The organism is Nitrospinaceae bacterium (genome assembly GCA_018669005.1).
In the GTDB taxonomy this organism is placed as follows: domain Bacteria; phylum UBA8248; class UBA8248; order UBA8248; family UBA8248; genus UBA8248.
Genome location: JABJAL010000055.1, coordinates 1 through 55,429, shown reverse-complemented (window position 1 = coordinate 55,429; position 55,429 = coordinate 1). Strand labels below are relative to the sequence as shown.

Genomic DNA, 55,429 nt, shown 5'->3' with positions numbered 1-55,429 from the left:
TGTCTATCTCTGGGAGCCCGAGGCAGGCCTCGCCCTCTCCCAAGCAGTGAACGATGCTTTTGCCGATATCATCTCGCGCTATCCGTCCCGTTTTACGGCGGCGGCCTCGGTCCCGCTACAGGACCCGAAACTCGCCATTGCCGAGCTTGAGCGCGCGGTGGAAAAACTTGGGCTCCCGGCCGTCTATCTAATCACCAGTATCGACGGACGAGGGATACACGAAAAAGAACTCTGGCCCTTTTATGAGCGGGCGGCGGAGCTTGGTGTTCCGGTGTTCATCCACCCGTTCCTGCCCCCCGGGGCGGGGGAGATGCGCGACTACTGGCTCCAAACTGTTCTTGGCGTGTTGTTCGAGAGCGCCCTGACGGCGGCGCGCTTTGCCTTCAGTGGTCTTTTTGAGCACGTGCCGAATCTGAAACTCGTTGTTCCTCATATCGGGGGGCTTATCCCCTATTCGATGGGTCGCATCGACAAGGGCTACAGGACCCACCCACCCTGCAGCGAGTTTATCGATAAGCCGCCGAGCGAGTACCTCAAAAATATTTACATCGATTCGGTTGCCTTCGAGGTCGAGGCGCTTGCCTATGCCGTTGGGCGCTGGGGGGCGGAGCGTACGATGCTCGGGAGCGATTACCCACAGGCGATGGGCGATCTTGAGGGTTGTGTGGCCGATGTCGAGGCGCTTGATATCCCGGCGGGAGACAAGGAAATGATCTTCGGCGGCACGGCGCAAAAACTGCTGGGCCTCGATTCGGCCTAGGTCTTATATCTTTGACATCGCCATAAATGTTCTTCGCACGTTGTACTGGTGCCGCCCGGTCATGACGGCGGCGCGCGGGTCGCTCTCTGGCAGCGAGAAGCGCTCGCTCTGGACGACACGCTCGAAAGTCTGCTCAAGAGAGAGGCCATCGGTAATGGCACCCCGCACCCCGCGGGCTACCTCGCTGAAATAGGAAAGGTAATCGTCGAGAAGGCTGGCCTCGGCCATCGGCATGTGCGCCGGGATAAGTGTTTCAATATCGAGCGTCTGGACAAATCGGGTGAGGGTGCCCAGGAAGGTGTGGGCGTCGGATTCAAGCGCGAGGCCAAATATGCCGCCGGTGACGTTGCCCGTCCAAACGGCTTTGGCCTCGGGCACGTAGGTCATGGTGTCGCCGGGCGTGTTGGCCGGACCGAACCAGTGGCACTCGACGATACGCCCCCCTAGGTCGAAGCGGATGTAGTCGTCGAACACGATATCGGGCAGGCGAAGCGTCACCCCCTCGAAAATTTTCGGGTCATTATCGACGCAGGGAATCATGAACTCGCGCTCGTGTTCAAAGTGGGGGACGATCTCAGCGGTGCGCCGGTGCTGTACGACGAGGGTTTCCGCCGGGAAGGCGCAGTTCCCAAATGTGTGGTCAGCGTGATAGTTCGAATTAACGAGATAAAGAATGGGTTTGTCGGTGACTTCCCGCACGCGCTCAAGAATTTGGTTGGCCATCGGAACGCTGATGTGGGCATCGATGACTAGCACCCCCTTTTCGCCGACGACGAAGCCAGCATTGTCCACGCCGGGAATGGACGAAATCAACGCATAGACGCCGGGGGATAGTTCAGTTGTCTCAAGGTGCGCCCCGGTCGGATTGAGTTTCCATTTACTGAAACTCGCCGGAAACTCAGACCAGTCGAGTAGTTTAAAGTTGCCGCTCATCTTGCTTCCTTTCCATTAATGGGTTTTTGACTGAGATTGTCCGCCCCAATTCGAGGTTCTTTGCAGTGGACCGCTAGTCCATGATGATGGCTGCCCGCCCGGTGATTAGCCCCGCCTCAAGCCGCTCGTGGACCTTCTCGGCCTCCTCTAGCTTGTAGGTCTCCGTCACGAAAGGCCAAAGCTCTCCCCGCGCCACGAGTTCGAGCGAGTCCCTGATCTCTTGTTTGGTAAATGAGCGACTGCCGAGGAGTTCGAGCTCGTGTGTGAGCATCCGACCGGCGGAGACGCTAAAGGGCTTGGGCGTGTTGCCGCCCAGCGTGACGAGGCGACCTCTGCGACCAAGGGCCTCCACTGCGGTCTCAAGGGTGGACGGGACGGAGACGAAATCAACGGCGACATCGAGGCCGCGCCCTTCCGTAAAATCCTCTAGCGCCTCGGCCACATTATCCTTGGAGGCGTCAACGACCGCCTCGGCCCCCAGTTCGCGGCACTTGCCCAGTTTGTCACCAACGGTGTCGATAGCGATGACGCGGGCGTGGGCCCATTTGGCGAGCATCACCATGTGAATTCCCACGCCGCCGCCTGCGCCGAAGACGGCGACCGTCTCTAAGGGGGCGATTCGCGCCCTTCGAGTCACTTTGTAGGGCGTGACAATGGCATCGCAAATGACAGCAGCCTCGGCCGGATATTTTTTGTAGTCGAGACCCTCCGGGATGGGAACGTAATTGCGGGCGGGCATCTTGATGTATTCGGCATAGCCGCCGTCTGAGTGCCGCCCAACGAAACCCGCCAGATTCTCGCAGAGCGCCTCGTGGTCGGTCCGGCACCAGCGGCAGTGCCCGCAGGTGAGGTAGCAGTGCATGGTAACCGGATCGCCGATGCTAAGACCGGTGACGCCCTGGCCAATTTCCACGATCTCGCCCAGCACTTCGTGGCCGATGATGACCGGATAGTCCACCTGGGCGCGCCCGGCGCGGGCGTGGTGAATGGTGAGGCCCGAGCCGCAAGAAAGCACGCGTGCGACTGCCTCGCCGGGGCCTGCCTTTGGGTCGGGCCGCTCCTCCATCACGAACGGCGTATTTTTCTCTTTCAGCACCATTGCTTTCATGGTTTCTCCCTTTTGAGTGCGAATCTATGTTTGGTCATATGATAACGATTTATCGTGCTTCGGCGCGAGGGTGCCCGAACCAGCGAGCCGGGCGGGTCGAGACGAACTCGCCTGCCTTTTTTGAGCTTAAGTTCAACGATGTTACCGCTTGCCGAAAAAGCCCTCCAGCGCTGAAGGCCGTCGAATGGCTCATCGCCGACGGCAGCGTCGCCTGCAGGGAATTCGAGAAACACGCGCCAGCGCCCCTCAAGCGTCCCAAGGACGAGGCCGTCCGTGCAGCAGGGGAACCAGCGGTGCCAGGTGAGAAATTCCTTTCCTCCTGGTTTGGCGTCGAAGGTGTCCCATTCGCTATTTGGGTCATCGAAAATAAGAATTCGCGCCCCGTTGGGGTCGCCCTTTACCCGTATTCGCATGGTTGCCCCGCCGCCGTCTGGATTGTTGGGTTTATCATGGACGATGAAGAGCGAGAGGCCCTCTCGCGTCGTGACTAAAAAAAGATGCGAAGTGTCGTCCCTCAGGCGCGGGTGGGGGCCGTTGAAGGAGTAGTGGGACAGCGCCTCGTAGGAGTAGAACTCTGCCGCCGCTTTTTCCCGCTCGGGGTAGGGGTCGATGTAGCCAAGGATATTGGCGTCGAAATCGCCTCGGCCGGGGGCGGACTCCTGGGCGACGCGAATCCGGGCCGCCCAGGCTGGACCCGCAAATCCGAGCACGATAGTGGTCAGGAATATGATTATCAGAGAATCGGATTTTTTCATCGCCCGGCCTTCATTGATCTCGGGGAATGGGTTAGCATGCCGATTCTAGCACAGGGGGTGCGGCGCGCCCCGGATTGTGGCCCGCCGCCGCATTTATAATTTTTCGAACAAGGAGAATGAGGAAAATGGCTGATCTTGGTGATCATGGCTTGATGGGTGTCGATTGGGAGGAGCGGATTAATTTTGACCGCATGAGGAAGGAGCGCCTGCAGCGGGCCAAAGACGCGCTTGACGCCAGCGATGTGGACGCGCTTTTCGTCTTTCGGACGGAGGATTGCCGCTATCTGACGGGTTTTCGCTCCCACCTGCATCCGACGGCCTCGCTCGGCATGGCGGCCTGCGTGCTGGCCAAGGGACAGGAGCCCTATATCTTCAGCATGGATGACGATCACGTTCACGCGCGCATGACTTGGCTTGCCTCCGAGCAGATTCAAAAGCGCGCGAACCTGCGCGATATCTCGGCGGTGAAGGACTGGGCCAAGCGCGTCGAGGGCCTCATCGGCAACCTCGATGGCAAGAAGGTGGGCGTCGACCTCTGGAGCCCCTCGATCGAAAAACATCTCAAAGAAGCCTTCCCAAAGACCGAGTTCGTAGACGGCTACGTGGTCTTGATGAAGGCGAAGATTATCAAGACCCAGGATGAGATTCATTGCTTGAAGGCGGCGACGGTCATCACCGAGGCGGGGATGCATGCCGCGCTTGATTTCCTGAAGCCGGGCGTCAAGGAGTGTGAAGTGCTCGCCGTGGCGTGGGAGACCATGACGGCGCTTGGCAGCGAATGGACCCAGTGCGCCAACATCGTGTGCTCGGGCCCCTACACCGCGCCCTACCGGCGGCTGACGTCCGACCGCATTATCCGCATGGGCGATCCCGTGATCATCGACATCGGCGGCTGCTTCAACGGCTACTGGGGCGATTTCACGCGGACCTGGATTTGCGGCGACATCATGCCGACTCCGGAGCAGATCGAATGGCATATGAACAGCTATAACGCCGTTTGGGACTCGTGCGAGGCCTCGAAGGTGGGCAACACTACGCTCGACGTTTACAAGGCGGCCGAGCCCTATGTGCTCGACAGCCTGGGCCACGGCTCGGGAACCAACCCCTGGGAGCTTCCCTACTTCAGCCCGGCGGCCTATGACGATCCCCTCGATCTCGAGGAGGGGATGACCTTCAACCTTGAGCCCTACGCGGGCAAGGTCGGAATCGGCGGCTTCAGACTTGAGAACAACGTCGTCGTCAGGAAAGAGGGCCCGGACGTCTACACGCCCTATCCCTATGACGAGAGGCTCGTCACCGACGTGCACAAGCTCGACACGTCGACGGGGCGTACGCGCTAGTTTAAGTACGAAGAAAAGAAAAAAGGGGAGGGAGGCCAGATGCCTCTCTCCCCTTTTTATTTGTGCGCTGTTTTTTGATCAGGCCCCTCTGTCGGCGGCGTCATCGTCATCGCCCGTGAGGTCCTCGTCGGTCTGGAGAGGAAATTCGGCCTCCCCGAGATTGGTGGCGGCATCAAAGCCGGCTGGCGGGGCGAAAGTGTCCGGGGGGCCCAATGTCTGCACCTCGAATTCTATGAATTTGGGTTTACTGAGGTTGCCGGCCCTGTCCTCAACGCGAATCTCGGCCTTTCCGTAAATCGTATTGGAGGTGCTGCCGGTGCCTCCGCTGAGAGCGGCCCAGACCAGCAGGGCGCCGTTCATTTTGTCAGTTTTTTTGTCCTGCATGATGATGTCGGGCACATAGGAGCCGCCTAGCTGCTCGAAAGATATCTGAATCCTGTCGAGGTCGCCGTCCGGGTCGGTGGCCTGGATGTAGATTTTCCAAAACTCTCCATCACGAATTTTTTTTTGCGCTGCGACGGCCGTGATGACGGGGGTGTGTTCCTCTCCGGTTGGGCCCTCGCGCATAGGCAGAATGAACGAGAAGAAAGCGCTTACCCCGCCAGCTGCCATGAGACTAAATGCCAGCGCCAGTGCCGAGGCTCTGAATAGAGTTTTCTTTTTCATCGTGTGTCCTTTTTTGGCATGTGCAAAGTTCGCTGGCGGCCCATCTATTATATTAGACAACAAAAGGGGCGAGAATGTTCCAAAAATCTTGCAAAATTATGTGGCCTGGAGCATATATCTCGCTATTTTTTCCCAGATATTGCCCGCCGAGGAGTTAAATACCCACTGGTCCGGGATGATTTTCAGTGGGTTTTCCCGGACCGAGCCTGACAATAGGTTGAGCCTACGCCGCATCTAGGGTGCCATGAGACCGGTCCCGGGACCGCCCTCGGGACCGCCCCTCGGTCCGTTGCCCATGGATGGCCCATCGGCTAGGTTTGGGGGCCTAATGAATAGACAGTGGCCCGCGTCGCCTGCGGCCTTAACCGAATAAAGGAGAGCGCGCCCCATGAGCCAGGGACCAAGCCGCGATGAAATTGCCCAAGCGGCGGAGAAAAAAACTTACGAGGAGCACCGTGCCGAGGGCCCCGACGCCGTCACCTGCAGCGTTATCACGGTGAGTGACACGAGAACCTCAGAGACGGACACGAGCGGCAAGCTCATCGCCAACATGCTCACCGATTGCGGTCACAAAATCGCCTTCACGCGCATCGTCAAGGATGACGCCGGGCAAATCAGAGGCGCGCTCGAGGAGGCCTGCTCGGACCCCGCCGTCCAGGTCGTCATCACGAACGGCGGCACCGGCATCACCCAGCGAGACACGACCTACGACGTTGCTCTCTCGATGATCGAAAAAGAGATGCCCGGCTTCGGTGAGTTGTTTCGCTATGTGAGCTACCTCGACATCGGCACCGCCTCGATCCTCACCCGCGCGACGGCGGGCACCTGCCAGGACACCATCATCATGACCCTTCCTGGTTCCGGGAATGCTTGCCGCACTGGCATGGAAAAAATCATACTGCCTGAGATCAGCCACATGGTCCGCGAAGTGCTCAAGAAGGGGTGAGGGGATAAACCATTAAATAATATAAGGTTGTGTGCTGGCGTCTGTCTTTGTCCCCTGATTTCTCTCAGTCCCACTCGATGGAGTGTCTCATACTATATGACTAAAATAGATAAAATGCTCTTTTTGTCTTGACAATATAGGAGCCCGTTTATAATAATAACTATCAAATTGAAGATTTGACCCCATCGCCTAGGTAAGGGATTTTTCGCAGCGAAATAATACCGGATTAATTCTGGCCTATGGATTTATCTGAGTAAATCGCTCGGAGAGATCATGAAACTGAATTTTGAAATTTTACCCTTTAGAGGAGTCTGGAGATGCTGAAACGAATCTGCATGACCCTACTCGCCGCCGCCGTGATTGTCGTGCTATCGGCCCCGAGGCCTGTGATCGCCGCTCCCGGCGAAGTCGTCTATTCGGAAAATTTTACCTACCGCACTGGGTACGCTGCTGGCGACCCCCAGTGGGATAACTGGAAAACGTTCCGGGCGGATGTAAAGGCGAACATCGCCACCACCAGTTCGGTGACCATCTCGGGAAGCCGCGATCCGGTGGGGGCAACCTGCAGCGATCCCGTGAAGGCGCAGCAAATCGCCAGCGCTCTGGGGAACGGCCCATATCTGTTCACTTTATCATGCGACGGTCGCACCTGGAATGTAGGTCAGTGCGGTTATGGCATTGAAATAAACTCAAATACATTGCCGGTCGGGGATTGGCAAAGAACCAGAGTGTGCCGTTGCCTCACTTCAAATGCCTATATCGTCCGTCCGACTCTTTGGAACCGCAGCAACTCGAACTGGGGCGGAATCAACGGCCCGACCTGCCGTGGCCCGTCCCAGAGCTTGAAAGTTACCTTCGTGGTCGGCCCCCAGCTTATCGAAGTCGATCTCGACATCAAGCCGGGAGGCGAGCCCAACAGCATCAACACGGGCTCTAAGGGCAACATTCCGGTCGCCATTCTCTCGGACGCTGATTTCGACGCTGTAGCGCGGGTGGATGTCGCAACCTTGGCCTTTGGTCCCGGTGACGCCGCTCCCCGTAAATGCTCGCCCGAGGACGTGAACGCTGACGGCCTCGCCGATCTCGTCTGCCACTTCGGCACCCAGGACACATCATTTTCCGACAGTGATACCGAGGGTGTACTGACCGGACAAGATGTCGACGGCACCGATCTGGAAGGTACCGATACGGTCCGGCTCGTTCCGCCGAAGGGAAAAGGAAAAAGCGGCAAATAGTTTTTGATTCAGAGTAATTTCTAATCTGGGGCGGGCTGTGGATATCGCGGCCCGCCCCGTTTTTTATGTGTCCTGAGCTATTCTACCAGCGCGAAGATAACAAGCCCGGCCGCGACGAGCCCGGCGCCGATCATCTTCTGGCGTTTTCCGCCCTCTTTGAGAATGAACACCCCCAGCGCCGCGCCGATAAGGACGCTTACCTCCCTGGCCGCAACAACGTAGCTCACCTGGCTCATTCGCATCGCAAATAATACGAGCCCGTAGGCCCCCATCATGCAAAAACCACCAGTGGCGGCGCGCAGAAGCGTTTTCGGATCGCCAAGGTGCAGGGTTTTGAGGTTCACTCGCTCTTTTGTAAGTTGAAGCGAGAGATTCAAAAGCGCCGTTAGTGTGAACATGAGGTAGATATAAATCTCTGGCGGGGCAAGCGTGACACCCGCCTTGTCCACGACCGAGTAGATCGAGGTCACGAGCCCTGTGGCGAGCGCCCATCGGCTTCCCGGCTCCTTGAACAATCCGAGGATGCCGCGCATCCCGGCGGTCCCGGGGCCAATATGAGAAGTGAACACCCCCGCCACGATGAGCAGAATCGCCGCGCCGCCGGTGAGCGAGATTCGCTCGCCTAAAAAGAGGACCGCCAACATCGCCGCCAGGACCGGGGCCGAGCCCCGCGCCAGCGGATAGATTCTCGAAAGCTCGCCCTCTTGATAGGCGCGGCCAAGAGCGTAGAAATAAAAAGAATGGAGAGTGCCAGTGGTGAGGATAAATTTCCATGCGCCGGGGGGAATCGCTGCCAGCTCAAAGCGCCAGATAAAAACCGGGGCGAATATGATGAGCGAGGCCCAGAGCGATATTTGGAGCATCGCCCTTGGCTCGTCCGCGCCCTTGGCGGCAAAATTCCAAAAAGCGTGTAAAAAGGCGGCGATGAATATCAGGCCGAGGGGAAATAGGTCCAAGGCAGCGGTTGTCCTCTCTCGTCTGGCGGCGATCCCCACCGCCACTAAAAATGCCGTATAATAAGGTGCCTCGCAGCTTTAAGTTGACACACCGCTTGGGAAAAGACTAGTTTAAGCATCCGGATTTAAGATAAGCGGGCCGTTATTTTTTTTCTTCATGCACCCGAAAGGCATTGATTTCATGGATCGTCTGGCGATATATCCTGGAACCTTTGATCCCCCGACGATGGGACATCTCGACGTAATCCGCCGAAGTCTACATATTTTCGACAAGGTGTATGTTGCCGTCACACTGAACCCTGAGAAGACCACGTTGTTCTCCTTCGAGGAGAGAAAACAGTTCTTCATGGACGCGCTTGAGGGGGTTGAAAATCTGGAGATCGTCAGCTTCGAGAAGCGTCTTTTGGTTGAATTCGCTGCAGACCTCGGGGTGAACGTCATCGTGCGGGGTATCCGGGCGGTGAGCGATTTTGAGTATGAATTCCAGATGACCCTTATGAATCGCCAACTCGACAAGAATATCGAGACGGTATTTTTGACGCCGAGCGAGCAGTACAGTTTCTTGAGTTCAAGCCTCGTTAAGGAAGTTGCCTCATTCGGCGGCGACATAAGCCAGTTCGTCCCCGCGAAGGTGGCCGAGGCGCTTGGTCGCCGCTTTAATAAATCATCATAGTACCGGGAGTCCAGTCATGAAGCTCGCATCACGTATGGGTAAGTTGCCTCCAATCCCCACCCTCGCCATGAACACCAAAGCAGCCGAATTAAAGGCGCAGGGTGTTGATGTCATCTCGTTCGCAGCAGGGGAGCCTGATTTCGACACCCCCGATCATATAAAAGAGGGCGCCATCAAGGCCCTTCGCGATGGGCAGACGAAATATACGGCGGTGAGCGGCATCCCCGCGCTCCGCCAGGCAATCTGCGATTGGGTGGCCGAGCACAAGGGGGTCACGTACACGCCGGATGAAATCATCTGCACGGTGGGCGGCAAGCAGTCGGTTTTCAACGCGCTCCATGTGTTGCTTGAAGAAGGTGATGAAATCGTGATACCGGCGCCGATTTGGGTGGCATACGAACCCGTGGCGACGCTTGCCGGGGCGAGGGTTGTTCGCGTTGAGACGAGCGAGGAGAACAACTTCAAGATGACCCGCGAGGAGCTTGCCGCCGCCATGAGCCCTCGAACGAAGCTTGTCGTCATTAACAGCCCGTGCAACCCCTCAGGCTGTGTTTACACTCGTGCCGAAATCGAGGGCATCGCCGCCGAGGTGCTGGCGCACCCGAGCGCGATGGTTCTCACCGATGAAATTTATGGAAAGCTTCTCTATGACGGTGAGGAGCATGTCTCAATTGCCAGCCTCTCGCCCGAGATGAAGGCGCGCACGCTGCTCCTCGATGGCTTCTCGAAAACCTACGCCATGACCGGCTGGCGGATGGGCTACACCTGCGCCCCCAGAGAGATTGTCAAGGCGATGGACACCCTCCAGGGCCAAAGCACGAGCAACGTCACCACGTTTGCCCAATACGGCGGCATCGCCGCCCTCCAGGGGCCGCATGATTTTCTCGACGGGTGGCGGGCCGAGTACGACAAGCGCCGCCAGGCGATCGTCGAGGGGATGAATTCCATCGACGGCTTGTCTTGCGTCATGCCCAAGGGGGCGTTCTACGTCTTCCCGCGCATCAGCAATCTTTTCGGGCGGCAGGGGCCGAATGGGGAGATCACAGATTCGATGGACGTAGGGGTCTATTTTCTTGAACATGCCCAGTGTGCTGCTGTTCCCGGTGTCGGATTTGGTGATGATAGGTATATCCGCTTCTCCTATGCGACTTCGCTAGAGAACGTCAAAGAGGGCATCGAGCGCCTTCGGGCGGCGGTGAGCCTGCTGGGCTGATGGCACTCTATCGGCTCGGACGCATTCTTCAGGGACTCGCTCTGCTCGATGTCGCCTTCGCGCTTTTTTTCGCCGGCTCGATCCCTGTGTTGGGCGGCATGGCAGCCCAGTTTCAGATCGTCCTGCTGGCTGGCGCGCTCTTCGGGGCGGGCCGATTTTTTCAGACGAAGGGCGAGGCAAGGCTCCGCGCAGCGGGGCTCATTCCCGCCAGTGACGATTCGCCCCAAGGGCAAAGCGATCCGGGCAATCCGGGCGAAGAATCTGGGCGCTCGTGAGCGGCCAAGGTCTCCAGGCCGCCTTTGCCGAGTGGTGGGACGCGCGCTGCCAGGTCTATCTGGATCGTAATTTCGGTCGAGCTGGCGAGGAAGCACTCACCCAATTCACAGAACTTTTCTTTCCCCTATCAGCAGAGCCCACCCTGCCCGAGCAGGTGCTTGCGCTCTCGTTCATCCATCTTCGCCTACTGGGCGGGGAGCCGCTTAGCACCGTTCAGCAGCGAGCCGAGCGGCTGGGCCCCCTGTTCGGAGCGCAGGGAACGAAACCCGCCCCTGGTCTTCTCTACCTTGTTTTAACATCGTCCACCTCGACACCTGGCAAGCTCTCATCGCTTGCCCAGGCGCAGTCGGCATTTTTCAGCCTCTTGCTCCGCCGCCTCGCCGCCGCCCTTGATCGGGGGGAGAGTGAAGACTCTTTGCGAGATGAGCTCGACAGCGTTTGGGACATTCATGGCGAGGAGGCAACGGCGGCTGCGTTTGCGGGTGCACGGGGGCTCTGGCGGCGTCTTTCGGATCCACAGCTTGGGTTCGGAGCGCTCGAATTCGAGCCCGAAGGTTGGCTGGCCGACAATGGGCTGGGCGAGGAGATGGGGGAGGCGCTTAATCTATTTTCCGGCGCGCAGGGGCATCCCCATCTTGAGGTGCTGGCCGCGCGGCTGGCCGCAGTGGAAGCGCTACAAGCCACCTCGGGGCAGGGGAGCGAAGATGCGAGCCGAGCCAGGGAGAATGCCCTTGCCGCAATACAGACAAGTCTCGTCAATGGCATGGCAGGCATTACCCCTTGGGAGGCCGAGGTTTTCCATCCAGTGCATCCACTTATTGCCTCTCTATCGGAGTGGTGCGAGAAACTTCGGCTGCTCGATGAGGGCGAGACACCGACAGCCTACGCCGGGCGCGAGCGATTGCCCGATTGGCTAAAAAAAGCGCTTGATGATGGGAGACGGGGCAACGCGTCATCGGGTCGTCTTACGGTGGGCGGCGATACCTATCTTCTCTTCGGAGTGGATGCCGGGGCCTCAACCGAGGCGGTCTCAATCGAGCTGGCGGCGCCTCTTCAGGAGGCGGGCGAGGCCATATCGCTCGTGGTTCGCTTCGGGGGCGAGGATGTGAAATTTCGCTACGATCTGTCTGATGGCCGGGAGGCTCTTGCGGCGATTCGCCTTGCATGCCAGCCCGACATTCGGGCCGACCTATTTGTACGGGATGAGGAGGGGGCGTGGCGCTTTGGCGCCTCAAGTTATCTGCAGCCCGATGTGATGGCCCGCACCGAGTGGCTCAGGCTCGTTCTTACCTATTTGATTGGAAAGTGGGGCGGCGAGGAGGCTCTTATTCGCCTCGAAATTTTGAAGAGCTTGAAAGACTAGGCCCGCACCCGCCAGATGGCGGCGACGCTGATGAGCCTTGTTGCCGCCATGATCGAGAACACCCAGAGCCATCCGTTTGGCACAGACACCGCAAGCCAGCCGAAGAACCAGGCCTGCAGGGCCCCGTATATATAGCCGTGTGCGTCGAGCACCCCTGAGGCCGTTCCCGCAAGCCGCCTCCCGGCGAGATCGACGGCAAGCGCCTGGATGGGCGACATGTTCACGAAAAATCCACCCACGATGAGAAAAAGGACGGCGAGCGGAATCGAGTTCGCCGGTATCAGGGCGATGCCAAGTACAGCCGCCCCGCTTAGAAAGCCGGCGAGGATGATGACTCGCGAGCGGTTGCTAGCGAAGAATTTATCTGAAATATAGCCGCCGCAAATCGGGCCCCACATGTAGCCCAGCGGGTAGGCGAAGGTGACCCAGCCCATCTCTCTTAGATCCATTCCGCCGACCTGGGCGTAGTAGACCGGCGCCCAGGAAACGATTCCGTAGCGCACGACGTTGTCGAGGCCCTTGACCTGGCAGGCGATGAAGAAACGCCAGTTTGAGAGAAGGTGAATGTAGGCGTGAAGTCCGTGTTCGCGTCCCGCCGAGGCGGCCTCGGCCTGGAGCGACACCTCATCGGATTCGGCATACTCGGGCAGCCCCACATCGCGCGGTTTGTCCCGCGCCACGAAATAAAAGGCCACGCCAAGCAGCGAGATGATCATCGGCGGATAGCGCAGCGCCGCACGCCAGCCAAAATTTCCCGCCACCCAGGGCGTCACCACCCAGACGACGAGCATCGCAAAGCCCGCCGCCGTTCCCACCAGGCCCATGGCGCGTCCCCGCTCTCGCCGTCCCCACCACTGGGCGATGATGCCGATGCCTGGCGCCCAGGTCGCGGCGTTCACGAAACCGACGATGGCCCAGGGGACGAGCAGGCCGTTGATCGTGGTCCCAAAGCTCGCGATGTAGTTGAACAGGCCGGTGCCAAGGGCCCCCAGCAGGAGTATGCGCCGATAGCCAAAGCGCTCGGCTAAGTGCCCGTGAACAAAATCGCCGAAGGCAAAGCCCCAGAACATCCATGAGTTGATCCAGCCCGTGTCGGCGCTGGTGATGCCCATATCCTCGATAATTGCCGGTTGAATGAGGCTGAAGTTGAAGCGCCCCATGTAGTTCATCGAATAGAAGACGCAGTAGGCGATCAGCACCCGCCACTTCCAGGTGTGGTAGAGCTCGGGGAGCTCTTCGTAGCGAACTTGTTGGCTGGGAGCGTCGCTCATGCCGGGGCCCTATCCGTGTGGTGGCGCAAAAGGGGCATGTCCCCAGGAAGTGTGACGCGGTTGCGGGACGCTTATTTTAATAGATCGGCGACGCCGGCCGAGGATGTAAATGCCTCGCTGCTATCGTCCTCGATCTGCACGAAATAGCTCTCGCAGGCCCGCATGAGAAGGTCCTCGGTCATTTCGGGTGTCTTCTCCTCGAACTTAGCCAAGTCGATGAGATGGTCGAGCAAATCGCGCGGGTGGCAGCCGTTAAAGGGCAGCCCCTGGGGCTCGTAAACCTCCTTGATGAGCTTGTCGAAGACATCGCCGTTCCAGGGCACTTTCTTGCTCTTGCAGGCCATCTCGAAGGCCGCGCGGAAACCGGCAGGCTCAAGCGGCCCGATGTAAATCTTGTGGCGAAGGCGGCGCATGAACGCCTCATCAAGCAAATCCTTGGGGTTGATGTTTGTGCTGAAGATAACGAGTTGATCGAAGGGAATCTCCACCTTGCTTCCGGTGTGGAGGGAGAGAAAGTCCACGCGGCTCTCAAGCGGCACGATCCAGCGGTTGAGCAGGTCGCGCGGGCGCACAAGCTGGCGCCCGAAGTCGTCGAGAATAAATATTCCGCTGTTCGATTTAACGTGTGGCGGCGCCTCGTAGGTATTTGAGCTCGGGTCCATGCGAAGCTCCATCATCTCAATGGTTAGCTCGCCGCCCACGACAACAATGGGCCGCTTGCAGTGGAGCCAGCGCCGGTCCTCGGGCTGCTCCCCCTCGGCGATATGAATGGAGGGGTCGTAGAGCCGCATCACGAATCCATCGAGTTCCACCGCCCTGGGAATGGCCACGAGGCCGCCCAACAAGGATGAGAGCGCCACGGCAACCGCCGTCTTGCCGTTGCCCGGAGGGCCGTAGAGAAAAATAGTTCTCCCTGAGTTCACCGCCGGGCCAAGCGGCTTGAAAAGTTTATCGCTCACAATGAGATGGGAGAGCGCTTTTTTCAGCCCCTCGCTGTTCACCTTGACGTTGAGGACGGTCTGGCGTTTGACCATCTCGGTGTAGGTCACTAGCGGCACCGGCACCGCGCCGATGTAGCCGCTCAGGTTCATGTACTCGCGGGCTCTGCGGCGGCCCTCGCTCGTCATCGCAAAGCGGCGCGAGGCGGCCTGGTATCCGCTCGCCGAGGTCACCTCGACACATTTGAGCGCAACCCACTCTTCAAGCAAATCGTTCGTTATGTTTACGGGAAGGCATAAATTTTCAGCCGCCTCGCTCACCGTGAAGGTGTCGAGCACGAAAACCGTTTTAAGAACATGGGGCAAAAGAAAGTCTCGGCGCACACCAAGCTCATCGATTGTCCTGGGTGCCTGGAGGGAGAGCGGGTCGTACTCGCCAAGGTCTTCTTCGGGCACCTCTTCCTCGGGTGCCTGCTCTTGTGGTGCGGCCCGTCTCTGCGCAGGCGCTTGCCCTGGAGGCGCACCGCCTTGGGGCGCACCGGCCTTTGTGCCCACCCGTATACCCGGCTTGGCGGGCGGGGCGGCGGGGGCTTGTCCCTGTGGGGCCTGCCCCGGAGGGGCTTTTTTTTCGGGTTCGGGGTCCTGGCCGTCTTTTAATCTATCGAGAATGCTCATGGGCGTCTGTCTCCTTGGAAAAATTTCTGAACCGAGGTCAGGATACCGTATTACGCATTGATCTCAAGCAAATGATAGTTCTTTTTCCCCTTTCGGAGCAAAACGTAGCGGCCAAAAAGAAGGTCGCCAGGGGAGATTTCTGCGCTCTCCTCGCCTCGCCGATTGTTGTTCACGTATATACCGCCGCCCTTGAGATCCTTGCGGGCCATGGATTTTGATTTGCATAGTCCAGATTCTGCAAGAACATCGATCACCGAGATCGGCAGGGAAGATGATTGTGTGGTGCGGGGCATCTCACCGGCTACGGCGAGCAAATCACGCTCCTCGATCCCCTCGAGCGAGCCGCCGAAAAGAATCTCCGAGGCGCGAATATTGCTCTCGGTGGCCTCTGCACCATGGACCATCGTGGTGATTTCCCTGGCGAGACGAATCTGGCCCTCTCTTTTTTCGGGGCGCTCCATGTGTTCTTTTTCAATCGCCTCGATCTCATCGAGCGGCAAAAAGGTGAAGTAGCGCAGAAAGCGGCCCACGTCGGCGTCCGCCGTCTGTATCCAGTACTGATAAAACTGGTAGGGGCTGGTACGCTCTGTGTCGAGCCAAATGTTGCCCGCCTCAGTCTTGCCGAATTTCCGGCCATCCGAGGTAGTGATGAGCGGGAAGGTGATGCCGTAGGCTGGCTTGCTCAACGTGCGGCGGATAAGTTCGATGCCGCCGGTGATATTGCCCCACTGATCGGAGCCGCCAATCTGAAGGGTGCAATCCTCTTCCCGAAACAGGTGCAGAAAATCATAAGCCTGAAGGATCATGTAGCTGAATTCTGTGTAGGAAATTCCGGCATCGGCAATTCTTGATTTAACCGAATCCTTTGCCATCATGTAGCCGATGGAAAAATGCTTGCCAGCGTCACGGAGAAATTCAATAAAATTCATGCCCCCAAGCCAATCGGCGTTGTTGGCAAGGAGCGCCGCATTGCTCCCACTGAATTCTAAAAAGCCCTCAATCTGGGCGCGGATGCCCGCGATGTTTTGGGCAAGATCGCTTGCTCCGAGGAGGTTTCGCTCCTCTGATTTTCCCGAAGGGTCGCCTATCATTCCGGTGGCCCCGCCGACGAGAGCGATGGGGCGGTGCCCGGCGCGCTGGAAGCGCATGAGCCCGGTGATTGGTATTAGGCTTCCGATATGGAGGCTGTCGGAGGTGGGGTCAAAGCCGCAGTAAACGGACATGCCGCCGCGCTCAAGGGCGTCAAGCATTTCGGGCTGATCGGTAAAATCGTGCACCAGCCCGCGCGCTTTGAGATCTTCAAACAGGTTCATTGTTTCTCCAAGGGCGATTAAAGCCAGGGGCTAATATATCCCAGGGCGGGGCGCTTCCCAAATGGGTGCCTCTTATTAGATTCCCCTTTCGCCGGGGCGCAATATCCGCCGAAGTCTGGGATAATGAGGGTGTCTCATTTAGGGACACGCATATTTTATTCGTATTTTTAATAGGGAGAGGTGATGCGTCAGGTTTTCGGCTCGGGTAACGACGAGCAGGTTTTTTTGGAGGGCCCGAGTTCACGGAAAGGCGAGCTTGGCTTCGTGTTCCGGATGGCGAAGGACTTCATCAAGGGTTTTCGGGTGTTTCACTTCGTGGGCCCTTGTATCACCGTATTTGGCTCGGCCCGCATTGATGAGGGGCATCCCTATTACGAGCTTGGCCGCAAGGTGGGGGCCGCTGTCTCTGATCTTGGGTTCACGGTGATGACCGGCGGCGGGCCCGGCTTGATGGAGGCGGCCAACCGCGGGGCGAAGGAGGCAGGGGGAAGGTCGGTGGGCTGCAATATTTCGCTTCCCATGGAGCAGGCGCCCAACCCTTATCTCGACACCTGGGTGGACATTCATTATTTTTTCATCCGCAAGGTGTTTCTGTTCAAGTATTCCTACGGGTTTGTTGGCCTGCCCGGCGGGGTGGGGACGATGGACGAGGTGTTCGAGGCTGTCACCCTGATACAGACGGGCAAGATCGCGCACTTTCCAATTGTTTTGATGGGCGCGGAGTACTGGCAGCCTCTGATAGACTTTCTCAAGCAGATGGCCGAGGAGGGGATGATTTCGGAGCGCGATCTCAAACTTTTCCTGGTGACGGATTTGATCGAGGAGGCTGTGGCGCATATCGAGTATTATGCGCGGGAAAAGTTTCGTTTAAAAAAGGGCAGGGCACCCCAGCCGAGCCGGTGGCTGGGCGAGGGCTGAGATGAGGGCCTTTTCAATCAAGGGAGTTTGATGTGCACGAGGAACCGAAGGTAGCCGGAGGCAGCGCCGAGATTGATGGCGTCTCGCTCCATTTGAGTCGTCCGACCGAGTCCGCCCAGGAGTGGATTGGCCAAAGAGAGGCGCTTGATCAGTTGCAGGCTTGCTGGCTGATCGTGGCGGATGAGGATCTTCCTCTGTCCCCCCGGATTACGGGCCCGCCAGGCATCGGCAAGACGACGCTCGCCATGTCGGCGGCGAGGGAGCGCGAGCAGGCGCTCCACATTTTTCAGGCGACGGCCGACACGCGGCCCGAGGATTTGCTGGTGACGCCGGTGCTCGCCGAGTCGGGCCGCATTGCGTATCACGCCTCGCCGCTCGTGACGGCAATGATTCAGGGCGGCATATGCGTTATCGACGAGGGCAACCGCATGAGCGAGAAAAGCTGGGCCTCGCTCGCGCCCCTTCTCGATCACAGGCGCTATGTTGAGTCCATCGTTGCGGGCATCACCGTTGCGGCGCACCCGGATTTTCGTTGTTGTGTGACGATGAACGATGATGCTTCGACCTACGAGGTGCCCGACTATATTCTCTCGCGTCTTCAGCCCACATTGCCGCTTGCGTTTCCGGATAGGGACGATGAGATGGCCATCATGCGCTACCACCTGCCCTTTGCGGGCGAGGAGATGTTGGCGATGACGGTTGAGTTCCTTCAAGAGGCCCATGAACTTGATCTCGATTACTCACCACGGGACGGGATTCACATTCTCCAGTACGCCATCAAGCGGCTGGCGCAGGAGCGGGAGCATCCGCTTGCCCAAGATGAGGCCTGGCGCGAATCGCTGCTCAAGGTGCTCGGCGAGGAGGCCCTCGATTTAGAGGGGCTCGCGCAACGCCGCAGGCAGGCGCTGGGCGATGAGCCGCCTCCGATGGATTTTGGGGACATTTTCTTTGGGGATGACAGCCCCCTTCATCCGGATCGCTAGGGCGAAAAAAGCATGAGCGAGCCTGCATTTCTCTCGATATCCCCAAAAATCCATGTTCTCCCGGTGGTGCACGGCTCCGGGGATTTCGCCGTCGAGGTGCGCGAGCGCCTGCTGCGCCTCGAGCCCGATTGTCTGGCGGTGCCGCTGCCCCCCTCGTTTCAACAAGAGGTTGAGGACGGGGTTCTTGATCTCCCCTCGATTTCGGTGGTGACGGCCGAGGAGGAAGTGCGAACTTGGGACTCGGCGCCCGAGTATGGTGATGAGGAGGGCGGCGAGGATTCTGAGGATGTGTCCTCGCCCTGGGAGCGTGCCGGGGAGGCCGAAGAGGAGGGGGAGGAGGGCTTTAATTTTGTTCCCGTCGATCCCTGCCAGCCCGTTATCGCAGCGCTGCGGGCGGCGATGGAGGAGCGGGTTCCCCGCGTGTTCATTGATATAGAGGTGGAGGTTTTTAAAGCCGAATCGCGCGTTTTCCCGGACCCCTATGCGCTCAAGAAGGTTTCGCTGGAGGCCGTCTCGGCGGCACTCCTCACGGCCTCGCCGCCGCCCAAAGCGGGCAGCCAGCGCGAGGCGCGTGTGCGCTGGATGGCGGCGCGTCTCCGAGCCCTTGAGGCCGAAGGATTCGAGAAGATAGCCTTTGTGTGCCAGGCGATGGATTGGCACTGGGTGCGGCAGGCCTATCAGCAAAAATTTGAGGTGCCCGAGGAGGCGCCAAACCCAGGCCTGCCGCGTCGCTGGCCGGTTGAGGCGGCGACACTGGCATTTGTCCTGGGCGAGCTTCCCTTCATCACGGCGCTCTATGAAAAGCGGCGCGAGGAGCTTCGCGGCGATAAAAATCTATCGATAGACGGGGTGAAGGAACTTATCCTCGATGCCCGCGCCGAGTGGTTGCGGGAATACAAGCCGGCCCTTAACTGGGTCACTCCCCAGCGGATACAGATTTTCCTCCAGTACGTGCGCAATCTCACCCTTCAGGCAGGCCGCTTGACCCCCGATCTTTTCACCCTCGTTCTCGCCGCCCAGCAGATTGCCGGCGATGCCTTTGCGCTCACCCTGGCCGAATGCGCACGAAAGTACCCGTATCAAGAAGAGCCCCAGGAAGGGGAGGGCCTCCGCGCCGGGATAGGTGAGGCGGAGTTCCCGGATGGCGGCGTGGGTCCCATGAAGAGCCGCTTGGAGGGCTCTGAGATCTCCTGGCGCGCCATTGAGCTCAAGCCCCGGCCCCCCGAGATAAAAAAGAATAGCTGGCGCCAGCGCTGGAACCCGTTCACCCAATGCTCCTGGCCGCCCGAGGACACGAAAATCGAGAGCTTCCACACCCATGTGCGCGAGCAGGCCCGTGCCATCCTCGGCCAGGATCTCGCCCGGAGCGAAAAATTCACGACCTCGATCATGGACGGCATCGACATGCGCGAAACCCTGCGCAACTGGCACACGGGCGATCTCTGGGTCAAGGAGCTTCCCCCTGCGCGCGGAAGCCTCGATGTCGTCGTCTTCATATTCGACACCCCGGCGGATCCGCTCAAGTACGCCTGGCGCACGATGTGGTTCGCCGAGCACGACGAAGAATCTACCTTGTGCCTCTACGCCACCCCGTTCGAGGAGAACGTGATTGGCCCCGGCGTCGCACAATCGACGTACGGGGGCGCATTTTTTGTCTACCCGCCGCGCTTTATCGAGGATGTGTGGCGCGACCCGCGTTTTAACTACACGCGAACACTTGAGGAGCGACTCATTGCCGGGGCATGCCTTCATTCTCAAGAAAAGGTCGTTGCCCTCGTCAGCCCGGGCCCGCCTGCCGCGCGCTGGCGTCAAATAGCTCGGCGCCACCGCAAGCAACTTGTTCATATCCCCCTCGGGCGTTTTTCGCGCGAGACTGTCGAGCGCATTCGCCGCTTCCATGTCTTGAATGGCCGCGAGGTGCGCTCCTATGCCTCGCGCTTTATTCGCGATGTGTAGGGGATAATCTTCACCAGAAAGGAATTAAGTGTGGACTACTCTCAAGAGATAAAAGAGACAATTGAGGCCATGCGGCGCGAATTCTTGCGCCTCGCCGAATGGTTTCGCAAATTTTCCGAGGCCGATTGGGCGGCCCCTACCTTTTGTCCTGACTGGACGGCGTCCCAGGTGATGGGACACATCACCTTCGGCGGCGAGTTCTTTGCCTCCTCGGTCCGAAACGGTCTTAAAGGGGATTTGGGTTTTCCCTTCGGCGCAAAAACGCGCGAGGAATTCATGACGATGCGCAAAGACATGGCCATTGAGATCGGAAGGCTCGATGGCCCCGCGCTCACAGATCGTTTCGAGGCGAGCACCACCGATGTCATCGATCTATTCGCCTCGCTCGATCCCGCCGACTACGAAAAAATGACCTGGCATCGCCGCCGAAATTTCCCCATTCGCAGGCTCATCCTCTCGCGGCTCAATGAATACCTGCTCCATGAGTGGGATATTCAAAACAAACCCTCGGCACCCTTAACAGGCCCCTCGGTCGCCATCGCCGCCCGAAACCTTCGGCAACACTGCCAGCTATTCTACGAACTCTCCCCGGCAGAGGGGCTCTCGGGTGCCTTCGCGTTCGACCTCACTGATATCGGCTACCGCTGGGCGACGCGGGTCGAGGATGGAAAGGGCATAGATATGGGGATTGGCGAGCACTCGGCAGATGGCCATCTGGTGGACGCTACTTTTTCCGCCACGGCTGGCGACATGCTCCTCCTCATTACAGGACGCCTCCCCGTCCCTCAGAGCCGCGCCGATGGACGCCTCGCAATCGAGGGCGATGAGGAAAAGGCCGAGACCCTCCTCCCCACGCTTTTCTTTCCGCTCTGAGCGCGCGCCAGGCATGAAAGCCATTAACCTTAAATCCATATCGATGCTTAAGGCGCGCTTCAACGCCGATGCGGGCCGCCCCCGGCTCGTCGTTATTTTCTCGCCTACTTGAACCATCTGCCTAAACGGCGCCCGGTGGGTGGACGAGAATATTTTGCGCAAAACGCGTGCGCCTGAGCTTCGCGTCTACGCCGTTTGGATTCACCGCATGAGGCGCGACACGCGCCCGGACATCGACCCCGCTGTTTTTGACGATGAGCGCGCCACCGTTTACTGGGATGGCGATCAAATTTCAGGAAAATTCTACGCCGCCGCCGAGGGATTTCATTCCAAGGTCGCCTGGGATTCCTATTACCTCTATCCGCCTGAGGCCCATTGGCGCGCGATGGCCGCACCGATCACGGCCGCAGGCTTTCCGGTGATGAATTTTCGGGACGATTTGAAAAAATTTATGAGACAGACGGCAGGAAGATAGCCCCTGCTCCGGTTTTTCGCTTTTCACACTTTTGCCGTATCATGCCCGCATCGCTTCCTTACCTAAAAAAGGAGACACACCATGGCCATGAGCCCGAGGGGTAAAAAGTTGTACGACGAAATGTTCGAGGCGAGGGGATTCGTTTGGCCCGCCTTTGAGCTTCTCTGCGAGATGGACCCCGAGATTGTCGAGCACTACGAGGGCTTGAAGAACTATGTTCTATCGAAAGAGCAGGAGATGCCCGGCCACATGCGCGAGCTTTTTATTTCGGTCGCCATCGCGGTGCGCAACCAATCGGGCCACGGCGGCATCAAGGAGCATCTGAAACTCGCCATGAAGCTTGGCGCCACCCCGCGCCAGTGTTTAGAGGCCTTTGAGTCTGTTTTCCCCCCCTGCGGGATGATGGTCCTCATCGCCGGATGTAATGCGCTCAAAGAGGCGATTGATGAACTTGAGAAGGAAAAGGAGAAGTAGGGGTGAGTTGTGTTAGTATTTGCGTGAAGAGTTTTCGCACACACTATTGAGGAGATTTTCCCCATGAACATAGCTGAACTGACCGCGCGGTTTCCCGAGATTCCGGCGGATTTGCATGATGAGCCGATTTTAGCCGCGTTTGCCGAGGCGTTTGGGCCTCAGTTGTCGATCACGGAAAAGCCAACGGCTTGTGTTGTCGAGCAGGCGGCGGGAAATGTTTTTTACATGAAGCTGATTAACCCGATTGCGATCTACGGGATAGGGCTCGCAAAACGCGAGGTGTTGCTTGAGCAACTGGGGACGATGGTTGAGAGCTGCAAGGCCGACCCCGAGGGCTATCCGGCATCGCTTTTGCCCGCCGATGTCGCGGCGGTTCAGGTGAGGGGCCCTGGTTGCGAATAGAAAACTGCGAATAGAAAAGCTGCGCGTAGCCTTAAATAATCTTCATAAAAAAATGGGACGGCCCCCGCCGCCCCATTTTTTGTGTGTGAATTACAAATCTTTTGTACGCAGTTACTCGAAAAAATTAACCACCGTAGAATACGGCATCGCCCAGGTCTTTCATCCATAGCGTTGCGTCATCGGCCCGGCCTTCGGGCTCGGTGCGAACGCCTGCGCTCAGAACTTGTCCGATGAAGGCGGTATGGTCGGCGCCCTCGATGGCGGCCTCGACATGGCACTCAATCCAAGCGGGGCACGAGAGAATAAGCGGCATGCCTGCCTCGGGGCCTGCCTCAAAGGCTTCGCCCCCGATGGTGTCGCCTTCGCGCTCCAAGGGTTTAAAAAAGGTGAATGCCGCGCCCTGCTGGTCTTTGCCGAGGACATTGAGCGCGAAATTCTCGGTTTCCTTGAGCATGGCATGGGCGCCCGAGTCGGCTTTGACGCCGATGACGATGAGGGGGGGCTCAAAAGACATCTGGCTGACCCAGTTGACGGTGGCGGCGGCCACCTGTCCGCCCTCGTTCACGCAGGTGAGCACATAAAGACCGTAGGGGATCATTCGGAGCGCTGTTTTTTTTGCGGCATCGTCCAAGGGAAAACTCCTTTTAGGGGGGTTGCGAATAGTGCCGGGCTGAATGAAGGGGGCAGTTTACCCGGAACGGGGGTGGTGCGCCATGCTGGGTGCATTGCTCTTGGGCGGCGGCGGTGTGAAAATCGGGGCGATATCATTTATCGCGCCTAATTGAAGGAAAGGTCCTATCGTGCCGACTTCTGAAAAAATGCCAGCCCGCCTGCTTGTGGCGGTGGGGGGGAACGCGACGCACCCGCCCGAGATTAAGGGGACGGCGGCCGAGCAGGCCGCTCTTGCCGCCGAGACGGGAAGGGCGCTGCTGCCGCTCATGGCGCTGGGCACCGAGCTTGTCATCACCCACGGGAACGGCCCGGTGGTGGGAAAAATTTTGGTGCGCCAGGCGATGTCGGCAGAGCGGGTGACGCCGATGACGCTGGATATTTGTGTGGCGCACAGCCAGGGGGGAATCGCCTATCTGCTGATGCAGGCGTTTGAAAACGCGCTGCGCGAGGCGGGAAACGCGCGGCATGTGGTTTGTCTGCTGACCCAGGTCGAGGTGGACCCGGAGGACCCTGCATTTAAAAATCCGGAAAAATTCGTCGGCTACGCCTACGGCGAGGAGGAGGCGCAGGCGTATGAGCGTGAGATGGGCTGGCAGATGCGCGAGGACGCAGGAAGGGGCTGGCGGCACGTGGTTCCCTCGCCCGAGCCCCGGCACATTGTCGATATCTCGCTTATTCGGGCGCTGGCCGAGCGCGGGGCGGTTGTCATCGCGGGGGGCGGCGGAGGGATTCCGGTTGTCCGCGAGGCAAACGGAACGCGCCGGGGGGTTGAGGCGGTTATTGATAAGGATTTAACCTCGGCGCTGATGGCGAATGTGCTTGGCATTGAGGATTTGTTGATACTGACGGCGGTGCCAAGGGTGGCGGTGAATTTTGGGAAGCCGGACGAGCGCGAGCTTGGCGAGGTGTCGCTGCCCGAGTTGAAAAAATACCGGGACGAGGGGCATTTTCCGCCGGGGAGCATGGGCCCCAAGGTCGAGGCGGCGATACGCTTTCTTGAAAACGGGGGCCGGCGCGCCATCATTTGTGAGCTTAGGGAGGCTGTGCCCGCGCTTCGAGGGGAGGCGGGGACGCACATTTATGCGGACGCTGACTGATACGCGAAAAAAAATAGCGCCGGGCGCCACCCAGCCGGGTGCCATGCCGCCGGGGTTCACCCCCGGCGGGGCGGGTTTCACAGTTCGGCTGGCGGGCCAGGGGGCGCTGCGCGCGCTTGGCTTGCCGGGGACCGCACCTGCGGGGACCGACCCGGTGGGGACCGATCCGGCGGGAGGTGTCCGCGAGGGGCGGGTGCTCGCGGTGTTTAAGCGGAGCTTTTATCTCGCGTTTGGGGATGAAAATGGCGAATGGCTTGCCTGCTTTGGCCCTGAATCTATCGGGGCGGGGCCGCTGAATGTGATTTGTGATTTGCCCGAAGGGATTGACTGGGCGGCCTCGGGGCTCAGGCCAGGGGACCCGGCGCGGGCGAACCCGACTCGGGCAAACCCGGCACGGAACTATTCGGAGCAGACCTGTCCGGGTCGGACCCAGCCGGGTCCAATGAGCGGTTTGTGTGTGATAGCCGGGCGCTTTTCGTTTTATTTTGAAGGGGTGGATATTTGGCGGCCATGTGATTTGCCAGGGGGAATTAAACAGGCCGATGTGCGCAAGGGGCTCGACCTGCTGGCTGCGATGGCCGGGGAGAGGGCGCCGGCCGAGGGGCTTGGGCGGCTGATCCCCGAGATGGCTGGCGCGGCGAGGGGTGTTGAAGGCGTGGTCGATGTGGGTGTTGAGAGGGGTGCGGCGAAATCAGAAAATGTGGGCGATATGAGCGGCCCCGAGGCGCCAGAGGGGGCGTGTCAAACGGCAAATGCCGCCAAACGACAGGTAATTCGCGCTGGCAGGGCTGGGGCGGGGGCCCTTGCGAGGTGGATGTGCGACATGTTGCACCCAAAGCCTCAAGGCCCGACCCAACCTGGCCTGCGGATCGAGATATCCTCCCCCGGCCAGAGAGCGGCGGGGCTCATCGGTCTCGGGCCCGGTCTGACGCCGAGCGGGGATGACTTCATCGGCGGGGCCATGGTGGCCTTGCGGATGCTCGGGCGCGGCGTGATTGCCGATAGGCTGGCCGAGTGGGCGCTGCCCCTGGCGGCGGGCACCTCGCGAATTAGCCGAGCGCATCTGGCCGAGGCGGCACGGGGCGCGGGCGCGGGCGCGCTTCACGAAATGATTGAGGCTGTATCTCGGTCTGTAGAAGGCGATATTTCGAGCTCTCTTGGAGCGATTAATGCGATTGGGCATACCTCGGGCTGGGACGCCCTGGCAGGTGCGGTTATGGCCCTGGAAGCTGTTTTTCGCAATGAATTGGGCCGTGATGGTTTCGCCACCAATTTTCATATTGGAGATAATTTATGAGCCGAATAGCTGTAAGTGGGTGCTGGCGCGATCGGCTGTGTTTTCGGGGGGTATCTAGCCGCTACCGGGCGTCACGAGGTGATTTTTTGCTCCCGACAGGCTTTTTAGCCAAGTTTCAGTCGAAAGCGAATTTGGCAAAGTAAAAGCCCCAGTTCACACCGTTCTGGAGCCTAACCGGCTTAAGCCTGTCGATTGGGTTTTTCTCGCTACTAAGGCGCACCAGGTCGAAGGTGCTGCCGGTTGGCTCAAACCGCTTTGTGGGCCAAATACCCGAGTGGCGGTGCTCTAAAATGGTGTTGATCATGTCGAGCGTGTTAGTCCCTTCACGGGCCAGGCGAGGGTAATCCTAGTTGTTGTGAGTTGTCCTGCTTTGAGACACGGTCCTGGGCGTGCATCCCATTCGGCGGGCGGGGCTCACTATATTTGACGATGAATAAGGTCAGGATTTTGCCGGTCTGTTTTTAGGGGCTAATGTCAGAATCGAATTGTCTCCGGATGTCACTACTTCTGCCTGGAGAAAGCTTTGTAATAATATGTCCAGCAGCGCCATTACTGTCCTCACGAACGAGCCTTATGGCGTATTTCGGAATATTGGTTTGCTGGAGTTTTCGGCTGCGTTGCTGGAGGAATGTGTCGCTGTGGGACGCGCTGAAGGAGCGCTGTTGGGGAGATGACGTAATTGATCAGGTTATTGCCAAGAATAGTGGCTCCCCATCCGATTTGATGCCTTCTGTTCTAGGGGATTACCGTGCTGGGTGTCAGGTTGAAGTGGATGCACAATACGGCATTATCGTTCGACCAGGTGAGCAGCACGATATTAAAACCCTGCTCTGCAGTGCTATTGTAGGACTCCTTGGGGCAATAAATTCCAGTATGTAGGCATTTGACCCACCCTGGTCCCTGCCTGGATAATTAGGTTAATGTCATTTAAAGTTTAAAAGTCTTGCTTTGTGAGAATATTTAAATGATTGCTGGTGCCTGCCCGTACTTAGCCACTCGTATAATTTTTATAGGTTGGGGAGTTTTCATTTGAGGGAAAAGGAAATTTTGCATAATTCTCCAGCGTGTGGGCAGGGGTTATTGTCCATTTTTTGTGATCTTGAGGAGAAATGGCATCAAGAGTTTTGCGCATGGCTATCGGAGGATATGTTCCCAGCCCGTATAAATGTTGGCTTTAATGCTTGCGCCACGTATCGATCTGTTTCGGAAGTTGAATTTGAAACACAAGCAAATATTCCTGGTTTTCTCACCCTTTATGAGTGCCCTTCTCTTGCCAATTTATACGGAGAGGAATATCAGAGTCTCCGCCGTAATCGAGATCTTCGTGACACTGTGATGCATGAGCAGATGATGGGGATGGAGCGCTACACACTTTCAATGACAGGACCGGAGACCCTGGCTGACAAAGAGGGGTTTTCTTCTTTCGTATTTATTGACCGCTTTGATTTAAGGCCTGATGATGTTCAATTATTTAATGCTTGGTATGTGACGGAATACCTCTCCTGGTGTTTAAAGTTACCTGGGTTGATTCGTGTTCGTCGCTACCTGGCAATGGAGGGGGCTCCACGACATTTTATCTTACATGAGTTTGCTGACATGAATTTTCATGAAGATGCTGTTTGGCGGGCACTGAGAAAGGCAAAAGAATGGAGGCTCGCGGGGATGACCTACGGGTCGCCGGGTCTTTATGAATGTACCATTAAAGTTCCGTGACGAATAATAGATGGAGTTTTCTTCATAGTGCCATGTTTGATTTCCTCTCCAGAATGTCGCGTCAATTTTTTTCTTTTCAATCAACGATGTACCAAGACTCACGGCCGAGGTCGCCGAGACCCTCACAACCTTCGTTAGTAACAGCGACTGTATCTTCAATTTTGACGTAGCCGACCTCGGAATGTCGGATGTCAGTCTCAATAGATACGACCATCCCTTCTTCAAGTTTACTGTCCCCATCCTCCCTGAATCGGGGAAGCTCGTGAGAGACGAGACCGACACCGTGAATAATAAATTCGCCATAGTCACCATGTCCGGTGTCGGCTAGGTGTTTGATTCCGGAATTGTATAAATCGCTGCAAGTGGCTTTAGCTCGTACCTCTTCGCGTACCTTGTTTTGAGTTGTTAAGCAGGCTTGGAAAAGTTCGTTTGCTAGTGATGAGGGTTGACCCCTCACTCCCATCCGACAAACATCGGTGAGGTAGCCCTCAAATGCCCCACCTGCATCGAGATGGCAGATCTCGCCCGGCTCCCAAACCTTAGCTGATGGAGCTCGCAACATGTCTTTTCCTGCACATGTGAATACCCAGAGAAAGTGAATGCCTCGGTCGGTCATTCCGCCCTCTATGGCTCGGGCGAGTTCCCGAGTTGTTGAGCCCGGTGGCGAGGTGGTGAAAACCTCACCGATAATCTCGGCGTCGTCCAGGGTGATTTGTCTGAAAATATCTAGCTCGGCGGGAGTTTTAATAGCTCGAAGCTCCTCCATGATTCCTCTTGCCTCGGCGAAGCGGGCACCTGGTAAGGGCATAGAGAGGGCAGCCATCGAACTTGCTGGCAGAAAATCCATCTCGACGGCAATGGTGCAATTCTCCAACCCTCTGGTCTTTATCGCTTTTGCTGCGGCCTCTGCGGCGACGGCGGGTAGGCGCTCTGCCACTATCAACTCAGGTATCCACAGATTTTGATCCTCGAATTGTCCCGCCTCCCGCCGCTCTCCAATCAAGAATGCGTGCTCCGGCGCCCCTTTTGGAATCCCGCATAGTGCCATGTAGCGGCCAAGGCCCATGGCGTCGAAGCGCTCGTGGAAGTGGTAGAAATATCCTCCGGTCAGATAGCGCGCGTTATGCTGCGTGTTAGTAAGAATCAGATCGACACCGGCCTCATCCATCAGCCGGTCGAGTTTTGCTGCGTCGTAGGGTGGTTTCATGCCGGGGCTCTCCTGGTTGTTTATGTGGGATGTCTGAATGCTCGCTCAGCTCGGTGGGCGGGGTCAACAGCATCTGGCAGGGGGAGGATATCTCGATCCCCCCGGCCGCATGGGAGGGCCTATGACAGCCACATGTCGCACCTGCGAGCTTCCCTATAATTATTTTGGCGCAACCACGAACCACCCCGCATTTGCTGTAGTAGCCACGAGCCACCGCGCATTTGCTGTGGTTGGCCCGCCCCGGAGTGGCGCCCTGACAATTTTTCCTGGCCCGAATTTGCATTCAAGACTATACTGAATGATATCGTGACTATGCGATGAGATCAGATTGTTCTGCTCCGCCCTCTTTTAAAACCCAGTCTCTCGAAAAGGAGTCTTGCGATGGCCGATCGAATCCGAAAAGTGGACTACTACGCCCTCAAGTGCCCCAATAAACCCGGCGCCGGGGCCGAGATGCTCGCCATCTTCAAAAAAGAGCGCGTCAGCTTCGCCGCTACTAGCAAGCGCGCCAATAGCGCTCGCGTGCATGTTGAAGCTCCTGTATTCCTCAAAAACCTTAAACACGGCGCCCACGGCCTCGGGGCTCCCGATTTTGACAAGACTGCTCGCGGCGGCATCGCGCACGATTCGCTCCTTGCGCCGGAATACCTCAGTGAGCGGCCCCACAGCCCGCTCGCTCCCGAGGAGGCCGAGCACCTCGGCGGCATTGACACGGAGGCTGGTGTCTAATTCACTGTCCTTCAAAACGCCCGCCAGCGAATCGACAACAGGGGCAATCGCGGCGGGGTCGGGTTTTTGCTCGGGTGCAAGCTCTTTAAGTTTTTCGAGGTCTTTTTTGAGATTCTCTAAATCCTCGGGCGTGTTCGATGGATGCCAGTTACCCAGCTTGTCCTCGATTGCGGCGAGAAGCGCCCCGGCATCGGTGTTGCTCTCAGGCCTGCTCTCGGGAACAGAGGCGCTCGCCGTTGCGGGCTCGCTACTTAAAGAGGAGACCGTGATTTTGGCAGCGCCATCACTAAGAGGAGAGCCAGCGTTTTGTCGGTCAGGCGATGTCCCGGCGATTCGCGAGAGAATGAAAATTTTTGAAAGCCGGGGACGGCTGGTTAGTTTGCCCGTCGTTTTTTTGGCCGAGTAGGAGTAGGTGGCATTGTATCTGTCCTTGAAAAGTTTTTTGAGGGCCGCTTCAAGGGGTTTGTTTTCAATCTGGAACCTGATTTCTTCATCGAGCAGTTTTTTGCTCAATACCTTGATTGAAATAGAAGTCTTCTTGGAAATTCGCCGAACCAAATCGCCAAGAGGGATGAAGTTCGCCCGGATGGAGAGAAGGTCGCGCGAGGCGTCGTAGGCGACGCTGGCTGTTTCGAGGGGCGATATTTTTGCTTTGTCGGTATTGCCTGATTTCAGGAGGGCAGAATTTTTGCCGGGCGGAGATGAAACGCTCTTGAGCGTTGAGCCCGGCACTTCAGCAGCGAATACCGCCGAAGTGGAAAAAATTGTGACAAATATAAAAATACATAAATATGCGCAAAATTCTTTACGCAAGCTTGAACTATTTGAGTTTGTATTGCTAATTCTTGGCGGCATTTCATATTCCATCGGTAGCGAGAAGTAAAATTCACATACCGATAAAGACAGGGCGAATACATGTAAATTACTTTAATTTCATTAATTATACCTCTAAGTGTGATTTGAGACAAGAAAATAATAGCTAATTCAATCACTTTCCCCAAAAAAGATAAGAATTGGTATTTGAAATATTATTATGGGAAATTAAGGATTCGGATGATAGATGAATGCGGCGAGCTGAATAAAAATCAGGGCATCATGAAAATATTTGAAATGTAATGACTTATGTTGTTTTTGTGTGCTTTGCCCGCTCCTTGCTCGCCCGAGGGACCTTGATTAAAGCCTCAAATATGGTTTTTTTGAAAAGTTGGGTTTTTAAGCAATAAAAGCTGGTAGATGGGTTTGGTGTATCTTCTTCCACTTATTTTCAATGAGTTTTGAACATTTATGACGGGAATTGCTCGTTTTGCGTGACTCCTGTCCAGGCGGGGGGGGGCTCTTAGCTAGCTAGGCGGGTGGCCAAGGGGGCGCTGTTCGGATTTGGAAAGATATCCAGCGAAGATGAGGTTTCAATAACTTCATGCAGGGCAGGGCCGCCTATTTTGTCTTCGAGCATCTTGAGGAGCCCTCTGGCGTCCTTGAAGTTCTCGTCAATTAGCAACGCCTTTTGGAGTGTGGTGGCCGAGGAAGTGTAATTTCCAAGCTCCGCCAGCGCGAGCGCAATGTTGTAGAGGATGACAGTGTCCTCGGGCGCGATATCAAGGGCTTTTGTGTAGCTGTTCAAGGATTTCTGGAATTGTTTCTGTCGTCTGAAGGTCATCCCCAGCCGGTTGTAGTAATGGATGTTTTCGGGATCGCCCTTGAGGGCGTCGGTGAACGCCTCCTCGGCCAAATCGGTGTAGCCAGCCGAGAGGTAGAACTCGGCGGCGGCGGCGCTGTCAACGGCTTGATGCTCTGGCGAGCCGTACTCCCTCCGGGTTCCCTGGACGGCGCGTTTGACGGCGAGCCTCGCACCCTCGATGTCCCCGGTATCGAGCAGCGCCTTGGCAAGGGCGAACTGGCGCTCTGTGCTACGGGGGCTGATGCTCACCGCTTTTCGGAAATACTGGCAGGCAAGTTCAGTCTTGTTTTGCTTTAGCAGTAGTTGCCCGATGCTGCTGTGTGGCTTGGCATAGTTCCTGTCCAGTTTGATTGATGCCTCGTAGCACATCCGCGCCTCGGGGTCGTTGCCCATGTCCTCGAAAAGGGTGCCCGAGTCATTCCAAATGCGCGAGGAGCGACTTCCTTTATGAAGGGCGGTTTTTAGTTCTATCCTCGCATCGTCATAATCTTTGACGTCCAAAAATGCGGCGGCGCGGTAGAGGTGGACGAAGGATTTAATAGATGCCCTGTGAATTTTCATGGTTGACGCAATTTCATCTTCCATCGCTTTGGGCGAGATGGGCTTGAATACATAGCCGCTCACATCGAGATCTTTGCCCACGGCATAGTCTGCTTTTTCCATCTGACCGTAGCCGCACATGAGCATGAAGGGCAGGTAGGTCGTGAGACTCATGTTGCGAACGTCGCGGAGAAAATCAAATCCTTCGAAGTTTTCCGTCATGAGGTCGCACAGGATGAAATCGACGGGCAGATTCAGGAGGGCTTCCATCGCCGTCTCTCTGCTGTCGGCGCTGTGGACGAATTCAAGTCCTGTGGCGTGTAGCATGTTGGTAAGCCGTGTCCTCGATAAGGGACGATCGGTAACTATGAGTGTTCTTGCTGATGGATCTATCATGGTATTTCAATTCCCCTGTTCGGCTTCTGTGACATGACGAGGCCCCCTGCCGCGTCATGTCAATTTTCCCGGTCCTCGTTGCGTTGTCTGAAAGGCTTTTTAGTAAATAAATCTCTGATGAAAGCTGCTTAATAAATATAGCAAGGGTGTCAATCGCTTTAATGAAAATACGTGCGTGTTGTCCAAATAGGTCAACGTGGAAAATGTGAAGTTCGCCACACTTTTGCTTCAAAAGGGGGCGGGCTGGGTCACATTTTGGGAGAATTCGAGGGTGAGTAGGGGGAAAGGGCGGGTTTCAGGTCCTTGAGCGCCTCAATTTTTTTTAATTGTCGCGAATTATCTGGGCGGCTGGCTCTTGGAGCGTAATTTACGCCATGATGGACATCTTAAAAGGCACCTTGAAACAACACGATGGAGGATAAATGGTAGTGAGTTTGATTATGAAAAGGGCGGGGCTTGGTCTGCTGGCGGCGCCCCTGATTTTTTGGCGCCTTGATCCGGCCGGGGTGTTGGATCGGGCTGGGTGGCTCTGGATGCTCCATGCGCTCCATCTTTTGATGGCGGGGGGAGTGGCGCTTTTATTGGTGGTGATTGGCCGCTGGGCACTTGGGCGAGCGGAATTAATTCCCGAGGATAGGCTTGAGAGGTTATTGCTTTCTGCATGCACGGGATTTCTGCTCTTTTCTGCCGTTGTATATGTGGTGGCCGAGGCGGGCTGGCTCCACCCGCTTCAGGTTTTGGCGCTTGCTGTGGCTGCGGCGCTATGGGCTTTTATGAAAGACGATGAGCCGACCGCTTTAGGGGCGACCCCGGCGCGTATCCGAGAGGAGGGGCAGGCGGGCGAGCCGGCGAAGGTGGCGGCGAGAGTGTTGGGAGGCGTCCTCTCTCTTATTTTTCTTGGCGCTTTGATCGAGGCGCTCTATCCCTCACCCCAGTCCCCGGATGCGCTGGCCTACAATGTTGCCTTCGCGCGCATGTTCGCTTCGGCGGGCGATGTCGTCTCTATACCTGAGAGCCCGTTTTTTTTCGCCACCACGGGTTACTGGGAGTTTCTTCTGACGGCTGTGGCGCTTTTCACCCCGTCGGATGTGTCGCTTTTCACCTTGGCGCAGCTTCTTCATGTAATTTTAGGGTTGGGCGGCACGGCGCTCGGAATCGTCTGCCTCACACGCAGGCTCTTGCCCCTTGGCGAAAGAGAGGCCTTGGCGCTCGGTCTTTTCGCCGCCCTGTTATTTGCCGGGATGCGGATTGATGTTTATCACGTCAGGCGTTTTCCGCTTCTCATCGTCGCACCTAAATCCGATCTTTTCATCGCCACGCTTCAGATGGGCGGGGCGCTCGCGTTTTTAGAGGCGATGCGTCTTTGGGGTGATGTGGGTCGGCGCTGGGCGCTTTTGGGCGGCTTGATCATCGGCGCAGCCTCGGGCGTCAAGCTAACCTCGGGCCTGGCCGCCATCGGCCTTGGGGCAGGTTTCATGTTTATCCCTCTCGTGCCGCTCGGGATGAAAGATCGCCTCCGGCTGGCGGGCTGGGTCGCCGCCGGTATCGCCGTGGGGCTTGCCCCCATGTTGGCGAAAAATCTTATTGAGTTGGGCAATCCACTCTACCCATTGCTGGCCTCATTTTTCGGAAAACTTGAGAATCCGCGCTACTTTGATTTTGCGGTTCAGGGCTATCGGGATGCTCAGGCGAGCCGCCTCGATACTGGTGCTCGCATGCTTTTGTTGGCGCTTCCCTCGGCCCCGTTTTTTTTCATTTTCGGGGCTCTCTGGCCGCGGCTTGCACCGAGAGGGGTGTATCCCCTCCTCATTGCCATCGCCACTTCGGTGGCTGTTGCGACAGTGGTTTTTTCAGGCAAATTCCCATCGCGTTATGCGCTTTTCATCTCGGCGCTCTCGGCCGTATGTGCCGCCGCAATAGCGGGGGGGCTCATCGCCCGCATTTTAAATAAAGAGGGGGTTGGCCGCCTTCTCACGCATCGGGCGGCGGTGCCTGTGGCATGGAGCCTCCTTGTGGCGCTGGCGGTGATTCCCACGCACCTGGACAATCGTCTCAAACGCGCATTCAGGACGGTGTCCCGATCGCCTGGCCTTGAGGCGCGGATGCTCGCCATGAACCCGACAGCGCGATTTCAGGCTGGCTGGCCGGGTCGCCTGCCTCCTGATGCTAGGCCGATAACGTTCTATCGCTCAGAGCGTCTCACTGCCTCGACGCTGGGCTGGCGACCACACGTCTTGATCGAGGCGCCGCCCTTGATGAAGTTCTTTCTTGGGGGGCCAAGTGGCGCCGAGGCAGAAAAAGAGCTTTTAAAAAGGAGGTTTACTCACTTTTACTTTGAATCGTCTCCCCCCTCGCTGCCGGGATTTCCTATAGATACAGGCCCGTTGACAAAACACCTGGAGGAGCGAGAGCCACTCTGGCGCTCTGAGGGGCTAGTGATTTACACCCTCGGCCCGTCGGTGCAATGACATCGTGGGGAATAGGGTGGCGCAACCGGTGTTTGATGTACTGGGTAGCCGATAGGCTGGTCGGCTGAGGGACCGGCCGGTATGAATTGGGAAGCGGAGATTGCGCTTTGGGCATGAATATCTTGTTCCGCAAAATGACGCTCGCCTTATTATTCCTGTTGGCGCTTCATTTAGGCGCCGCCCCTGTGCGGGCTGCCGCGCCCAAGGCTGATCTTTGGTCCCGCTGGCAGATGAATGACCCGAGCTCTCAAATCCGTATCGATCATTCCCCCTGGGCTGATTTTCTTAAAAAATTCCTTATAGCGGGCAAAGATGGGATAACCCGCGTGGCCTACGCGAAGGTCAAGGGCGAGAGTCGCCGCCGTCTTGATGCCTACATTGGTGAGCTTTCCGCCGCGCCTGTCAGCCGCCTCCGCCGGGCCGAGCAGTTCGCCTACTGGGTGAATCTCTATAATGCCCTCACCATAAAAGTGATTCTCGATCACTATCCGGTCGCATCAATTCTGCGGATAAACATTTCGCCTGGCTGGTTCGCTTTCGGGCCCTGGGATAAAAAACTCATCGTCATCGAAGGCGAGAAGGTCAGCCTGAACGATATTGAGCACCGTATTCTCAGGCCCATTTGGCGCGACCCGCGAATTCACTACGCAGTGAACTGCGCCTCGGTGGGTTGCCCCAATGTTGCACCGATTCCTTGGGAGGCAGAGCGTCTAGAGGCCATGTTAGATAAGGCGGCAAGGGACTACATCAACCACCCGCGCGGGGCGCATTTTGGCCGTTGGGGGTTGATAGTTTCGAGCATATTCGAATGGTACGCAGTCGATTTTGGCGGTAGCGATGCGGCTGTTATTCAACATTTGAGGAAATTCGCCTCGCAGGCGTTGGCCGAGCACCTTGAGCGGGCAGAGGAGATTTTCAACCATGAGTACAACTGGGCGTTAAACGATGCCCCCTCTGAGGCTATTTCGGGCAAGGCAAATTGATATATAATATATGCCCGCCGGTAGCGATAAGCCCTATCGATGCCCCGAAACGCCTGATACGGTTGACCTTTGAGCGCAATTGCCCTTACATTTGCGCGAGTTATATCTTCTGATTTTTTCATCATAGGGCCGAATGGCCCGGGAGTCGTAAATGAATCAAAACTCTCACTGGTACCTGACCTCCATCGGCGCCAAGCTGGTGATGGCAGCGACTGGGGTGCTCCTGTTCGGGTTCCTCGTGGGTCATCTGACGGGCAATTTGCTTATGTTCGCCGGCCCCGACGCCATGAACACCTACGCGCACTGGTTAAAAGAACGGGGAGGGCTCCTTTGGGGCGCCCGGCTGGGTCTTCTCGTTGTCTTCGCCGTTCATATCGCCTCGGCGATAAGGGTCAACCGGCAGAATCGTGCCGCCCGGCCTGTGGCATATGCCGTATCGAGCTTTATGGCGACGAGCTACGCCGCGCGGACGATACTCGTCAGCGGCATTATCATCCTGGCGTTCGTCGTCTACCACCTGCTCCATTACACGCTGGGCGTGACGAACCCCGAGTATCTTCGTATGTTCGACGTCAAAGGCAGGCCCGATGTTTACGGGATGGTGGTTAGTGGATTTTCAAACCCCACCGTCACGGGTGCCTACATCGTCGCCATGCTCTTGCTGGCCTCTCATTTGAGTCACGGGCTTACCAGCTTGTTTCAAACATTTGGCTTGTACGGCCCAAAGTTCAGACCCTTTTCAACGAAGCTGGGCCCGGTGGTGGCTATTTTGATTTTTATCGGGTTCGTATCTATTCCGCTCGCCGTTCTGTCAGGCAGACTCCACTAACCCTGAGGAGACACACCGCATGAAACTGGACGCGAAAATCCCCTCGGGGCCCATGGCCGGGAAATGGGAAAAACGCAAATTTGAGGGCAAGCTAGTCAACCCCTCAAACAAGAGAAAGTACAACATCATCGTCGTCGGCTCGGGACTTGCCGGAGGCGGTGGGGCGGCCTCGCTCGCAGAGCTAGGCTACAACGTCGATTGTTTCTGTTTTCAGGACAGCTCCCGGCGCGCACACTCCATCGCTGCACAGGGAGGCATCAACGCCGCCAAGAATTATCAGAACGACGGCGACAGCGTACACCGCCTCTTCTATGACACCGTAAAGGGAGGTGACTTTCGCTCGCGCGAGGCAAACGTCCATCGCCTCGCCGAGGTGAGCAACGCCATCATCGACCAGAGTGTGGCCATGGGCGTGCCCTTTGCCAGAGAGTATGGCGGCACACTGGACAACCGCTCGTTCGGCGGCGCGCAAGTGTCTCGCACTTTCTATGCACGGGGCCAGACCGGTCAGCAACTTCTTCTCGGCGTCTACTCGGCGCTAAGTCGCCAGATCGGCAACGGGCAGGTGACTATGCACCCGCGCACAGAGATGCTCGACCTCGTTTTGGTGGACGGACATGCCAAGGGCATTGTCACCCGAGACCTCGTTACCGGTAAGATCGAGACCTGGGCGGCGGACGCCGTGATTCTGGCGACCGGCGGCTATGGTCCCGTCTTCTATCTCTCGACGAATGCCGTGGGCAACAATGTTACGGCGGCGTGGCGAGCGCACAAAAAAGGCGCGCTATTCGCCAACCCGTGCTACACGCAGATTCACCCCACATGTATTCCGGTCAGCGGCGACCATCAGTCGAAGCTTACCCTCATGAGTGAATCGCTTAGGAACGACGGGCGCATCTGGGTTCCCAAGAAACAGGGCGACACTCGCTCGCCGAGCGATATCCCCGATGCCGAGCGTGATTATTACCTTGAGCGTATGTACCCGAGTTTTGGCAACCTGGCGCCGCGCGATATTTCCTCGCGTGCTGCCAAGCGTGCTTGCGATGAGGGGCGAGGCATCGGCCCCGGCGCCCTGGGTGTCTATCTCGATTTCAGGGACGCCATCGACAGGCTGGGGCTCACCACCATTCAGCAGCGCTACGGCAACCTCTTTGATATGTACGAGCGCATCACGGGCGAGAATGCCTACCAGTTGCCCATGCGGATTTACCCGGCCATTCATTACACGATGGGTGGTCTGTGGGTGGACTATGATTTGATGAGCAACGTGCCGGGCCTCTATGTTCTGGGTGAGGCGAACTTTTCGGACCACGGGGCGAACCGACTTGGCGCGAGCGCGCTTATGCAGGGTCTGGCGGATGGCTACTTTGTCATTCCCACGACCATCTCCGAGTATCTCGCCGGCCAGGCGCCGGGCGAGGTGGGTACCGACCATGAGGCATTCCGGGAGGCCACCGGCGAGGTTGATGAAAAGATAAAGAAAATCCTTGCCGTAGATGGGCGGCGTACGGCCAACTCCTTCCACCGCGAGCTTGGTCACATCATGTGGGATAAATGCGGTATGGCGCGAAACGAGGAGGGTCTCAAGTCAGCGCTCGACATGATACCCGCCCTTCGTGAGGAGTTTTGGCAGAACGTCAAGGTGACGGGAACGGGCGATGACCTGAACAAGGAGCTTGAGAGGGCGGGTCGGGTCGCTGATTTTCTTGAATTTGGCGAATTGCTCGTCACAGACGCGCTCCACCGGGAGGAATCTTGTGGCGGCCACTTCCGCGAGGAGCATCAGTCCGAGGAGGGCGAGGCCAAGCGTGATGATGAGAATTTCTCCTATGTTGGTGCATGGGAATATACTGGTGGCGCGCCGGTTCTACATAAGGAAGAACTCGAATTCGAGGAAGTCCATCTCGCAGTGAGGAGCTACAAATAATGCATTTAACCCTGCGTATATGGAGACAGAACGATAGCCGCGACAAGGGCAAATTTGAAACCTATGAGATGAAGGATGTCAGCCCTGACATGTCGTTTCTTGAGATGCTTGATGTGTTAAGCGACAGCCTTGTTGAGAAGGGCGAGGAGTCCATCGCCTTTGACAGCGATTGCCGCGAGGGCATTTGTGGAATGTGCTCGCTCACCATCGACGGTGTCCCGCACGGCCCTGATCAGGGCGGCACCGTCTGCCAGCTTCACATGCGGCGCTACAAGGATGGCGACACGATCACGATAGAGCCCTGGCGGGCGACGCCGTTCCCGGTTTTAAAGGATCTGGCCGTGGACCGCTCCTCCTTCGATCGAATCATTCAGGCTGGCGGCTATATCACCGCCAACATGGGGAGCGCCGTGGACGCCAACGCAATCCTGGTACCCAAGGAGGCTGCTGATACGGCGATGGACGCGGCCTCCTGCATCGGTTGCGGCGCCTGCGCGGCCTCGTGCCCAAACGGCTCGGCCATGCTTTTTGTTGCGGCAAAAGTCTCCCAGCTTGCGCATCTACCCCAGGGCGAGGCCGAGCGCACCCAGCGGGTGCTCAGCATGGTGGGCCAAATGGATGACGAGGGTTTTGGAAATTGCACCAATCATGCTGAATGTGAGGCGGTTTGCCCCAAGGAAATTAGCGTGAGCCATATTGCGAAAATGAATCGGGAGTTCATACGAGCCGCTTTAAAGGGAGCTGTTTAATGCAGAGAAGTTTTCGTCTCGTATCGGCGATTTTCTCATATATGATTTTTGCCGTCCTGCTCCTTGTGATGATGACACCCTCCCCGGCGCAAGCCGTCGGCTGGACGCCCTACACGCGCGCCTCGTTTCTTGAGGCGCAGGCGGCGGGCAAGACGGTCATCGTCGGTGTGCACGCCGACTGGTGAAGCACATGCCGGAGGCAGTTGCCTCTGACCACGAAGATACTCAAAGATAAGGCTTTTAAAGACGCCATCGCCTTTCAGGTGGATTTCGACAGCCAGAAGCGTTTTCTCCAAGAGCACCGCGTCAGGTGGCAGTCGACGCTCATGGTTTTTAAGGGCAAAAAAGAAAAAGGGCGCTCTACCGGCGACCTCAATAAAGATTCCATCCGCAAGATGTTCATAAAAGGCCTTTAGGGCAGGGAAGCGGATGATAAAGCCTTTTTTCGCCGCCGTGTTTTTATCGGCCCTGCTCGCCGCTGCATTATTGATGCCCCCTGTGGTTTTTGCCGAGGGGCTTCGCTCCTACGATAAGGAGGCGTTCAAGCTCTCTCAGAAATCTGGCAAGACGATCTTTGTCGGCGTTTATGCCAATTGGTGATGGCAATGCACGAGGCAGTTGTCTCTTCTGAAAAACATCCTCAAAGAAGATAAATACAAGGACGCGGTTGCCTATCATGTCGATTTCGACAACGGCAGGGAATTTAAGGGTGCCCACCATGTCCGGGCGCGTACGACGTTGGTCGTCTTTAAGGGCGATAAAGAAATCGGTCGATCGATCGGCGATCTCAACGAGGCATCGGTCCGCAAGTTGCTCTTAAAGGGCCTTTAGTTCTGGCTCGACCCTCCAATACACTAGCGCTATTTCTATAAATTCTCTCTAAGCATTCCCTGCCGGGGGTGGTGTTCAACTCCTATCAGAGTGATAATATCCGGTATCCAATACCAGAGATATTTAGCCCGGAATTTATAGGAGAAGACCTGCCATGGCACTTGCCCCGAAGTATGTGAATCCAGAGAGCATTCGAACAGCTTACCCTTCGGCTTGGCCTCAGTATCCCTATAATACAGCGCCCAAAACGCCCGAGCAGAGCGAGGTGCGATATTCGATATATTCTGAACTCTCAAAACGCCTCACCGTAAGGGACGGTGTCGAGCTGGCCTACGATGTATTTCGCCCCTTTGCGCCGGGGGAAAAATTTCCGGCCCTCCTTTCATGGTCGCCCTATACGCGCCAGCTTCAGCAGACACCCTCTCCCCTCGGGCAGAACGAGGCGGGCCTCACCGAGTTCTGGGTGCCTCGCGGCTACGGGCAGGTCATCGCCGATGTGCGCGGCTCAAATGACTCGACCGGCGCCTGGGACCACTGGGGCCCCAAAGAGCAAAAGGATCTGGCCGAGATGATCGAGTACATCGCCGGGCTGCCCTGGTGCAACGGCAAGGTGGGGATGGTGGGCTGCTCCTATTTCGGTATGAGTCAGCTTCTTGGCGCCGAGCAGCAGCCCGAAGGGCTCACCGCTATTTTTCCCTACGATGCGATGACCGACCTCTACCGCGATGCCTACTACCACGGCGGCATCTATTCGGCCTGGGGGCGATTTTGGTTTAGCAGCCTGATGTTCCTCAACCATACGGGCGGGCGCGTAGCCGATCTGTCGGGCTTCAACTATCACTTCAACCGGATTCTAAGCGGGCAGGACCCGCTCGATAGTGAGTACTTCCAGGAGCGCTCCTCGGCCCGCAACCTCCATAAAGTAGAGATCCCCACCTACTTTGGCTGCGACTGGAAATTCTTTGGGCTCCACTTAAGGGGCGCGTTCATGGGCTGGGAGGGTATCCCCGAGTCGACGCCCAAGAAGATGCTCATTGGCCCCGAGTCGAAGCCGAGGCGTCCTTTTGCCCTTTATCACGGCGAGGCGCTGCGCTGGTACGACCATTATTTGAAAGGCATGGACTCAGGCGTTTGGGACGGCTCGCCCATTAATATTTATATCGAGGGCGAGGACACCTGGCGAGGCGAGAACGAATGGCCGCTGGCCCGGACGGAGTGGCAAAAACTCTATTTCTCGGGGAATGATGAACTCACCGAAAACCCCGGTTCCTCGGGCGAGGCGCGCTACACAATGGACCCGGGCACCCAGGCGACCCGGCTTGGTGAGCCCAAGCTCGTCTTCAGGACAGAGGCCTTCTCCTCGCCTGTCGAATACACGGGACCAATGGCCATGTATCTCACAGCCACATCGGATGTCGACAACACCGATTGGTTTGTCTTCATTAAGGACGAGGCGCCGGATGGCTCGATGCGCCTCCTCTCGCGCGGGATGCTTCGTGCCCAACACAGGGAACTTGATTCGGCAAAGAGCCAGCCCTGGCGACCCTGGCACCCGCACACGGCCCTCGCCCCCGTCTCCCCCGGCGAGGCGACCGAGTATGTCATCGAAATTATTCCGACCTGCAATCTGTTCCTGGAGGGCCACAGGCTCCGGGTCGAGATTTCATCGTGCGATCCTGACACCGATTTGATTTACACCCACGAGCCGCTGCCGCGAGTCGTCACCAATACCGTGCACACCGGGCAGGGTGGTTCCTATCTTCTGGCGCCGCATATTCCGAGGTAGCTTGATTGGACTTTATCTCCTCTCCTGAGCCTGTTCGGATAACGAAAAGGTGGAGAAGCATCCACAACAACCCGCCGGCGCCGGGGAGATTTTATCTTGTCGTTTTCTTTGATCGCTTTGAGCCACAATATCGCTTCACGGGCCTTACCCTCTGGACGGGGGAGGGGTGGACGGAGCCGATTTCTGATCTCGATCTCGAGAAAAATCTATTTTTCGAGGTTACGCACTGGGTTGAAATCGATGTGGCCGCCCTGGGTGTGCAAGCAGCCTCGGACACCAGTGGGCTCAAATTAAGTAACGATTATCTGGTGTTTTTCATGCGCGGGGAGAGGGAATATCCTTCCGTCGCTGTGTGGGACGGGCTCTGGCTCGACCACACGGGGGGCAGCCTTGCCTGCGATGTTACCCGGTGGCACCCCATCGATATTCCGTATTTGCCCTGATCTTCTCTGTGCGTGAACCGCTCAGGCGGGGGGGGAGAAAAGATCGGGCTGTGCCGCCTCGGTATCGGGAGGGGGCTCATCTGAGATGGGTGCAATACATGAAGTGTCGTCCGCCGCAGGGCTGTTGACTCGGCGATCAACCGGATGGGTCTTCATCTCCTCGGCCGGATAGGGACGAAGGAGGGGCGCCACAGTCTTGGGCTTTTCATTGGCCGGATCCATCCATGCGTCAAAATCATTAGGTGCGATGATAACGGGCATGCGCTGGTGAACTTTCCCCACGACCTCGTTGGGCGTTGTGGTGAGGATGGTGCATGTCTCAAGTTCCGAGCCATCCTCGCCGCACCAAAGCTCCCATAGACCGGCCATGGCGAAGGGGCGCTCGTCCCTCATTTGGAAATAAAATGGCTGCTTGGCCGAGCCCACTTTTGCCCACTCATAGAAACCGCTTGCCGGAATCAGGCATCGCCTGCGCTTCATTGCGGCGCGAAACGAGGGTTTTTCTGCCGCTGTTTCCGAGCGGGCGTTGATCATGCGCGCGCCAATGGCGGGGTCTTTCGACCAGGAGGGAATTAGGCCCCATTGAAAAAGGGCGAGCTCTCGCGCCTCGCTTTTAGGCGCGTGGATTGCGGCAACGGGCTGGCTAGGTGCGATATTGAATCTCAGGGGAAATTCCCCCTCGATATCGAGACCGAACAAGCTCTCGAGCATCGCCTTCGGGACTGCCAGCGTGAAGCGCCCACACATGGTTTTAGTCCGTCTTCCATTCGACGCCGTTGACGATATTCTCGGGCGGCTTGCCATCGATGACACGCAGGACGTTCCCCATCCAGGATTCAAGCTCGCTCACCAGCGTTTCATCGTCGCCCCCAGCGACGTGCGGCGTGGGGATGAGTCCCGGCGCGCCCAGAAGGGGATGGTCGGTCGGGATGGGTTCGGAATCGAATACATCGAGCCCGGCGCCAGCGAGGTGGCCGTCCTCAAGAGCGGCGCGGAGGGCTTCTTGATCGACAAGAGGGCCCCGGCCGATGTTAATCACATAGGAGCCACTCGGCATGGCGCGAATGGCATCCTCGCCGATGATGTGGCGAGTTTGGTCGTTTAGCCCCACACAGGGGTAGATGACATCAGAGTTTCGAAACAGGTCGTCCTGGCTCGTAGGCGAGGCGCCGCACCGACGATCAATCCACTCGGCGAGCGGCGAGCGGTTCCAGTAGCGCACCTCCATGCCAAAGGACTTTGCGCGTACAGCGAACTCGCGTGCAATCTCGCCCATTCCGAGGATGCCCAGACGCATCCCTTTCACGGGGCGCACTCCTTGCACCTGCGCCCAGTTGTAGGCGCTGCCATCCGGACGGGTGGGTGAGGGGGGTCTTCCGGTTCCTTCTCTTGACGCTTTAATGGCGGCAGGAATGTTCCTCACCATTTGCAGGAGCAGGGCCATCGAATGGTCAGCCACCGAATTAACGATGGGCCTGTCACAAAAAGACACCGCGACGCCGGCTGCCGCCGCCGCATCGAGGTCCACCTTCTCTCCGTAGAGCGTGGCCACATTAATCAGGCGAAGATTCTTTGCCCGCTCCAGTAAGCCCTCGGGGAGTGGTGCATTTTTCGTGAGAAAAAACTCGGCCCCCTCGGCAGCAGCCATAATTTTTTCCGGGTTCGGCTCCATGACGAACTCTACGCGCTCGGATGAGGCAATGGCGTCGATTCGGCTTTGATGCTCCTGTGAGATGGGGCGCCCTCTCGTCGAGCCGAGTGAGGGATGGTAGGCAACAACTGCGCGTGGGATGGCCACGATAAATTCCTCCTGGAAATGTGATGTCAGGTACGTACGACGATTATGTTTTTTTTAGAAAATCGAAATCGCACCCCTCGGGCGCTTGAAGTACATGGTCGAGAAATAATTTCTTGTAGCCTCGCGTCCAGGCATGTGGGGGCGGGTGCCATTCAGAGCGGCGGCGAGCAAGTTCATCCTCTGCTACGAGGAGGTCGAGCCGCCGATTAGGCACGTCGAGGCAAATTTCATCGCCGTCGCGCACGAGGGCGAGCGGCCCTCCGACAGCCGCCTCTGGGGTTACGTGAAGGATGGTGGTGCCGCCTGCCGTTCCGCTCATGCGGGCGTCCGAGATGCGCACAATGTCGCGCACTCCCTGCTCAAGTAATTTTTTGGGGATTGGCAAGAAGCCTGCCTCGGGAAATCCCGGCCCACCAACGGGGCCTGTGTTCTGGAGCACAAAAACGCTGTCCGCCGTTGCGCCGAGATCCGGATCGTCGATGCGGTTGATCATGTCCTCTTGCGAGCTGAAGACAACGGCCCTACCCGTGTGAGTGAGCTTGTCGGGCGAGGCGGCCGACACCTTGAGGACCGCGCCCTCTGGGGCGAGGCTGCCAGAGAGGATGACGAGTCCGCCCTCGGGGGCGATGGGGTTCTCTCTGGGATGAATGACCTCCTGCCAAGGCTGCGCGCCTTTTACGCCCGCAAGGTTCTCTGTCACGGTTTTTCCCGTGATGGTCATTGCGCCACCGTTGAGCAGGGGCTCAAGCTCTTTCATCACGGCGGCAATCCCACCCGCCGCCGCGAGGTCTTCCATCAAAAAGTTTCCGCCCGAGGGTCGCACACCGGTGATGTGCGGGGTCGTGCGCGATAGCTCATCGAATAGCGAAAGGGGCAACTCGATTCCAAGCCTGCCCGCAATAGCGGGCAGGTGGACCACTGCGTTTGTCGAGCCGCCCACTGCCATGAGGACACGGATGGCGTTCTCGAACGCCTCGCGGGTCATAATTTTATCGGGGGTAAGTCCTTCTTCGACCATCTCGACGATGCGTCGCCCGCTTTCCTCGGCGAGCCTGAGGCGCTTTGAATTCGGAGCAGGAATGGCTGCAAGGCCGGGGAGCATCATCCCCAGTGCCTCGGTGATGGAGGCCATCGTGCTCGCCGTTCCCATCACCATGCAGTGGCCAGCCGAGGGGAAAAGCTCGCCCTGAACCTGATCGAGCGTCTCGGTATCTATCGCGCCACCCCGGAATTCGTTCCACATGCCCCGGCAGTCAGAGCAGGCGCCGAGCTTTTTGTCCTCGAAACGGCCCCCGATCATCGGGCCCGCGGTGACAGAAAGGGCTGGGACTCCGGCGCTCGCCGCTCCCATGAGTTGGGCGGGTAGCGTCTTGTCGCAACCACCGAGCAGCACCACACCATCAAGCGGTTGGCCGCCGATCATCTCCTCGGTATCCATCGAGAGAAGATTGCGGTAGAGCATGGCGGTGGGCGAGAGGTAAATCTCGCCGAGTGAGATGGTGGGAAATTCGAGAGGCACCCCGCCCTGCTGCCAGACGCCGCGTTTTACTGCCTCGGCTATCTCGCGCAGGTTGCGGTGACACGGGTTTAGCTCACTCCAGGTTTGCGCGATTCCGATGATGGGGCGCTCCAGGTCTTTTTCGGTCAGCCCGAAGCCCCTGGCGTAGGCCCCTCGGATAAAGGCGCTAAAGTCTGGATCGCCATAATTGGTGAGGCCTTTTCGGTAGCCCTGCATATTATGTTTCTCTCTTTTTTCACTAATAGGAACGAAAAACGCCACTTGAAGGAGCCAGGGCCTTCAAGGCACGCACTTTTCCAAAGGATGTGAGGATTTTCGCCGATGTTCCGACTATGGGCAAGCGGGCTCGAATCCCTGGGCGGCTTTGCAGGGGAGGGTAAATTCGGTAGATTTCGCTGGCACATGGAATTTGTGAGGTGCTAATCCGCTTTTAATTCGAGGCAGGGCTAGATTGGATGCGAAATATGAAGAATGACTATCGCTGGCTTGGGCACATTGCTAGGCGCGCTCTTGGTCTGGCGGCATGTCTTATGATCGTTCTCGGAGTCTCAGGCTGCGGCAAAGGGAAATTGCTCGATCTCAATCAGGGGTCGGGGACCTTGACCGTCACATCCGAGCCCCAGGGAGCGGTGATTAGATTCGACGGCTCGAACCGAGGATGGACCTACACTCAAAAACCCGTCGTTGTTAAGGGTGTTTCATACGCCTGGCACACCGTCAAAGCCTCGCTCCCGGGATACGTCCCGAGGATCGATGAGATGGATTTCGGTAGCAGCCAAGTTGCGCTTCGCATGGTGCTATCAAAGGATACCTTTGGTCGGCTCACCATTGTTGTTGAGCCCTCGGGTGCGGAGGTATTCGTTGACAGCCGTTTCTATGGCACGGCCTCACCCGTAAAGAAAATTGATGGGCTCGCATTTGGCGAGCACACCGTCTGGATCCGCAAAAAAGGATATAGGGCCGAGCGGAAAAGCATCGTCGTAGAGCGGCAGACGCACCGTGCCTACCACCTCAAGATGCAGCCCGAATGATAGACGGCGGGGCTTCGTTGTTTTGCCCTCGTTTTTTCTCACCTCATAGGCACATCACACGCTTTAATCGATAACCGCCACGGCATTAATCTCGATCTTGCACCTCGGGTCAGTTGCGAGTCGATTGACTTCGACGGTCGTTGTGGCGGGGCGATGGCTTCCAAAATACTCGCGCCGAACGCGGCCTGCGGCCTGATCCGAGGCGTCGGTGAGAAAAACCGTGGCCGAGACGACATCCTCAAAAGTAGCGCCTACCGATTCAAGGCTTTTCTTTAAATTCTCGAGCGCCGCCCTCGTCTGGCTCTCCATGTCCTTGGGCAGGGTGTCGAATTCCTCGGCCCTATGGGGGTGATGGTGGTAAGGCGGAGCGGCAGTGACGCCCGCAAAGTAGACGGTGGTGCCGCCAGTCACTCGAACGGCCGGGGTGTAGGGTGTAAAGACGTCCGGGCGCCCCGGCCAGTCAACGTAATCGACTTGCTTGGTCATAATATTCTCCTGTGTAAGGGTTGGCGTGGATTTGGCTAGTAAATATAAAAGGGAAGTATTTACCGAATTTCGATTCGCTCGGTAAGTGAGAATTTGTGCTGTGCCGCCAAGGCTGAAGTGGTATCAGGCATCTTGCCGGCGCAAATGGCCCACGATAAATTTTTTTATATAAGATTTGATGAATTAAGAAAGAATATCATGGTTGCCCCGGAGGCGCATCCAGGAGTGATGGGGGACACTGATAGACGAAAAAAAGGTTTCCTTTCCTGCTGTAATGGGTGATATTGGCGTCGTTTGGTTTTGGTATGTTCCATATTTCATTCAAGGAGAATTTTCATGATTAGATGGATAGGTGTCTGGCTCGTTGTCCTGGCTTTTGCTCTTTCGGGTACTATTCCCGCTTTCGCGGCTGGCAGAGGCAAGGGAAATCCTCCTGGTTGGAGCAAGGGCGAGAAAAAAGGTTGGAAGGGCGAGAGCGAGCCCCCCGGTTTTTCCAAGCGTGGCGAAAAATCAAAAAAAGACGACGATGATGATGACGAGAAGGGGAAGAAGGGGAAGAAGGGGAAGAAGAATAAAGATAAAAAATCAAAGAGAGGCAAAAAAGAAAAAGACGACGACGATGATGAAAAAAAAGAAAAGAAAGATAAAAAGAAAAAAAAGAGGGGCCGAAAGAAATAGTCGATTTCTTAGCGCATGGGTTCAGCCCGCAATCGTCTGAACTCGGTGAGATTTTCCTCGGCTGACGCCATTTCGCGACCCGAAGTATAGCTCTCGATGGCGCAGATGCCGCCGAAGAAATTTGAGATTTCCAGCTGCGGAGCCCCAAGGTCATATATGCCCTCGGTGAGGGGAACATGAACCCGCTCCTTGGTCGAGCCACTGATGTGGATGTGAAAGATTTGCGGTTCATTTTCGTTTAATTCGATGGGCACCCGGCTTGAGAGTAGGTGGGCCAGGTCCACCGTGATACCAAAGACAGGATTATTCACCTTGCGGGCGATGTCTGCCGCCGTAGGAATATCCGTCATAAACTCGCCGGTGCGCACTTCCATCACCTCAAGTGCGACGCGCACTCCCAGCCTGCCCGCCGCCTCGGCAAGCTCGCCCGCGTAGTCCGTCATTTCGGGAATAAAAGTTTCGGCCTTATCGTGCGAGCCTGAAAACGCGCCAGGGTGAAGGTTTACGAGCTCGGCCCCCATGCGCGCGGCGTCCTCAAGGCTCTTCATGTACTGCTCCCTCGATTCGCGGCGGATGCCCCGGTTCAGCGAGGTGACATTTATGTCGCGGCTTGGCCCGTGGATCGACAGAAGCAGATTCTTGTCCCTAATGGAATTTTCCAGCGCTGCCATGTCCTCACCCGACTCCCACAAAAGCTCGGACCAAATTTCGACGGCGTCATACCCCATGTGCTCGGCGGCCTCGGCTAGCGCTGTGGGCGAAAACGTTCTGAGGGTTGTGGATGACAATTCGGTTTTCATGGAAGTCCTTGCGGGCGTTTGGCGTGGTGCGACCATGCCCCCTGATTCGTGTTATAGATCGGATACGTGTTCTCTAATTACATTGCCATTATACCTACAAGGCTGGCCGGGTTGAACCGCACCTGGTCCGGGGAGGAAGCATGTCGAGAATTGTTGTCATAAGTGGTAGCCGCCGGGAGGCTAACAACACGGACAAGGCGCTTGCCATAGCGCTAGATGAGCTAAAAGGCGCCGCCGAGGTTGAAGTTGTACGGGTGGGCGAATGGAATTTCCCACTGCCGGGTGACGGGAGTGCGCCGGATGACGGGGAGCGACTGAGGGATTTGGTGCTGTCCTCGGACGCTCTTCTTTTCGCCACCCCTGAGTACCATGGCAGCATATCGAGCACCATGAAACTTATCATCGACAACCTGGGTTTTCCCTCTACCCTCGAAGGGAAGAGTGTCGCCATCCTCGGCGTGGCCATGGGCCCCAGTGCGGACAATGCCCTAGACCATTTGCGCCACATACTTACTCACATCGGGGCGAGTGTTTTGCCAACAGAGGCTTCGATTGGCGGAATTCACAAGAAATTTGACGAAAACGGGAATTGCACCGACGAGGAAGTTGAGGCCGCCCTTCGTTTCCTAGCGCGAGGTCTTCTCGATCATCTGAAGTAATTTTTTTGTCTGAATTCGAGTATTTTTCTCGATAATTTTAAAAGGAGGTGTGTTGTGGAGCGGAGCGAACTTTATGAGAAGGGTGCAGCAATTCGCCGTCAGATGGTGGGCGATAATCCCATGATGGAAGAGCGGCTTTCGATGATCGAAAATCTTGACCCCGAAATGCTCCGCTACATTAACGAGTTCTCCTATGGAACGATTTACGCCAGGCCGCGTTTTAGCGTAAAGCAGCGCCAGCTTCTCGCGCTGATGGCGAACATTGTGCTGGATCGCGCCGAGGTGCGCCCCCATATTCGCAATGCGCTGAATCTTGGGTGGGAGAAGGAGGACGTTATGGAGGTCATCGCCACCTCGGTTGTCTATGGAGGCTTTCCGGTGGCGGCAAGTGCCCTCAAATTGGCCGACGAGGTGTTCCGCGAGTGGGACGCTGAGCAAGAAGAAGGCCAAGCAGATTAATGTGGGGCCGATGACTGCCCCGAGGAACGAAGAGAAAAGTGATGGAATTTATCGAGTTGGCCGGTCGAGCAAGCGGCGGCGGTCGCATCGCCTATGAAAAATTCAGTGGAAATGGGCCGGGTGTTGTTTTCCTGGGGGGATTTCACTCGGACATGAGCGGGACCAAGGCCTCGGCGCTGGCAGCGTACTGCTTCGCAGCGGGACGGCGCTTCATTCGCTTTGACTACACTGGGCATGGAATCTCATCGGGCGCCTTTGAGGAGGGAACAATCGGTGAGTGGGCCGAGGATGCCGTGGCTGTGCTCGACGAAGTGGCCGAGGGGCCCCAGGTACTTGTGGGCTCAAGCATGGGAGGCTGGATCATGTGCCTTGCCGCTCTGGCGCGCCCCGAGCGGGTGTGCGGTCTGGTTGGCGTGGCAGCCGCGCCTGATTTCACAGAAGATCTCATTTGGGAGGCGCTGCCCGAGGGTGCGCGGCGCGAGATTGCAGAGAAAGGAAGCTTGACCCGCCCCTCTGAGTACGACGAGGCGGGCTATCCCATCACGATGAAACTTATCGAGGAGGGAAGACGCCACCTTCTCCTGCGTGCGCCTATCGACATTAAATGCCCGGTTCGGCTCATTCATGGCGTTGAAGATGAATCCGTTCCATGGGAAGTGTCTCGAAAACTCATGGGCATGCTTGAGAGTGAGGACGTGTCGCTCAACCTCATCAAGGGTGGCGACCACCGTCTCTCAGAGCCCGCCGATATTGAGCGGCTTATCGGGACGGTCGAGATGCTATGTGTGGAATTAAAAGAGGGTTGAAGACCTGCAGGATGGCAGCTCATAGTCATATCTTATTGAATTAATGTCTTTTATCTTAATCTTATCAAGATCGAAAAAATACTTGACGAGAGTGGGCCTCAATCTTATATTAGTGAATAAATGTTCACTCATTAAAGGCGAGGCTCATGCGAGACGGAACAAAAACCAAAGAGAAAATCGAAAGGATCGCCCTTCGCCTCTTTGTTGAGAAGGGAATTGCTGAGGCCACCATCCGCGACATTTCCTCGGCCGCCGGCATCGCTGAAGGGACTATGTACCGTCACTACGCCAGCAAAGAAGAACTGGCAAGAAGTCTTTTTTCGAAAAATTTTGCGAGTTTTTCCCGGGAGTTCGACCGCTTCCAGAAGGAGCTGAGTGGAACCAGAAAAAAAATTGAAGCGATGGTCCGGCACTTTTGTGCCTTTTTTGACAAGGACCCGATTCTCTTCAGCTATCTTTTTCTTCACGCTCGTCATACTCAGGCTTCGTTCGTGGAGCCCAAGGACCCTCATGCGTTGAATATCCTTGTGAAGGTCATTGCGGATGGGATGGCAGGAGGGGAAATTCCCGAGCGGAATCCACATCTGGTGGCTTCGATGGTGGCGGGCGTTGTTCTCCAGGTGGCGACCGCCAGAGTGTACGGGGAGATTAATGAGAGTTTAGTGGAGTTGTCTGATGTATTAGTCGTGACCGCTTGGAAGGTGGTGAAGGGCTAGAATTTTTTTGGACGTTAAGTGAGTGTTTGTTCACTTAAATGGAGGGATAAAAAATGAAATGGATGGGAATGGTGCTAGCGGGAGGGTTCGCCGTATCAATGGCCGTAGCCGCCGAGGCGCAGCCAACGAAGATTTACGAATCCCTTGCAGGTGGTGAGATCGGGAAGATTCATTTTGAAAGCACGAGTCCTTATGACTTCGGGCACATCCTCGACGGGAGCGGAAACGACCGTCGGGTAACGGTGTTCGGGGACCTCGAAATTCCTAAAGGGAAAAATGGAAAGGTCCCGGCCATGGTCTTCGTGCACGGAAGCGGAGGATGGCATCCCAACCACGAGCGCTACCTCCGGGAGTTTAATAGGAAGGGCATCGCCACCTTCAGGACCGACAGCTTCATACCGAGAGGGGTGGAATCCACCATCGGCGAGCAGGTCTCCGTCACCGAGGCGATGATGGTTTCGGACGCATTCCATGCGCTGAAGCTTTTAATGACCCATCCCCGGATCGACCCGGATCGGATTGGCATCATGGGAACGTCGAAGGGAGGGGGTGTTGCGCTCTTCACCGCATGGGAGCCCCTCCGTAAGGCTGGGTTGGGCGGAGCGGCGAAGTTCGCTTTGCACCTTCCGCTCTACCCGCCGTGCGGGATGTTCCGGCCGCTTACTTTTTCAGGGGCGCCGATACTGATCCTAGGCGGTGAGCTCGACAAATGGACCCCGACGGCACCGTGCGTCGAACTCATGGAGGCTCTGCGAGCAACAGGCTATGACGCGCAAATTACGGTCTACCCGGGTGCGCATCATGCCTTTGACAGCGACCAGCCTGTGCACCGTATCGAGCGGGCTTTCAACATCACGAAGTGCCGGTTCGAGGTTCAGCCGGACGGGATCACTGTTGAGAAGACCACGGGGATTCCCCTGGACTCTCTCGATAACCGCAGACTGGCTCTATCCAGATGTGCGACACGAGGGGTGCTGGCTGGCCAAAACCCTGCGGCCAGAGCAAAGACGATGATCGATGTCAAAAATTTTGTAGGCCGCGTATTCGGGCCTTAAGCGGTAGGGGGGATAGGAAAATGATTCTTAATATGACACGAGCGCTGTTGTTCCTGAGTGCAGCTTTATTTTTGGCTCCGCCTCAGGCGGAGGCGAACATGGCGATTCCATTGCTCTTTTGGTCGCTTCCCCTGATGGTGGTTGCCTTGATTCCGGTCATCGCCATCGAGTCGTATGTGCTCTGGGCGTTTCTGGGCACTTCAGCCGCCTATTCGATACTTGTGGTTGCCTCCGCCAACGTCGTCTCCAGCATTGTGGGAGTTCCCCTATCATGGATTTTGGTTTTGTCATTAGGGATCTTGCCGGGGATGACGTCGGCAATCGCTACGCTGATGAGTTATCCAAATCATTCCCTATTACGAATAACGGTCAGTATTTGTGCGCTGCTTTTCGTTTGTTTTTTCCTTTCCTGGTTTATCGAGGGATGGGTCGCAGGACTCTTTCTGGGCGAAATCAGCACCGAGCAACTGGATGCCGCGGTTTTTGCGGGAAACGCTGTTACGTACTCGGCGTTAGTGGCGTTTGTCGTGGGGTTTAGTTTTTTTTCATGGCTGGATGAGAGGAGTTCGGCTCCTTCTTCAATTGCGGGTTCTGAAATTCCACTCATTGCGGAAGAGCCTAAGAGCGAAGAGTGGAATGAGGCCAATGCACTCGAAAAGAGCGAGAAATTTCTTGCCGAAGAGAACGAGATTCAAGCACCATCTCTAGCAGTGTCAGAAGAGGTGAATGGTGCTCCTGAGTTGTTGGACGGCGACCGGAGCGACCAATCTCCGCGGGAGCGAGAACCTGCGGAGATTGTGATTGACGCTCTTTACTAGAAAATCGGTGGAAAGCGAGCAACAATTCAACGATGAGGGATTTCCCCGAGAGGGGGTATATCGTTCACTTAGAAGGGAACAAGAAATACTCACCCCTCGGTGGCTCACCCTTCGGCGGAAGCCTCGGCTCCTGCCCGCGCGGAGATGGCTTTGCCCGCCTCGCCGGTGAGGTACTGGCGGCCCGCGCCCAAGGCAAGAAGTAGCGTCCCGGTGATTTTCATCCATCCAACGTGGAAGAACAGCAGCGCTCCTGCGAAACCGAAGAGAACACGTTCGGGTATCGTGAGGTCCCGCCGCATATAGCCCTCAAGTGCCGCCGAGGTGCAGAAAAGACCCGTGAAGCCTGACACCCAGACCAATCCTATCTCCCACCAGGGGGTGCCCGGATTCATGAGTATCGGCGTGTAGGCCATGAGGAAGGGCATGATGTAGAGCACCTTCGCGAGTTTAAGGCCCGCAAATCCCGTTCGTATCGGATTCGCCCCCGCAAGTCCTGCCGAGATAAACGAGCCCAGGGCGAAGGGTGGGGTCAGCGCGGCGTCTAGACTCAACCAGACAATCATCAAATGAGCGTTGACGAGAGGAACGTTCAACTCCACCAGCGCCGGGACGGCGAGAATCGAGAGCAGCACATAACTCGCCGTGATCGTCATACCCATCCCGAGGACATAGCTCGCCAGCGCGCATAGTAAAATCGCCATCGGAAGCTCGGAGCCCACCCAGCCGAAAGTTTCCCGGAGTATCCCCGAATAGCCCACAACGAGGGATGAAAATTTAAGGCCAAGGCCAGGCAGTGCAACACCCGCCAAGACGGCGCCCATGACCCCGACCGTGGCCCCGATGATGAGCGAGTTGAGCGCCGCCTTCTCGAATGCATCCATCAGGCGAGGGGAGGCGAGCAGGCCCGTCACCACCAGCGCCCAGAAGAGAGATTCGCCCCCGCCGAAGCCAAAGGCGGGCAGGATGGCCCACAGGGCGGCCCCTGCGAGCAACATCCAGTTTCCCCCAAGGAGGCCCCTTGAGGATGTTTCCCAAACTTGATTGGCTTCACTTTCGCTTTCCTCGGCTTTTTCTTCCAGAAGTTTTTGTTTGTCGCTTGATGTACTCCAGTGCTCAAGCCCGAGCGGGCGGGCAAGCAGCGGCGGCAGGGCGATAAGGCGGGTGTCTTCCCGAAACATGCCCAGCACGAGCGCCAGGAGAATCGACCATAGTGCGGCGTCAAAGGGCGAGCGCCCGATGATGAGGCGGCAGATGAGCAGAACCACCGGGAGGAGTAGATAGCCGTCTTTTTTAAGGAGCGCCCCCAGAGCGGGAAGCTCTTCCTTGGGCAGGCCGTGAATCCCCATTCGCCCGGCCTGAAAATGAACCGACATATAGACCGAGAAGTAGTACATGAGAGCAGGTACGAGTGAGACGATCGCGATATAGCCGTAGTCGGTTTCAGTAAACGCGGCCACCAGAAAAACGGCCGAGCCCATGACCGGGGGCATGAGCTGGCCTCCGACCGAGGAGACCGTTTCGACGGCGGCGGCGTAGTGGGGACGAAAACCTGCGCGCTTCATCAGGGGGATCGTGAAGGTGCCCGTGATGACGATGTTGGCGGCGCCGCTTCCCACGACCGAGCCGACGAGGCCGCTAGATATGACCGATGCCTTGGCCGGCCCACCCCTTAGGCGACCCACCAGAGCGAATGCTAAATCAACAAATACATCGCCGACTTTCGTTTTTTCGAGAAAAACGCCGAAGGCGACGAAGAGAAAAACGTAGCTTGCATATACGTTGGCGATGAGACCGTAGATGCCCTCGTTTCCATAGATGAAGGCGAGGGTTTCGTTGACCGAAAAACCATTGTGGGCCAGCTTACCCGGAAAGTAGGGGCCCGTCAGATTATAGATAAAAAAGAAAATGGCCAGCGTGGGCAGCACCCAGCCCAGCACCCGGCGGCATAATTCGATAGTGGCTAAAAAACACATCGCCCCGAAGAGGACATCTGACCACTGAATCATGCCCGAGCGGTCGCCCCTGTCCTCGAAGTTGATCATGTACTCGAGGGTGTAGACGATCGTCACCACACAAAGAACGACATCAACCCACGAGGGGCGGTGGCGCGGGGAGTTTTTGCCTGCCGGGTAATGGAGGAACGCGAGGATAGAGGTGAAAAAGATATAAAAGGGCAGATAAACATGAAAGGCATAAAATCCTAGGCCCGGAAAGTGGAGGGTTTCCCACATGGTGGTAAAGGTTTCCTCTGAACCTTCACCAAAAATTGGTATGAGGACGAATGAGGCCAGCGGTTGAGCGAAGCCAAGGAGAAGATCGACCGGCGCGTTGCTGGCCGCCCCGTAGAGATAGAAAAACGAAAAAGCGATGGCGCCGAGGACAGCCGTGTTTTTAGGAAAAAGGCTAATGCCGGTGGCAAAAAGTAATATGCCTGCCGAAACGGCAAAATTCAGGACGGGGAAAGGAACTTTCAGCCACGCCATCCCTGCCTGATCGGGAACGAAGAGTTCATAGGTTCTGCCCCCCAGGGCGACTTGGTATATGACGTAGAGGGCCATCAGGCAGAGCCAGACGGGGATATTCTCCCGCTGGAAACCGGGCCGGATATCTCTTCGCTTGCCCATTTCGGGAGAGAGTAAGGTTTTGAACACCCCCTTGATGGCTTCCAATACTTTATTCATGAATTTCCTTTATCCCTGGAGGTGTCGTTCGGTGAAAGCTGATATATCGGGGACGGCAGGCGGCGCCGGAGGGGGG

At 57.1% G+C, this 55,429-nt stretch carries 60 protein-coding genes and 1 pseudogene (1 of these 61 cut by a window edge); 43 read left to right on the top strand and 18 right to left on the bottom strand.

The features are described from left to right. Positions 1–760 carry the 3' portion of an amidohydrolase family protein gene (locus tag HOJ95_07410; protein ID MBT6394516.1) on the top strand. Its footprint begins 227 nt before the window's first position, so the window shows 760 of its 987 coding nt (coding positions 228–987); the start codon falls outside the window, past its left edge; its stop codon occupies positions 758–760. Positions 761–763: 3 nt separating this feature from the next. Here the strand turns inward: HOJ95_07410 and HOJ95_07405 are convergent, their stop codons facing one another. The 3 genes from HOJ95_07405 to HOJ95_07395 all read right to left on the bottom strand — a co-directional run bounded on the left by HOJ95_07405 (position 764) and on the right by HOJ95_07395 (position 3,556). Next, positions 764–1,693 carry an MBL fold metallo-hydrolase gene (locus HOJ95_07405; GenBank protein ID MBT6394515.1) on the bottom strand — a complete coding sequence of 310 codons (930 nt, stop codon included), beginning with the start codon at positions 1,691–1,693 and terminating at the stop codon, positions 764–766. A 73-nt stretch (positions 1,694–1,766) separates the two neighbouring features. Next, positions 1,767–2,801 carry a zinc-binding dehydrogenase gene (locus HOJ95_07400; GenBank protein ID MBT6394514.1) on the bottom strand — a complete coding sequence of 345 codons (1,035 nt, stop codon included), beginning with the start codon at positions 2,799–2,801 and terminating at the stop codon, positions 1,767–1,769. Then, positions 2,798–3,556: a hypothetical protein gene (locus tag HOJ95_07395; protein ID MBT6394513.1), complete on the bottom strand. Its 759-nt coding sequence runs from the start codon at positions 3,554–3,556 to the stop codon at positions 2,798–2,800. The genes HOJ95_07400 and HOJ95_07395 overlap by 4 nt, the downstream gene beginning before the upstream one ends. 125 nt (positions 3,557–3,681) lie before the next feature. Here HOJ95_07395 and HOJ95_07390 point away from each other — a divergent pair, with 125 nt between their 5' ends. Beyond that, entirely contained in the window at positions 3,682–4,896 is a 1,215-nt protein-coding gene (locus HOJ95_07390; protein MBT6394512.1) for an aminopeptidase P family protein, read from the top strand. A gap of 78 nt (positions 4,897–4,974) precedes the next feature. On the opposite strand, the gene HOJ95_07385 is transcribed toward HOJ95_07390, so the two are convergent. Next, entirely contained in the window at positions 4,975–5,562 is a 588-nt protein-coding gene (locus HOJ95_07385) for a hypothetical protein (protein ID MBT6394511.1), read from the bottom strand. A 388-nt stretch (positions 5,563–5,950) separates the two neighbouring features. Here HOJ95_07385 and HOJ95_07380 point away from each other — a divergent pair, with 388 nt between their 5' ends. Both HOJ95_07380 and HOJ95_07375 read left to right on the top strand, forming a co-directional pair. Then, on the top strand, positions 5,951–6,508 hold the full coding sequence (locus HOJ95_07380; GenBank protein MBT6394510.1) for a molybdenum cofactor biosynthesis protein MoaB: 558 nt from the start codon (positions 5,951–5,953) through the stop codon (positions 6,506–6,508). Positions 6,509–6,825: 317 nt separating this feature from the next. Next, complete coding sequence (locus HOJ95_07375) at positions 6,826–7,743, top strand: hypothetical protein (protein MBT6394509.1); 918 nt, start codon at positions 6,826–6,828, stop codon at positions 7,741–7,743. 77 nt (positions 7,744–7,820) lie between these two features. On the opposite strand, the gene HOJ95_07370 is transcribed toward HOJ95_07375, so the two are convergent. Beyond that, positions 7,821–8,699 carry an EamA family transporter gene (locus tag HOJ95_07370; protein MBT6394508.1) on the bottom strand — a complete coding sequence of 293 codons (879 nt, stop codon included), beginning with the start codon at positions 8,697–8,699 and terminating at the stop codon, positions 7,821–7,823. A 181-nt stretch (positions 8,700–8,880) separates the two neighbouring features. Here HOJ95_07370 and coaD point away from each other — a divergent pair, with 181 nt between their 5' ends. From coaD to HOJ95_07350, 4 genes are read left to right on the top strand one after another with little or no spacing between them, the layout of a single operon-like run. After that, positions 8,881–9,372, top strand: a complete 492-nt coding sequence (gene coaD / locus HOJ95_07365) for a pantetheine-phosphate adenylyltransferase (GenBank protein MBT6394507.1) — start codon at positions 8,881–8,883, stop codon at positions 9,370–9,372. Between the two features lie 16 nt (positions 9,373–9,388). Continuing rightward, positions 9,389–10,585 (top strand): pyridoxal phosphate-dependent aminotransferase, encoded by a 1,197-nt coding sequence (locus tag HOJ95_07360; GenBank protein MBT6394506.1) that lies wholly within the window; start codon positions 9,389–9,391, stop codon positions 10,583–10,585. After that, complete coding sequence (locus tag HOJ95_07355) at positions 10,585–10,860, top strand: hypothetical protein (protein MBT6394505.1); 276 nt, start codon at positions 10,585–10,587, stop codon at positions 10,858–10,860. The genes HOJ95_07360 and HOJ95_07355 overlap by 1 nt, the downstream gene beginning before the upstream one ends. Continuing rightward, positions 10,857–12,224: a hypothetical protein gene (locus tag HOJ95_07350; GenBank protein MBT6394504.1), complete on the top strand. Its 1,368-nt coding sequence runs from the start codon at positions 10,857–10,859 to the stop codon at positions 12,222–12,224. Before HOJ95_07355 ends, HOJ95_07350 begins: the two co-directional genes overlap by 4 nt. Here HOJ95_07350 and HOJ95_07345 read toward each other — a convergent pair. The 3 genes from HOJ95_07345 to HOJ95_07335 all read right to left on the bottom strand — a co-directional run bounded on the left by HOJ95_07345 (position 12,221) and on the right by HOJ95_07335 (position 16,421). Continuing rightward, entirely contained in the window at positions 12,221–13,495 is a 1,275-nt protein-coding gene (locus HOJ95_07345; GenBank protein MBT6394503.1) for an MFS transporter, read from the bottom strand. The genes HOJ95_07350 and HOJ95_07345 overlap by 4 nt on opposite strands. A 71-nt stretch (positions 13,496–13,566) precedes the next feature. After that, the gene (locus HOJ95_07340) at positions 13,567–15,108 is read right to left on the bottom strand and encodes a hypothetical protein (protein MBT6394502.1); all 1,542 of its coding nucleotides are present in this window, start codon (positions 15,106–15,108) and stop codon (positions 13,567–13,569) included. 50 nt (positions 15,109–15,158) lie between these two features. Continuing rightward, positions 15,159–16,421 (bottom strand): tyrosine--tRNA ligase, encoded by a 1,263-nt coding sequence (locus HOJ95_07335; GenBank protein ID MBT6394501.1) that lies wholly within the window; start codon positions 16,419–16,421, stop codon positions 15,159–15,161. A 183-nt stretch (positions 16,422–16,604) separates the two neighbouring features. Between HOJ95_07335 and HOJ95_07330 the strand changes: the two genes are divergently transcribed. From HOJ95_07330 to HOJ95_07300, 7 genes are all read left to right on the top strand, one after another. Next, complete coding sequence (locus tag HOJ95_07330) at positions 16,605–17,339, top strand: TIGR00730 family Rossman fold protein (GenBank protein MBT6394500.1); 735 nt, start codon at positions 16,605–16,607, stop codon at positions 17,337–17,339. 32 nt (positions 17,340–17,371) lie between these two features. Continuing rightward, positions 17,372–18,322 (top strand): AAA domain-containing protein, encoded by a 951-nt coding sequence (locus tag HOJ95_07325; GenBank protein MBT6394499.1) that lies wholly within the window; start codon positions 17,372–17,374, stop codon positions 18,320–18,322. A 12-nt stretch (positions 18,323–18,334) separates the two neighbouring features. After that, entirely contained in the window at positions 18,335–20,278 is a 1,944-nt protein-coding gene (locus HOJ95_07320) for a hypothetical protein (GenBank protein MBT6394498.1), read from the top strand. Between the two features lie 30 nt (positions 20,279–20,308). Continuing rightward, on the top strand, positions 20,309–21,151 hold the full coding sequence (locus HOJ95_07315; GenBank protein MBT6394497.1) for a maleylpyruvate isomerase family mycothiol-dependent enzyme: 843 nt from the start codon (positions 20,309–20,311) through the stop codon (positions 21,149–21,151). 154 nt (positions 21,152–21,305) lie between these two features. After that, positions 21,306–21,626 carry a hypothetical protein gene (locus tag HOJ95_07310; GenBank protein MBT6394496.1) on the top strand — a complete coding sequence of 107 codons (321 nt, stop codon included), beginning with the start codon at positions 21,306–21,308 and terminating at the stop codon, positions 21,624–21,626. 81 nt (positions 21,627–21,707) lie between these two features. Beyond that, the gene (locus HOJ95_07305) at positions 21,708–22,100 is read left to right on the top strand and encodes a carboxymuconolactone decarboxylase family protein (GenBank protein MBT6394495.1); all 393 of its coding nucleotides are present in this window, start codon (positions 21,708–21,710) and stop codon (positions 22,098–22,100) included. A 63-nt stretch (positions 22,101–22,163) separates the two neighbouring features. Continuing rightward, entirely contained in the window at positions 22,164–22,502 is a 339-nt protein-coding gene (locus tag HOJ95_07300) for a hypothetical protein (GenBank protein MBT6394494.1), read from the top strand. A gap of 124 nt (positions 22,503–22,626) precedes the next feature. On the opposite strand, the gene HOJ95_07295 is transcribed toward HOJ95_07300, so the two are convergent. Next, the gene (locus HOJ95_07295) at positions 22,627–23,133 is read right to left on the bottom strand and encodes a flavin reductase family protein (GenBank protein ID MBT6394493.1); all 507 of its coding nucleotides are present in this window, start codon (positions 23,131–23,133) and stop codon (positions 22,627–22,629) included. A gap of 169 nt (positions 23,134–23,302) precedes the next feature. Here HOJ95_07295 and HOJ95_07290 point away from each other — a divergent pair, with 169 nt between their 5' ends. The 7 genes from HOJ95_07290 to HOJ95_07260 all read left to right on the top strand — a co-directional run bounded on the left by HOJ95_07290 (position 23,303) and on the right by HOJ95_07260 (position 27,281). Next, positions 23,303–24,271 carry a carbamate kinase gene (locus HOJ95_07290; protein MBT6394492.1) on the top strand — a complete coding sequence of 323 codons (969 nt, stop codon included), beginning with the start codon at positions 23,303–23,305 and terminating at the stop codon, positions 24,269–24,271. Positions 24,272–24,713: 442 nt separating this feature from the next. After that, the gene (locus HOJ95_07285; GenBank protein ID MBT6394491.1) at positions 24,714–25,568 is read left to right on the top strand and encodes a DUF2877 domain-containing protein; all 855 of its coding nucleotides are present in this window, start codon (positions 24,714–24,716) and stop codon (positions 25,566–25,568) included. A gap of 15 nt (positions 25,569–25,583) precedes the next feature. Beyond that, positions 25,584–25,676, top strand: coding sequence for a hypothetical protein (locus tag HOJ95_07280; protein MBT6394490.1), 93 nt, complete (start codon positions 25,584–25,586; stop codon positions 25,674–25,676). A gap of 55 nt (positions 25,677–25,731) precedes the next feature. Further along, positions 25,732–25,857, top strand: a complete 126-nt coding sequence (locus tag HOJ95_07275; GenBank protein MBT6394489.1) for a hypothetical protein — start codon at positions 25,732–25,734, stop codon at positions 25,855–25,857. 244 nt (positions 25,858–26,101) lie between these two features. Further along, positions 26,102–26,242, top strand: coding sequence for a hypothetical protein (locus HOJ95_07270; protein MBT6394488.1), 141 nt, complete (start codon positions 26,102–26,104; stop codon positions 26,240–26,242). Continuing rightward, positions 26,199–26,447 (top strand): hypothetical protein, encoded by a 249-nt coding sequence (locus HOJ95_07265; protein MBT6394487.1) that lies wholly within the window; start codon positions 26,199–26,201, stop codon positions 26,445–26,447. Before HOJ95_07270 ends, HOJ95_07265 begins: the two co-directional genes overlap by 44 nt. 150 nt (positions 26,448–26,597) lie before the next feature. Continuing rightward, positions 26,598–27,281 carry a hypothetical protein gene (locus HOJ95_07260; protein ID MBT6394486.1) on the top strand — a complete coding sequence of 228 codons (684 nt, stop codon included), beginning with the start codon at positions 26,598–26,600 and terminating at the stop codon, positions 27,279–27,281. Between the two features lie 76 nt (positions 27,282–27,357). On the opposite strand, the gene HOJ95_07255 is transcribed toward HOJ95_07260, so the two are convergent. Beyond that, on the bottom strand, positions 27,358–28,488 hold the full coding sequence (locus HOJ95_07255; GenBank protein ID MBT6394485.1) for an aminopeptidase P family protein: 1,131 nt from the start codon (positions 28,486–28,488) through the stop codon (positions 27,358–27,360). Positions 28,489–28,525: 37 nt separating this feature from the next. Here HOJ95_07255 and HOJ95_07250 point away from each other — a divergent pair, with 37 nt between their 5' ends. Next, positions 28,526–28,786 carry a hypothetical protein gene (locus tag HOJ95_07250; GenBank protein ID MBT6394484.1) on the top strand — a complete coding sequence of 87 codons (261 nt, stop codon included), beginning with the start codon at positions 28,526–28,528 and terminating at the stop codon, positions 28,784–28,786. 50 nt (positions 28,787–28,836) lie between these two features. Here the strand turns inward: HOJ95_07250 and HOJ95_07245 are convergent, their stop codons facing one another. Continuing rightward, on the bottom strand, positions 28,837–29,949 hold the full coding sequence (locus HOJ95_07245; GenBank protein MBT6394483.1) for a hypothetical protein: 1,113 nt from the start codon (positions 29,947–29,949) through the stop codon (positions 28,837–28,839). On the opposite strand from HOJ95_07245, the gene HOJ95_07240 reads away from it, so the two are divergent. After that, the gene (locus HOJ95_07240) at positions 29,930–30,100 is read left to right on the top strand and encodes a hypothetical protein (GenBank protein ID MBT6394482.1); all 171 of its coding nucleotides are present in this window, start codon (positions 29,930–29,932) and stop codon (positions 30,098–30,100) included. The genes HOJ95_07245 and HOJ95_07240 overlap by 20 nt on opposite strands. Before the next feature lie 453 nt (positions 30,101–30,553). On the opposite strand, the gene HOJ95_07235 is transcribed toward HOJ95_07240, so the two are convergent. Next, on the bottom strand, positions 30,554–31,831 hold the full coding sequence (locus HOJ95_07235; GenBank protein ID MBT6394481.1) for a tetratricopeptide repeat protein: 1,278 nt from the start codon (positions 31,829–31,831) through the stop codon (positions 30,554–30,556). A 422-nt stretch (positions 31,832–32,253) separates the two neighbouring features. Between HOJ95_07235 and HOJ95_07230 the strand changes: the two genes are divergently transcribed. From HOJ95_07230 to HOJ95_07180, 11 genes are all read left to right on the top strand, one after another. After that, complete coding sequence (locus tag HOJ95_07230) at positions 32,254–34,299, top strand: hypothetical protein (GenBank protein MBT6394480.1); 2,046 nt, start codon at positions 32,254–32,256, stop codon at positions 34,297–34,299. 134 nt (positions 34,300–34,433) lie between these two features. Next, positions 34,434–35,282 carry a DUF547 domain-containing protein gene (locus HOJ95_07225; protein ID MBT6394479.1) on the top strand — a complete coding sequence of 283 codons (849 nt, stop codon included), beginning with the start codon at positions 34,434–34,436 and terminating at the stop codon, positions 35,280–35,282. Between the two features lie 151 nt (positions 35,283–35,433). Further along, positions 35,434–36,111 carry a succinate dehydrogenase cytochrome b subunit gene (locus tag HOJ95_07220; protein MBT6394478.1) on the top strand — a complete coding sequence of 226 codons (678 nt, stop codon included), beginning with the start codon at positions 35,434–35,436 and terminating at the stop codon, positions 36,109–36,111. 19 nt (positions 36,112–36,130) lie between these two features. Further along, positions 36,131–38,038 (top strand): fumarate reductase/succinate dehydrogenase flavoprotein subunit, encoded by a 1,908-nt coding sequence (locus tag HOJ95_07215; protein MBT6394477.1) that lies wholly within the window; start codon positions 36,131–36,133, stop codon positions 38,036–38,038. Beyond that, on the top strand, positions 38,038–38,787 hold the full coding sequence (locus HOJ95_07210) for a succinate dehydrogenase/fumarate reductase iron-sulfur subunit (GenBank protein ID MBT6394476.1): 750 nt from the start codon (positions 38,038–38,040) through the stop codon (positions 38,785–38,787). The genes HOJ95_07215 and HOJ95_07210 overlap by 1 nt, the downstream gene beginning before the upstream one ends. Next, positions 38,787–38,972 (top strand): hypothetical protein, encoded by a 186-nt coding sequence (locus HOJ95_07205; protein MBT6394475.1) that lies wholly within the window; start codon positions 38,787–38,789, stop codon positions 38,970–38,972. The genes HOJ95_07210 and HOJ95_07205 overlap by 1 nt, the downstream gene beginning before the upstream one ends. 18 nt (positions 38,973–38,990) lie before the next feature. Then, on the top strand, positions 38,991–39,203 hold the full coding sequence (locus HOJ95_07200) for a hypothetical protein (GenBank protein MBT6394474.1): 213 nt from the start codon (positions 38,991–38,993) through the stop codon (positions 39,201–39,203). Positions 39,204–39,216: 13 nt separating this feature from the next. After that, the gene (locus HOJ95_07195) at positions 39,217–39,387 is read left to right on the top strand and encodes a hypothetical protein (protein MBT6394473.1); all 171 of its coding nucleotides are present in this window, start codon (positions 39,217–39,219) and stop codon (positions 39,385–39,387) included. Between the two features lie 18 nt (positions 39,388–39,405). Beyond that, positions 39,406–39,618 carry a thioredoxin family protein gene (locus tag HOJ95_07190; GenBank protein ID MBT6394472.1) on the top strand — a complete coding sequence of 71 codons (213 nt, stop codon included), beginning with the start codon at positions 39,406–39,408 and terminating at the stop codon, positions 39,616–39,618. A 154-nt stretch (positions 39,619–39,772) separates the two neighbouring features. Beyond that, complete coding sequence (locus HOJ95_07185) at positions 39,773–41,404, top strand: CocE/NonD family hydrolase (protein ID MBT6394471.1); 1,632 nt, start codon at positions 39,773–39,775, stop codon at positions 41,402–41,404. 5 nt (positions 41,405–41,409) lie between these two features. Next, positions 41,410–41,847 carry a hypothetical protein gene (locus tag HOJ95_07180; protein MBT6394470.1) on the top strand — a complete coding sequence of 146 codons (438 nt, stop codon included), beginning with the start codon at positions 41,410–41,412 and terminating at the stop codon, positions 41,845–41,847. Positions 41,848–41,868: 21 nt separating this feature from the next. On the opposite strand, the gene HOJ95_07175 is transcribed toward HOJ95_07180, so the two are convergent. From HOJ95_07175 to HOJ95_07165, 3 genes are read right to left on the bottom strand one after another with little or no spacing between them, the layout of a single operon-like run. Beyond that, positions 41,869–42,594 (bottom strand): SOS response-associated peptidase, encoded by a 726-nt coding sequence (locus HOJ95_07175; GenBank protein MBT6394469.1) that lies wholly within the window; start codon positions 42,592–42,594, stop codon positions 41,869–41,871. 4 nt (positions 42,595–42,598) lie between these two features. Then, the gene (locus HOJ95_07170; protein MBT6394468.1) at positions 42,599–43,645 is read right to left on the bottom strand and encodes a hypothetical protein; all 1,047 of its coding nucleotides are present in this window, start codon (positions 43,643–43,645) and stop codon (positions 42,599–42,601) included. 43 nt (positions 43,646–43,688) lie between these two features. Further along, a complete protein-coding gene (locus HOJ95_07165) occupies positions 43,689–45,380 on the bottom strand; it encodes a dihydroxy-acid dehydratase (protein ID MBT6394467.1) in 1,692 nt (563 codons plus the stop codon). Between the two features lie 248 nt (positions 45,381–45,628). On the opposite strand from HOJ95_07165, the gene HOJ95_07160 reads away from it, so the two are divergent. Next, the gene (locus HOJ95_07160) at positions 45,629–46,195 is read left to right on the top strand and encodes a PEGA domain-containing protein (GenBank protein MBT6394466.1); all 567 of its coding nucleotides are present in this window, start codon (positions 45,629–45,631) and stop codon (positions 46,193–46,195) included. Positions 46,196–46,258: 63 nt separating this feature from the next. Here the strand turns inward: HOJ95_07160 and HOJ95_07155 are convergent, their stop codons facing one another. Further along, complete coding sequence (locus HOJ95_07155; protein ID MBT6394465.1) at positions 46,259–46,681, bottom strand: RidA family protein; 423 nt, start codon at positions 46,679–46,681, stop codon at positions 46,259–46,261. Between the two features lie 492 nt (positions 46,682–47,173). Between HOJ95_07155 and HOJ95_07150 the strand changes: the two are divergent. Continuing rightward, positions 47,174–47,359 (top strand): annotated as a pseudogene (locus tag HOJ95_07150) (hypothetical protein). An 8-nt stretch (positions 47,360–47,367) separates the two neighbouring features. On the opposite strand, the gene HOJ95_07145 reads toward HOJ95_07150, so the two are convergent. Beyond that, positions 47,368–48,159 (bottom strand): sugar phosphate isomerase/epimerase, encoded by a 792-nt coding sequence (locus tag HOJ95_07145; GenBank protein ID MBT6394464.1) that lies wholly within the window; start codon positions 48,157–48,159, stop codon positions 47,368–47,370. Positions 48,160–48,299: 140 nt separating this feature from the next. Here HOJ95_07145 and HOJ95_07140 point away from each other — a divergent pair, with 140 nt between their 5' ends. The 6 genes from HOJ95_07140 to HOJ95_07115 all read left to right on the top strand — a co-directional run bounded on the left by HOJ95_07140 (position 48,300) and on the right by HOJ95_07115 (position 52,672). Further along, positions 48,300–48,818 (top strand): NAD(P)H-dependent oxidoreductase, encoded by a 519-nt coding sequence (locus HOJ95_07140; GenBank protein MBT6394463.1) that lies wholly within the window; start codon positions 48,300–48,302, stop codon positions 48,816–48,818. A gap of 54 nt (positions 48,819–48,872) precedes the next feature. Then, the gene (locus tag HOJ95_07135) at positions 48,873–49,277 is read left to right on the top strand and encodes a carboxymuconolactone decarboxylase family protein (protein ID MBT6394462.1); all 405 of its coding nucleotides are present in this window, start codon (positions 48,873–48,875) and stop codon (positions 49,275–49,277) included. A gap of 41 nt (positions 49,278–49,318) precedes the next feature. Further along, the gene (locus HOJ95_07130) at positions 49,319–50,083 is read left to right on the top strand and encodes an alpha/beta hydrolase (GenBank protein MBT6394461.1); all 765 of its coding nucleotides are present in this window, start codon (positions 49,319–49,321) and stop codon (positions 50,081–50,083) included. 146 nt (positions 50,084–50,229) lie between these two features. Further along, entirely contained in the window at positions 50,230–50,799 is a 570-nt protein-coding gene (locus tag HOJ95_07125; GenBank protein MBT6394460.1) for a TetR/AcrR family transcriptional regulator, read from the top strand. A 53-nt stretch (positions 50,800–50,852) separates the two neighbouring features. Next, a complete protein-coding gene (locus HOJ95_07120; GenBank protein MBT6394459.1) occupies positions 50,853–51,854 on the top strand; it encodes a hypothetical protein in 1,002 nt (333 codons plus the stop codon). Between the two features lie 20 nt (positions 51,855–51,874). Then, positions 51,875–52,672: a hypothetical protein gene (locus HOJ95_07115; GenBank protein MBT6394458.1), complete on the top strand. Its 798-nt coding sequence runs from the start codon at positions 51,875–51,877 to the stop codon at positions 52,670–52,672. 104 nt (positions 52,673–52,776) lie between these two features. Here HOJ95_07115 and HOJ95_07110 read toward each other — a convergent pair whose 3' ends face one another. After that, positions 52,777–55,353: a TRAP transporter fused permease subunit gene (locus tag HOJ95_07110; protein MBT6394457.1), complete on the bottom strand. Its 2,577-nt coding sequence runs from the start codon at positions 55,351–55,353 to the stop codon at positions 52,777–52,779. Positions 55,354–55,429: the final 76 nt, after the last annotated feature.

What these genes read in the sequence shown, in the direction of transcription:
- HOJ95_07235 (MBT6394481.1), bottom strand. Translation starts at nt 31,831, where the DNA reads ATGATAGATCCATCAGCAAGAACACTCATAGTTACCGATCGTCCCTTA.
- HOJ95_07285 (MBT6394491.1), top strand. Translation starts at nt 24,714, where the DNA reads ATGAGCGGTTTGTGTGTGATAGCCGGGCGCTTTTCGTTTTATTTTGAA.
- HOJ95_07115 (MBT6394458.1), top strand. Translation starts at nt 51,875, where the DNA reads ATGATTCTTAATATGACACGAGCGCTGTTGTTCCTGAGTGCAGCTTTA.
- HOJ95_07345 (MBT6394503.1), bottom strand. Translation starts at nt 13,495, where the DNA reads ATGAGCGACGCTCCCAGCCAACAAGTTCGCTACGAAGAGCTCCCCGAG.
- HOJ95_07220 (MBT6394478.1), top strand. Translation starts at nt 35,434, where the DNA reads ATGAATCAAAACTCTCACTGGTACCTGACCTCCATCGGCGCCAAGCTG.
- HOJ95_07400 (MBT6394514.1), bottom strand. Translation starts at nt 2,801, where the DNA reads ATGAAAGCAATGGTGCTGAAAGAGAAAAATACGCCGTTCGTGATGGAG.
- HOJ95_07130 (MBT6394461.1), top strand. Translation starts at nt 49,319, where the DNA reads ATGGAATTTATCGAGTTGGCCGGTCGAGCAAGCGGCGGCGGTCGCATC.
- HOJ95_07225 (MBT6394479.1), top strand. Translation starts at nt 34,434, where the DNA reads ATGACGCTCGCCTTATTATTCCTGTTGGCGCTTCATTTAGGCGCCGCC.
- coaD (MBT6394507.1), top strand. Translation starts at nt 8,881, where the DNA reads ATGGATCGTCTGGCGATATATCCTGGAACCTTTGATCCCCCGACGATG.
- HOJ95_07215 (MBT6394477.1), top strand. Translation starts at nt 36,131, where the DNA reads ATGAAACTGGACGCGAAAATCCCCTCGGGGCCCATGGCCGGGAAATGG.
- HOJ95_07140 (MBT6394463.1), top strand. Translation starts at nt 48,300, where the DNA reads ATGTCGAGAATTGTTGTCATAAGTGGTAGCCGCCGGGAGGCTAACAAC.
- HOJ95_07305 (MBT6394495.1), top strand. Translation starts at nt 21,708, where the DNA reads ATGGCCATGAGCCCGAGGGGTAAAAAGTTGTACGACGAAATGTTCGAG.
- HOJ95_07340 (MBT6394502.1), bottom strand. Translation starts at nt 15,108, where the DNA reads ATGAGCATTCTCGATAGATTAAAAGACGGCCAGGACCCCGAACCCGAA.
- HOJ95_07250 (MBT6394484.1), top strand. Translation starts at nt 28,526, where the DNA reads ATGCTCGCTCAGCTCGGTGGGCGGGGTCAACAGCATCTGGCAGGGGGA.
- HOJ95_07320 (MBT6394498.1), top strand. Translation starts at nt 18,335, where the DNA reads ATGAGCGAGCCTGCATTTCTCTCGATATCCCCAAAAATCCATGTTCTC.
- HOJ95_07335 (MBT6394501.1), bottom strand. Translation starts at nt 16,421, where the DNA reads ATGAACCTGTTTGAAGATCTCAAAGCGCGCGGGCTGGTGCACGATTTT.
- HOJ95_07255 (MBT6394485.1), bottom strand. Translation starts at nt 28,488, where the DNA reads ATGAAACCACCCTACGACGCAGCAAAACTCGACCGGCTGATGGATGAG.
- HOJ95_07185 (MBT6394471.1), top strand. Translation starts at nt 39,773, where the DNA reads ATGGCACTTGCCCCGAAGTATGTGAATCCAGAGAGCATTCGAACAGCT.
- HOJ95_07145 (MBT6394464.1), bottom strand. Translation starts at nt 48,159, where the DNA reads ATGAAAACCGAATTGTCATCCACAACCCTCAGAACGTTTTCGCCCACA.
- HOJ95_07385 (MBT6394511.1), bottom strand. Translation starts at nt 5,562, where the DNA reads ATGAAAAAGAAAACTCTATTCAGAGCCTCGGCACTGGCGCTGGCATTT.
- HOJ95_07380 (MBT6394510.1), top strand. Translation starts at nt 5,951, where the DNA reads ATGAGCCAGGGACCAAGCCGCGATGAAATTGCCCAAGCGGCGGAGAAA.
- HOJ95_07375 (MBT6394509.1), top strand. Translation starts at nt 6,826, where the DNA reads ATGCTGAAACGAATCTGCATGACCCTACTCGCCGCCGCCGTGATTGTC.
- HOJ95_07230 (MBT6394480.1), top strand. Translation starts at nt 32,254, where the DNA reads ATGGTAGTGAGTTTGATTATGAAAAGGGCGGGGCTTGGTCTGCTGGCG.
- HOJ95_07205 (MBT6394475.1), top strand. Translation starts at nt 38,787, where the DNA reads ATGCAGAGAAGTTTTCGTCTCGTATCGGCGATTTTCTCATATATGATT.
- HOJ95_07160 (MBT6394466.1), top strand. Translation starts at nt 45,629, where the DNA reads ATGAAGAATGACTATCGCTGGCTTGGGCACATTGCTAGGCGCGCTCTT.
- HOJ95_07270 (MBT6394488.1), top strand. Translation starts at nt 26,102, where the DNA reads ATGTCCAGCAGCGCCATTACTGTCCTCACGAACGAGCCTTATGGCGTA.
- HOJ95_07405 (MBT6394515.1), bottom strand. Translation starts at nt 1,693, where the DNA reads ATGAGCGGCAACTTTAAACTACTCGACTGGTCTGAGTTTCCGGCGAGT.
- HOJ95_07110 (MBT6394457.1), bottom strand. Translation starts at nt 55,353, where the DNA reads ATGAATAAAGTATTGGAAGCCATCAAGGGGGTGTTCAAAACCTTACTC.
- HOJ95_07175 (MBT6394469.1), bottom strand. Translation starts at nt 42,594, where the DNA reads ATGTGTGGGCGCTTCACGCTGGCAGTCCCGAAGGCGATGCTCGAGAGC.
- HOJ95_07330 (MBT6394500.1), top strand. Translation starts at nt 16,605, where the DNA reads ATGCGTCAGGTTTTCGGCTCGGGTAACGACGAGCAGGTTTTTTTGGAG.
- HOJ95_07300 (MBT6394494.1), top strand. Translation starts at nt 22,164, where the DNA reads ATGAACATAGCTGAACTGACCGCGCGGTTTCCCGAGATTCCGGCGGAT.
- HOJ95_07395 (MBT6394513.1), bottom strand. Translation starts at nt 3,556, where the DNA reads ATGAAAAAATCCGATTCTCTGATAATCATATTCCTGACCACTATCGTG.
- HOJ95_07125 (MBT6394460.1), top strand. Translation starts at nt 50,230, where the DNA reads ATGCGAGACGGAACAAAAACCAAAGAGAAAATCGAAAGGATCGCCCTT.
- HOJ95_07360 (MBT6394506.1), top strand. Translation starts at nt 9,389, where the DNA reads ATGAAGCTCGCATCACGTATGGGTAAGTTGCCTCCAATCCCCACCCTC.
- HOJ95_07120 (MBT6394459.1), top strand. Translation starts at nt 50,853, where the DNA reads ATGAAATGGATGGGAATGGTGCTAGCGGGAGGGTTCGCCGTATCAATG.
- HOJ95_07210 (MBT6394476.1), top strand. Translation starts at nt 38,038, where the DNA reads ATGCATTTAACCCTGCGTATATGGAGACAGAACGATAGCCGCGACAAG.
- HOJ95_07355 (MBT6394505.1), top strand. Translation starts at nt 10,585, where the DNA reads ATGGCACTCTATCGGCTCGGACGCATTCTTCAGGGACTCGCTCTGCTC.
- HOJ95_07195 (MBT6394473.1), top strand. Translation starts at nt 39,217, where the DNA reads ATGATAAAGCCTTTTTTCGCCGCCGTGTTTTTATCGGCCCTGCTCGCC.
- HOJ95_07155 (MBT6394465.1), bottom strand. Translation starts at nt 46,681, where the DNA reads ATGACCAAGCAAGTCGATTACGTTGACTGGCCGGGGCGCCCGGACGTC.
- HOJ95_07165 (MBT6394467.1), bottom strand. Translation starts at nt 45,380, where the DNA reads ATGCAGGGCTACCGAAAAGGCCTCACCAATTATGGCGATCCAGACTTT.
- HOJ95_07390 (MBT6394512.1), top strand. Translation starts at nt 3,682, where the DNA reads ATGGCTGATCTTGGTGATCATGGCTTGATGGGTGTCGATTGGGAGGAG.